This is a genomic window from Streptomyces sp. NPDC033270 (genome assembly GCF_055576575.1).
The window spans coordinates 171,629-225,842 of record NZ_JBVIRA010000005.1; the positions used below are offsets into that span (position 1 = coordinate 171,629).

The 54,214-nt window shown below is 70.9% G+C and carries 46 protein-coding genes, 1 tRNA gene and 2 pseudogenes; 32 read left to right on the top strand and 17 right to left on the bottom strand.

Annotation, left to right across the window (positions count from 1 at the left end; all coding sequences use genetic code 11):
* Positions 1-362, bottom strand: a pseudogene (locus tag ACZ5XZ_RS10710) (hypothetical protein); the annotation flags it as partial.
* A 388-nt stretch (positions 363-750) separates the two neighbouring features.
* On the opposite strand from ACZ5XZ_RS10710, the gene ACZ5XZ_RS10715 reads away from it, so the two are divergent.
* The 13 genes from ACZ5XZ_RS10715 (at position 751) to ACZ5XZ_RS10775 (ending at position 19,244) form a co-directional block, all read left to right on the top strand.
* The gene (locus ACZ5XZ_RS10715) at positions 751-2,289 is read left to right on the top strand and encodes an ABC transporter substrate-binding protein (protein WP_468976320.1); all 1,539 of its coding nucleotides are present in this window, start codon (positions 751-753) and stop codon (positions 2,287-2,289) included.
* Complete coding sequence (locus ACZ5XZ_RS10720; RefSeq protein WP_468976321.1) at positions 2,274-3,296, top strand: ABC transporter permease; 1,023 nt, start codon at positions 2,274-2,276, stop codon at positions 3,294-3,296. The genes ACZ5XZ_RS10715 and ACZ5XZ_RS10720 overlap by 16 nt, the downstream gene beginning before the upstream one ends.
* A complete protein-coding gene (locus ACZ5XZ_RS10725; protein ID WP_468976324.1) occupies positions 3,293-4,171 on the top strand; it encodes an ABC transporter permease in 879 nt (292 codons plus the stop codon). The genes ACZ5XZ_RS10720 and ACZ5XZ_RS10725 overlap by 4 nt, the downstream gene beginning before the upstream one ends.
* Complete coding sequence (locus ACZ5XZ_RS10730; RefSeq protein WP_468976326.1) at positions 4,168-5,694, top strand: ABC transporter ATP-binding protein; 1,527 nt, start codon at positions 4,168-4,170, stop codon at positions 5,692-5,694. Before ACZ5XZ_RS10725 ends, ACZ5XZ_RS10730 begins: the two co-directional genes overlap by 4 nt.
* 193 nt (positions 5,695-5,887) lie before the next feature.
* The gene (locus ACZ5XZ_RS10735; protein WP_468976329.1) at positions 5,888-6,316 is read left to right on the top strand and encodes a nuclear transport factor 2 family protein; all 429 of its coding nucleotides are present in this window, start codon (positions 5,888-5,890) and stop codon (positions 6,314-6,316) included.
* A gap of 305 nt (positions 6,317-6,621) precedes the next feature.
* On the top strand, positions 6,622-8,352 hold the full coding sequence (locus ACZ5XZ_RS10740; protein WP_468976624.1) for a sensor histidine kinase: 1,731 nt from the start codon (positions 6,622-6,624) through the stop codon (positions 8,350-8,352).
* Positions 8,353-8,486: 134 nt separating this feature from the next.
* Complete coding sequence (locus ACZ5XZ_RS10745; RefSeq protein ID WP_468976331.1) at positions 8,487-9,140, top strand: response regulator transcription factor; 654 nt, start codon at positions 8,487-8,489, stop codon at positions 9,138-9,140.
* A gap of 169 nt (positions 9,141-9,309) precedes the next feature.
* On the top strand, positions 9,310-10,881 hold the full coding sequence (locus ACZ5XZ_RS10750) for an alpha/beta hydrolase (RefSeq protein ID WP_468976334.1): 1,572 nt from the start codon (positions 9,310-9,312) through the stop codon (positions 10,879-10,881).
* Positions 10,882-11,070: 189 nt separating this feature from the next.
* On the top strand, positions 11,071-12,756 hold the full coding sequence (locus ACZ5XZ_RS10755; RefSeq protein ID WP_468976335.1) for a sigma-70 family RNA polymerase sigma factor: 1,686 nt from the start codon (positions 11,071-11,073) through the stop codon (positions 12,754-12,756).
* A 105-nt stretch (positions 12,757-12,861) separates the two neighbouring features.
* Positions 12,862-13,704 carry a DUF4190 domain-containing protein gene (locus ACZ5XZ_RS10760; RefSeq protein ID WP_468976337.1) on the top strand — a complete coding sequence of 281 codons (843 nt, stop codon included), beginning with the start codon at positions 12,862-12,864 and terminating at the stop codon, positions 13,702-13,704.
* A gap of 76 nt (positions 13,705-13,780) precedes the next feature.
* Positions 13,781-14,497, top strand: coding sequence for a DUF6333 family protein (locus ACZ5XZ_RS10765; protein ID WP_468976340.1), 717 nt, complete (start codon positions 13,781-13,783; stop codon positions 14,495-14,497).
* 257 nt (positions 14,498-14,754) lie between these two features.
* Entirely contained in the window at positions 14,755-15,696 is a 942-nt protein-coding gene (locus ACZ5XZ_RS10770; RefSeq protein ID WP_468976343.1) for an NAD-dependent epimerase/dehydratase family protein, read from the top strand.
* A gap of 92 nt (positions 15,697-15,788) precedes the next feature.
* On the top strand, positions 15,789-19,244 hold the full coding sequence (locus ACZ5XZ_RS10775; RefSeq protein ID WP_468976626.1) for an aminotransferase class I/II-fold pyridoxal phosphate-dependent enzyme: 3,456 nt from the start codon (positions 15,789-15,791) through the stop codon (positions 19,242-19,244).
* Between the two features lie 10 nt (positions 19,245-19,254).
* Here ACZ5XZ_RS10775 and ACZ5XZ_RS10780 read toward each other — a convergent pair whose 3' ends face one another.
* The 6 genes from ACZ5XZ_RS10780 to ACZ5XZ_RS10805 all read right to left on the bottom strand — a co-directional run bounded on the left by ACZ5XZ_RS10780 (position 19,255) and on the right by ACZ5XZ_RS10805 (position 24,571).
* Entirely contained in the window at positions 19,255-19,833 is a 579-nt protein-coding gene (locus ACZ5XZ_RS10780) for a toxin (protein ID WP_384424059.1), read from the bottom strand.
* A gap of 13 nt (positions 19,834-19,846) precedes the next feature.
* Entirely contained in the window at positions 19,847-20,287 is a 441-nt protein-coding gene (locus ACZ5XZ_RS10785; RefSeq protein WP_384424058.1) for a helix-turn-helix domain-containing protein, read from the bottom strand.
* Positions 20,288-20,671: 384 nt separating this feature from the next.
* Positions 20,672-21,826, bottom strand: coding sequence for an MAB_1171c family putative transporter (locus ACZ5XZ_RS10790; RefSeq protein ID WP_468976345.1), 1,155 nt, complete (start codon positions 21,824-21,826; stop codon positions 20,672-20,674).
* Positions 21,827-21,866: 40 nt separating this feature from the next.
* Positions 21,867-22,601, bottom strand: coding sequence for a TetR-like C-terminal domain-containing protein (locus ACZ5XZ_RS10795; RefSeq protein ID WP_468976347.1), 735 nt, complete (start codon positions 22,599-22,601; stop codon positions 21,867-21,869).
* 126 nt (positions 22,602-22,727) lie between these two features.
* Positions 22,728-23,948 carry a hypothetical protein gene (locus ACZ5XZ_RS10800; RefSeq protein ID WP_468976350.1) on the bottom strand — a complete coding sequence of 407 codons (1,221 nt, stop codon included), beginning with the start codon at positions 23,946-23,948 and terminating at the stop codon, positions 22,728-22,730.
* A gap of 86 nt (positions 23,949-24,034) precedes the next feature.
* The gene (locus tag ACZ5XZ_RS10805) at positions 24,035-24,571 is read right to left on the bottom strand and encodes a MarR family winged helix-turn-helix transcriptional regulator (protein WP_468976352.1); all 537 of its coding nucleotides are present in this window, start codon (positions 24,569-24,571) and stop codon (positions 24,035-24,037) included.
* Positions 24,572-24,770: 199 nt separating this feature from the next.
* On the opposite strand from ACZ5XZ_RS10805, the gene ACZ5XZ_RS10810 reads away from it, so the two are divergent.
* The 3 genes from ACZ5XZ_RS10810 to ACZ5XZ_RS10820 all read left to right on the top strand — a co-directional run bounded on the left by ACZ5XZ_RS10810 (position 24,771) and on the right by ACZ5XZ_RS10820 (position 27,542).
* On the top strand, positions 24,771-25,838 hold the full coding sequence (locus ACZ5XZ_RS10810; protein WP_468976354.1) for an alkene reductase: 1,068 nt from the start codon (positions 24,771-24,773) through the stop codon (positions 25,836-25,838).
* 278 nt (positions 25,839-26,116) lie between these two features.
* Entirely contained in the window at positions 26,117-26,470 is a 354-nt protein-coding gene (locus tag ACZ5XZ_RS10815) for a carboxymuconolactone decarboxylase family protein (protein WP_468976356.1), read from the top strand.
* Between the two features lie 130 nt (positions 26,471-26,600).
* Entirely contained in the window at positions 26,601-27,542 is a 942-nt protein-coding gene (locus tag ACZ5XZ_RS10820; protein ID WP_468976358.1) for a hypothetical protein, read from the top strand.
* Here the strand turns inward: ACZ5XZ_RS10820 and ACZ5XZ_RS10825 are convergent.
* The 3 genes from ACZ5XZ_RS10825 to ACZ5XZ_RS10835 form a co-directional block, all read right to left on the bottom strand.
* A complete protein-coding gene (locus tag ACZ5XZ_RS10825) occupies positions 27,524-27,799 on the bottom strand; it encodes a hypothetical protein (RefSeq protein ID WP_468976360.1) in 276 nt (91 codons plus the stop codon). The two genes, ACZ5XZ_RS10820 and ACZ5XZ_RS10825, sit on opposite strands and share 19 nt — an antisense overlap.
* 112 nt (positions 27,800-27,911) lie before the next feature.
* Positions 27,912-29,114, bottom strand: a complete 1,203-nt coding sequence (locus tag ACZ5XZ_RS10830; RefSeq protein WP_468976363.1) for a polysaccharide deacetylase family protein — start codon at positions 29,112-29,114, stop codon at positions 27,912-27,914.
* Between the two features lie 542 nt (positions 29,115-29,656).
* On the bottom strand, positions 29,657-30,610 hold the full coding sequence (locus ACZ5XZ_RS10835; protein WP_468976365.1) for a helix-turn-helix transcriptional regulator: 954 nt from the start codon (positions 30,608-30,610) through the stop codon (positions 29,657-29,659).
* A 163-nt stretch (positions 30,611-30,773) separates the two neighbouring features.
* Between ACZ5XZ_RS10835 and ACZ5XZ_RS10840 the strand changes: the two genes are divergently transcribed.
* Complete coding sequence (locus tag ACZ5XZ_RS10840; protein ID WP_468976368.1) at positions 30,774-31,535, top strand: SDR family oxidoreductase; 762 nt, start codon at positions 30,774-30,776, stop codon at positions 31,533-31,535.
* Positions 31,536-31,566: 31 nt separating this feature from the next.
* Here ACZ5XZ_RS10840 and ACZ5XZ_RS10845 read toward each other — a convergent pair whose 3' ends face one another.
* Positions 31,567-32,526 carry a helix-turn-helix transcriptional regulator gene (locus ACZ5XZ_RS10845; protein WP_468976371.1) on the bottom strand — a complete coding sequence of 320 codons (960 nt, stop codon included), beginning with the start codon at positions 32,524-32,526 and terminating at the stop codon, positions 31,567-31,569.
* Between the two features lie 103 nt (positions 32,527-32,629).
* Here ACZ5XZ_RS10845 and ACZ5XZ_RS10850 point away from each other — a divergent pair, with 103 nt between their 5' ends.
* From ACZ5XZ_RS10850 to trhA, 6 genes are all read left to right on the top strand, one after another.
* Positions 32,630-33,340 (top strand): NADPH-dependent F420 reductase, encoded by a 711-nt coding sequence (locus ACZ5XZ_RS10850; protein WP_468976373.1) that lies wholly within the window; start codon positions 32,630-32,632, stop codon positions 33,338-33,340.
* Positions 33,341-33,508: 168 nt separating this feature from the next.
* On the top strand, positions 33,509-34,714 hold the full coding sequence (locus ACZ5XZ_RS10855) for a winged helix DNA-binding domain-containing protein (protein WP_468976375.1): 1,206 nt from the start codon (positions 33,509-33,511) through the stop codon (positions 34,712-34,714).
* A gap of 286 nt (positions 34,715-35,000) precedes the next feature.
* Entirely contained in the window at positions 35,001-37,331 is a 2,331-nt protein-coding gene (locus ACZ5XZ_RS10860; protein ID WP_468976378.1) for an Orn/Lys/Arg family decarboxylase, read from the top strand.
* Between the two features lie 975 nt (positions 37,332-38,306).
* Positions 38,307-38,510 carry a cold-shock protein gene (locus ACZ5XZ_RS10865; protein ID WP_006604711.1) on the top strand — a complete coding sequence of 68 codons (204 nt, stop codon included), beginning with the start codon at positions 38,307-38,309 and terminating at the stop codon, positions 38,508-38,510.
* A 346-nt stretch (positions 38,511-38,856) separates the two neighbouring features.
* A complete protein-coding gene (locus tag ACZ5XZ_RS10870; RefSeq protein WP_468976380.1) occupies positions 38,857-40,371 on the top strand; it encodes a DEAD/DEAH box helicase in 1,515 nt (504 codons plus the stop codon).
* A 551-nt stretch (positions 40,372-40,922) separates the two neighbouring features.
* Positions 40,923-41,576 carry a PAQR family membrane homeostasis protein TrhA gene (gene trhA / locus ACZ5XZ_RS10875; protein ID WP_468976382.1) on the top strand — a complete coding sequence of 218 codons (654 nt, stop codon included), beginning with the start codon at positions 40,923-40,925 and terminating at the stop codon, positions 41,574-41,576.
* 288 nt (positions 41,577-41,864) lie between these two features.
* Here trhA and ACZ5XZ_RS10880 read toward each other — a convergent pair whose 3' ends face one another.
* The gene (locus ACZ5XZ_RS10880) at positions 41,865-42,203 is read right to left on the bottom strand and encodes a MerR family transcriptional regulator (RefSeq protein WP_468976385.1); all 339 of its coding nucleotides are present in this window, start codon (positions 42,201-42,203) and stop codon (positions 41,865-41,867) included.
* Between the two features lie 659 nt (positions 42,204-42,862).
* On the opposite strand from ACZ5XZ_RS10880, the gene ACZ5XZ_RS10885 reads away from it, so the two are divergent.
* The gene (locus tag ACZ5XZ_RS10885; RefSeq protein WP_468976387.1) at positions 42,863-43,132 is read left to right on the top strand and encodes a hypothetical protein; all 270 of its coding nucleotides are present in this window, start codon (positions 42,863-42,865) and stop codon (positions 43,130-43,132) included.
* Positions 43,133-43,375: 243 nt separating this feature from the next.
* On the opposite strand, the gene ACZ5XZ_RS10890 is transcribed toward ACZ5XZ_RS10885, so the two are convergent.
* From ACZ5XZ_RS10890 to ACZ5XZ_RS10900, 3 genes are all read right to left on the bottom strand, one after another.
* The gene (locus ACZ5XZ_RS10890; RefSeq protein WP_468976390.1) at positions 43,376-43,966 is read right to left on the bottom strand and encodes a DUF5994 family protein; all 591 of its coding nucleotides are present in this window, start codon (positions 43,964-43,966) and stop codon (positions 43,376-43,378) included.
* Positions 43,967-44,198: 232 nt separating this feature from the next.
* Positions 44,199-44,621 (bottom strand): YjbQ family protein, encoded by a 423-nt coding sequence (locus tag ACZ5XZ_RS10895; protein WP_468976392.1) that lies wholly within the window; start codon positions 44,619-44,621, stop codon positions 44,199-44,201.
* 99 nt (positions 44,622-44,720) lie between these two features.
* Positions 44,721-44,879, bottom strand: a complete 159-nt coding sequence (locus ACZ5XZ_RS10900) for a DUF7196 family protein (protein ID WP_468976395.1) — start codon at positions 44,877-44,879, stop codon at positions 44,721-44,723.
* Positions 44,880-45,161: 282 nt separating this feature from the next.
* Here ACZ5XZ_RS10900 and ACZ5XZ_RS10905 point away from each other — a divergent pair.
* Positions 45,162-45,233, top strand: a pseudogene (locus ACZ5XZ_RS10905) (integrase); the annotation flags it as partial.
* Positions 45,234-45,360: 127 nt separating this feature from the next.
* Here ACZ5XZ_RS10905 and ACZ5XZ_RS10910 read toward each other — a convergent pair.
* Positions 45,361-45,434, bottom strand: a tRNA-Gly gene (locus tag ACZ5XZ_RS10910).
* Between the two features lie 281 nt (positions 45,435-45,715).
* Here ACZ5XZ_RS10910 and ACZ5XZ_RS10915 point away from each other — a divergent pair.
* The 6 genes from ACZ5XZ_RS10915 (at position 45,716) to ACZ5XZ_RS10940 (ending at position 51,470) form a co-directional block, all read left to right on the top strand.
* Complete coding sequence (locus ACZ5XZ_RS10915; RefSeq protein WP_016573140.1) at positions 45,716-45,874, top strand: hypothetical protein; 159 nt, start codon at positions 45,716-45,718, stop codon at positions 45,872-45,874.
* A 160-nt stretch (positions 45,875-46,034) separates the two neighbouring features.
* Positions 46,035-46,610, top strand: coding sequence for a dCTP deaminase (dcd, locus tag ACZ5XZ_RS10920; protein WP_468976397.1), 576 nt, complete (start codon positions 46,035-46,037; stop codon positions 46,608-46,610).
* A 69-nt stretch (positions 46,611-46,679) separates the two neighbouring features.
* Positions 46,680-47,189 carry a phosphoribosyltransferase gene (locus ACZ5XZ_RS10925; RefSeq protein ID WP_468976400.1) on the top strand — a complete coding sequence of 170 codons (510 nt, stop codon included), beginning with the start codon at positions 46,680-46,682 and terminating at the stop codon, positions 47,187-47,189.
* A 442-nt stretch (positions 47,190-47,631) separates the two neighbouring features.
* Entirely contained in the window at positions 47,632-48,876 is a 1,245-nt protein-coding gene (locus tag ACZ5XZ_RS10930) for a beta-ketoacyl-[acyl-carrier-protein] synthase family protein (protein ID WP_468976403.1), read from the top strand.
* 39 nt (positions 48,877-48,915) lie between these two features.
* Positions 48,916-49,785 carry an alpha/beta fold hydrolase gene (locus tag ACZ5XZ_RS10935; RefSeq protein WP_468976405.1) on the top strand — a complete coding sequence of 290 codons (870 nt, stop codon included), beginning with the start codon at positions 48,916-48,918 and terminating at the stop codon, positions 49,783-49,785.
* 566 nt (positions 49,786-50,351) lie between these two features.
* Positions 50,352-51,470 carry an acyltransferase family protein gene (locus ACZ5XZ_RS10940; protein WP_468976408.1) on the top strand — a complete coding sequence of 373 codons (1,119 nt, stop codon included), beginning with the start codon at positions 50,352-50,354 and terminating at the stop codon, positions 51,468-51,470.
* Between the two features lie 100 nt (positions 51,471-51,570).
* Here ACZ5XZ_RS10940 and ACZ5XZ_RS10945 read toward each other — a convergent pair whose 3' ends face one another.
* Positions 51,571-52,125 carry a hypothetical protein gene (locus ACZ5XZ_RS10945; protein WP_468976411.1) on the bottom strand — a complete coding sequence of 185 codons (555 nt, stop codon included), beginning with the start codon at positions 52,123-52,125 and terminating at the stop codon, positions 51,571-51,573.
* 346 nt (positions 52,126-52,471) lie between these two features.
* Here ACZ5XZ_RS10945 and ACZ5XZ_RS10950 point away from each other — a divergent pair, with 346 nt between their 5' ends.
* A complete protein-coding gene (locus tag ACZ5XZ_RS10950; RefSeq protein ID WP_468976414.1) occupies positions 52,472-54,001 on the top strand; it encodes a ricin-type beta-trefoil lectin domain protein in 1,530 nt (509 codons plus the stop codon).
* Positions 54,002-54,214 lie beyond the last annotated feature (213 nt).

Genomic DNA, 54,214 nt, shown 5'->3' on the forward strand with positions numbered 1-54,214 from the left:
TTTTTCCGGTTTTTTCGGTCCTGGGGGGGGGGGGGGGTGGCCTGGCGTGGGGGGGAGAGGCGGTGGTGGGGTTTCGCCCCCCCCCCCCCCCCCTCTTTGGCCCAGTGGCCGGGCGTCGGCCCGATGGCGTCGTCGTCGACGTCGATGCCGCGCAGGACGAACAGGCCGTCGGCGGTGTCGGCGGGGCGGCAGTGGTGCCGTAGGGCGTCGCCGAACCCGGCGGCCGTCCGCTCGATCCGCCGCAGGAGCCGGGGAGAGGGGGCGGAGGTGCCGGTTTCGGCGAGGATCTGCTCCGCGGCCTCGCGGAGTTCGCTCACGGTGCGCTCGTCGAGCTGGCGGACAGGTGCGGCTGCCGTGCTCATGGCATGAGTCCGTTCCGTCGTTCGGCAGGGGAATCGCGTGCGGGGGGGAAAGCCGCGGTCAGGGCTGCGCTGATCCGTAACGGGCAGGGCGGAGCGGCCGCTCGGGGCGGCCGGTGCGGGAGTTCGCCGACGAACGGCCCGAACGCTAGACATCAGACTTAGGCAAGGCAACCCTTACTGGCCGGTCCAGTCGGTTTTTGGCTGAATCTCTGAGGGCCCGTCAAAAGGTAGGCACCGCACTCCACTTGGCCGACACCTCTGCAAGTGGAATCGCGATTCGACCATCCGTTCATCGGTGCCGGACCTCTTGCGGTAATGGTTGTCATTAGGGTAGGCAAACCTAAGCACCCCCCAGTCGCCCCGAAGCGGATCGAGGACGAACGTGGACATGAACAGGCGTCAAGTTCTGTGGGCCGGTGGAGCGATAGGTGCGGCGGCGCTGCTGGCCGCGTGCTCGGGAAGCGGCGAGACCTCCTCCGGCGCCGCGGGCGGCAAGCCCCGGCGGGGCGGCACGCTCCGGGTCGGCGCCCTCGGCCGGGCCTCCGCCGTCACCCGCGACCCGCACGCCACCCAGGCCAACGAGAGCGACTACCTCATCATCGCCCTCGTGCACGACACCCTCACCGCCCCCGGAGCCAAGACCAACACCGTTCCCCGGTTGGCCGCGCGCTGGCGGGCCTCGGACGATCTGAAGACCTGGCGCTTCACCGTCGCGAAGGGTGCGACGTTCCACGACGGCAGCCCGGTCACCGCCGAGGACATGGCCTGGTCGCTGCGCCGGCTGCGCGCCACCCCCACCGGCGCCACCCGCCTGCCCGGCATCAAGGCCGAGAACATCAGGGCCGAGGGCGCCGACACCGTCGTCCTGGTCTCCGACTACGCCAACGCCGAACTGCCCCTGCTCACCCGCCTGACGACCTTCGTGCTCAAGAAGGGCACCACCGACAAGGAGGTGGGCCGCGCGCCCGGCGCCGGCCCGTTCAAGCTGGACTGGTTCCGCGCCGGCAACGCCCGGCTCGTGCGCAACGAGGACTGGTACGGCGGCGAGGTCCTCCTCGACGCCATCGAGGTCAAGATCTTCGAATCCCCGCAGGCGATGTCCAACGCGCTGCTCCAGGGGCAGATCGACCTCGCCTCCAACGCCGGCGCGGTGGCCGCGCGCACGGCGGAGAAGCGCAAGGACATCCAGATCGTCCGCCGCCCCGACGACATGGCGATGCCCCTCGTCATGCGGACGTCCGACGGTCCCTTCGCGGACGCGAAGGTGCGCCAGGCGCTGCGGCTGGCGGTGGACCGCAAGGCCATGGTCAGGCAGGTGCTGTCCGGCTACGGCACCGTCGCCAACGACATCCTCGGCACCGGGGACCCCGCCTACGCCACGTCCGTCCCGCAGCGCACCCGCGACCTCGCCAGGGCCGCCTCCCTGCTGAAGGACGCGGGCTTCGACACCTCGAAGACGTACCGGCTGCTGACCACCGAGGACATCCCCGGCCTGGCCGAGTCCGCGACCCTGTTCGCCACCCAGGTCCGCGAGGCCGGGGTGAAGATCGACGTGGTCCGGCAGGAGTCCGCCACCTTCTGGGACAAGACCTGGCTCAAGGCCGATCTCTACACCACGTACTGGGGCACCAACGACTCCGTCGTCTTCTTCGCCAGCAAGACGATGGTCTCCGAAGCGGCCCAGAACGAGGCCGGTTGGAAGAACGCCGCGTTCGACGCGGCGTACCGCGAGGCCATCGGCACCAAGGACGCGGACCGGCGCGCCAAGGCGCTGAAGAGGCTGCAGCAGATCGAACACGACGCGTCCGGCTACCTGCTGTGGGGCATGGCCGACGGCATCGACCTGGCCACCGCCCCGGTGCGCGGCCTGCCCACCCTGCCCGGCTACGGACGTGTGCAGCTGGAGCGGGCATGGCTGGACCGCTGAGCGGTACGGCGAGCGGATCCGCCGGAGGGCCCACTGCCCTCCGGCCGGCCCGGCCCGCGCTGTCCGCGGTGCTGCGCGCGAGCCGCCTGCTCGTCGTGCCCCTCCGCCGGCTGCTGCCGCTCGCCGTGCTGCTCGCCGCCGTCTTCGCCGCCGTCGAACTGCTGCCGGGCGACGCCGCCACCGCCACCGCGGAACGCGGCGAGAGTGCGGCCGACCTCGCGCAGCGCCGCCACCTCCTCGGCCTCGACCGCCCGCTTCCCACCCGCTTCGCGGACTGGATGACCGGTCTGCCCACCGGCGACCTCGGCACCTCGGCCCACGGCGAGGCCGTCGCCGACCTGATCGCCCGCCCCTTCCCCAACACCCTGCTGCTGGGCGGACTGGCCCTGCTGGTGACCCTCGCCGTCTCGCTCGGTCTGGGCTGCCTGGCCTCGCTCCGGCCCGGCGGCACCGCCGACCGGGCCGTGTCCGCCACCGCCACCGGCATCCTGGCGCTGCCCGAATTCGTCGTCGCGGTCGCCCTGGTCCTGGTGTTCGCGCTGTGGGCGGGCTGGCTGCCCGCCGTCACCCTCACCGGCGCCGACGGCGCCCCCGCCTCCTGGCGGATGCTCGTCCTGCCGGTACTGGCGCTGTCGATCCCGCAGATCGGCTGGAACACCCGCATCGTGCGGGCCGCCCTCGCCGACGAGGCCAGGGCCCCGCACATGGAGACCGCGGTGCTCGACGGGCTGCCGCGCCACCGGATCTTCACCCGCCATCTGCTGCCGGGGGCGCTGCCCACCATCGCGGCGGGCATCGCCACCTCGACCGGCATGCTGCTGGGCGGCGCCGTCGTCGTGGAGACGATCTTCAACTACCCCGGTATCGGCGGGGTGCTGGCCGGCGCCGTCACCGATCGGGACAGCCCGGTCGTCGCGGGCGTCGTCGCGGTCACCGGAGCCGTCATCACCGGCGTGCTCCTGCTCGCCGACCTCGTCCGCGCCTGGGCTTCCGGAGGCCGCGTATGACCGCCCCGACCGCACCGCACACCACCGCTCCGGAGCCCGCCGCCCGCAGCGCGCCGCCGCGCCGCCGCGTCCGGGGCGGCCTCGTCCTGCGCACCCTGCCCGCCCTCCTGCTCATCGCCCTGGCCACCGCCGGGCCGTGGCTCGCCGCGCACGCCGTCGACGCCCCGGTCACCGCCCCGTACGCCGAACCGGGCGGCCAGGCGCCCCTCGGCGGCGACCAGCTCGGCCGGGACGTGCTCTCCCGCCTGCTCGCCGGGGGCCGCGCACTGATCGCCACCTCCCTGCTGGTCGCCTTCCTGGTCACCGCGGCCGCCGCGCTGCTCGGCGCGTTCGGCGCCCTGCGGCCGGCCCTCGGCCGGGTCGTGGAGCGCTCCGCGGACGTCCTGATGCTGCTGCCGGCCGTGCTCGGCATCCTCCTCGTCGCGCTGTCGTGGCCGGGCGGCGGCCGCTTCGCGCTGGTCGCCACCGCCGTCGTGCTGGGGGTGCCCTACGCGGTGCGCCTGGTCTCCGGCGCCGCGGCGCCGGTCGCGGCATCCGGCTACATCGAGGCGGCGGCGGTCGGCGGCGAACGGCTGTGGCACCTCGTCGTACGCGAAGTCCTGCCCAACCTGCGCGCCACGCTGCTCGCCCTCTTCGGGCTGCGCTTCGTCGCCGCCGTCTACGTCGTGTCCACCGCCGGCTTCCTCCAGGTCGGCCCGCAACCGCCCACCGCCGACTGGTCGTTGATGATCCGGGAGAACGCGGGCGGCATCGTCCTCAACCCCTGGGCCGTACTGGCCCCCAGCATCGCCATCGGCCTGCTGGCCATGAGCGTCAACCTGGCGGTCTCGGCACTCGTACCGCAGACCGGCCGGAAGGCGGTGACCGCGCTGTGAACCACCAGCCCGATCGGTACCCCGAGGACCGGGCCCCCGCCGCGGAAACGGCGGTGACCGTCACGGACCTCACCATCGCCGCCCCGGACGGCCGGCTGCTCCTGGACGGCGGCAGCCTGTCGGTCCGCCCCGGCCGTATCACCGTCCTCACCGGCCCGTCCGGCTGCGGCAAGACCACCCTGCTGCGCGCCGTGGCCGGGGTGCTGCCCGCCGGCGCCCGGCGCACGGCCGGCCGGATCGACGTCCTCGGCCAGGACGTGCTGACGCTCGACGCGGCCGAACTGCGCGCGCTGCGCCGCCACCGCCTCGCCTACGTCGGGCAGGATCCCGGCTCCGGCCTCAACCGCCGGATGAAGGTCCGTCGGCTGCTCGCCGAGGTCGCCGTGGACCGCAGCCCCCAGGCACTCGACGATCTGCTCGCCGAGGTCCGACTGCCCACCGGCGAGGGCCTGTCGGGCCGCCGCGCCGGCGAGCTCTCCGGAGGCCAGCAGCGGCGCCTCGCCCTGGCCAGAGCGCTGGCCCGGCGCCCGGCCGTACTGCTCCTCGACGAGCCGACCGCCGGCCTCGACCCCGAGCTGCGCGACGAGATCGCCGCCCTCCTGCGCCACCTCGCGGCCCATCACCGGCTCGCCGTCGCCCTGTCCTGCCACGACGGGGGCCTGGTCGCCCGGCTGGCCGACGACGTCGTCGACCTCTCCCGGACGGCGCCCGTGCCGCCCCCCGCGCCACGTGCCACCGCCCGGCCCCGCCCCGCCGGCGAGCCGACGCTCACCGTCTCCGGCCTGCACGCGGCCTTCACCCGGCGCGGCGGCCGCCACCCCGTCCTGCACGGCATCGACCTCACCGTGGCCGCCGGCTCCAGCACCGGCATCGTCGGAGCCTCCGGCTCGGGAAAGACCACCCTGGTGCGCGCGATCGTCGGTCTGCACCGCCCCACCAGCGGCGCCGTGACCCTCGACGGCGTTCGCCTGGCCCCCACCGCCCACGGCCGCACCCGCGAACAGCGCCGACGCCTCCAGCTCGTACCGCAGGACCCGCTGGGCACCCTCAACCCCGGCCGCACGGTCGGCGCGGCGGTCGGCCGCCCCCTGCGTCTGCACCGGCGCACCCCCCGCGGCCGGACCCCCGCCCGCGTCCTGGAACTCCTCGAACGCGTCGGCCTGCCCGCCCACTTCGCCGGCCGCTACCCCCACGAACTCTCCGGCGGGCAGCGCCAGCGGGTCGCCATCGCCCGCGCCCTGGCCGCGGACCCCGACGTCCTGGTCTGCGACGAGGTCACCTCGGCCCTCGACGCCGGCACCGCCACCGCGATCATGGACCTCCTCGAAGACCTCCGCGACAGCCGCGGCCTGGTCCTGATCCTCATCAGCCACGACCTCCACCTCGTCGCCGACCGCACCGACTCCCTCCTGGTCCTCTCCGTCGGCCGGTCCGTCGAGTCCGGCCCCACCGCGCAGCTCTTCACCGCCCCGGCCCACCCGGTGACCGCGGCCCTGGTGTCGGGCGCGACCCAGCCGGCCTGAGGCGGGGCCATTGGCTATTCCGCAGACTATTCAAGTTTGACTAGACGCCTTGAGGTCGCTATCTTCCCTCGCATAGTCAAAATTGACGAGCCTCTGTCGAGCGCCTTCGCGCCCTCGCGCCCTCGTGCCTTCGCGCGTTCCCGGTGCTCTCAGGGGCTCGTCACCCTGCAGCCGACGACCGTGAGGAGTCTGTGTGACCTTCCTGCCCGACGCCGGGTACGTGCCGACCGCCGAGGACCGCGCGAGCCTGGAGGCCTGGTTCGCGGAGTACGACGCGCACAGCGCGCAGCGCGACGTGGCGCGGATGGCCGATATGGCGGTCTTCCCGCTCAACCTCGTCAGCGACGACACGGCCGGCAACGGCCGCGCGGCGCAGTGGGACCGGGAGCAGTTCGTCGCGACGATGACACAGGTGATGGGGGACGGCGGCGAGGACATCACCTTCGAGTCCACGCGGACGCCGGTCTTCCTCTCACCCGCCATGGCCGTGGTCTTCTCGGACTCGGTCATGACGGCACAGGGCCGCACCCAGCGGCTGCGCTACGCCGACGTCCTGATCAGGCGGGACGGGGCATGGGCGTTCCAGACCATGATCCAGGGTGGCTGGGGCGACACCCTGTAGGGCCTGATCCCTCGGCACGCCCTCACCAGGGCGTGGCCGTCAGGCGCCCGGACCCGGACAGCCGTATCGGGCATGCCGGGCGCCGACCGGCCCCGGGCGCCGGGCGACCGCGGCTGGGGGACTTTGGTTGCTGCGCGTCGCGACGAAAGGCGATGTCGCCGGCGGGCGGGCTTGCCTAACGTAGCGGCGTGACAGGTGTGGAAGACAAGGACCGTACGGAGCGGGCCGGTCGGACGTCGGCGGCCAGGCTGCGCGCGGCGTCCCGACGGCTGGCCGATCCGGTCAGGACTCTCTTCGACCCCGGTATGTGGCCGCCCGGGCGCATCGTGGGCGAGGTGCTGCTGAGCCTCACGATGGCGTTGATGGCGGTCGGAGTCGAGGCCCTGGCCGACAACGGCGGCACCGTACGCACCGTCGCCGTCGCCCTGGCCGCCGCCCTGCTGCCGCCGCTGCGCCGGGCGCTGCCGGCGACCGTGCTGCTGGTGACCGCCGTCGCCTCCAGCGGGCTCGACGGCCTCGCCCCGCTGCTCCTGGTCGCGGCCTGGTCGGCCGGGCGGCGGATCACCGCCGTCGGCCGCGCGACCTGCACCTTCGGCCTCGCCTACGTCCTCAGCCTCGCCCTGTCCGCGGCGTGGGAACTGCCCTACCTCTCGCCGGCGATCCTGATCATGGGTGCCCTGGCGACGCTGGTCGCGGTCATCGTGCCCGGCCTCGCCGGCCGCTACTGGTCGCAGCGCCGCACCCTGGCGGACACCCTCCGCGAGTACCACGCCCATCTGCAGCGCGAACGCGAGATGATCGCCGGTCAGGCCCGGATCCGTGAGCGCCAGCGCATCGCGCAGGACATGCACGACAGCCTCGGCCATCAGCTCGCGCTCATCTCGGTGCACACCGGCGCCCTGGAGGTCGACCGTGAGCTGACCGGGCGGCAGCGGGAGGCCGTGGGCGTGCTGCGCGAGGCGTCGGTGGCCGCGATGCACGAGCTGCGCGAGGTGGTGGGCCTTCTGCGGGACGGCACGGAGGCTCCCGGCCAGGGCATCCCCCCGGCGACCGCCGGGGGAGCCCCCACCCACGCCCTCGCGGCGCTGGGGGAGGAGGAGGCCAAGGCGCCGTCGCGGGGAGTGGCCGGCATCGAGGGCCTGGTGGAGGCGTCCCGGGGCGCGGGTGCGGCCGTGCGGCTGCGGCGCTCGGGCGAGGTGCGCCCGCTCGCCCCGACCGCCGATCACGCCGCGTACCGCCTCGTCCAGGAGGGCCTGACCAACGCTCACAAGCACGCCCCGGGCGCCTCGATCACCATCGAGCTGCGCTACGAGCCGGACTCACTGGTCGTGGAGGTCACCAACGGTCCCGCCCCCGCGGGCGCCGGCCGGAGCGCGGTGAGCGGCGGTCAGGGGCTGACCGGCCTCGGGGAGCGGACCCGGCTCGTCGGAGGCATGGTGCACGCCGGCCCGACGGCGGACGGCGGTTTCCGGCTCGCGGGCGTGCTGCCCTACACCTCCCCGGAGGGCGGCGCCCCGGGCCCCGCGCCCAGCGGCACGACGGAGACGTTCGTCGACGGCACAGGAGACTTTCGGCAGCAGCCTCCGGCGGGCTCGCCGGGCGAGGCTGATCCGGTCAACGACTGGAACGGCATGCCGAAGGAGCTGGCCAAGGCGATGAGCAGGAACAGGCGGGGAAGCGGGATAGCCATCGGCTGCGGGGTGGCGGCGGTGATCGCGCTGCTGTTGGTGATCGCCGCCGTCCTCGGGCTGGTCGTCATGGCGGGCGAAGCGGACGAGGCCACGATCGAGCCGAAGCAGTACGACGCGGTGACGGTGGGGCAGTCGGAGTCGGAGGTTCGCGAGAAGCTGCCCGACGGGGTCTCGTTCATCAACGAGGGCCTGGAGAAGGGCGCGCCGCCCGTGCCCAAGGGGGCGAAGTGCCTCAGCCTGAGCTCCACGGAGTTCGGCAGCAGTCTGGACAAGACCCCGGTCTACCGGTTCTGCTTCCGGGACGGCAAGCTGATCGAGAAGACCTCCTTCGAGGTCAAGGGCTAGGGCCTGACCCATCGGACAGGCCCTAGGGGACACACCCTGAGGGCGGCGCAGGGCCGCCATGCGCTCCGGGCGGGCGGATCGGAGATGATGGCGATGGCCGCAGGCAGGACCGCTCAAGACCGCGCAGGAGAGTCGTGATCAGGGTTCTCGTCACGGATGACGAGCCGCTCATTCGGGCGGGCATCAGGATGATTCTCACCTCCGCCGACGACATCGACGTCGTCGCGGAGGCGGCCAACGGCCGCGAGGCGGTCGAACTGGCCCGTGCCCAGCGCGTGGACGTCGTCCTGCTCGACATCCAGATGCCGGTCATGGACGGGCTGACGGCCCTGGCCGAACTCCGCCGGACCGTCCCCGACACCCGCGTGCTGATCCTGACGACATTCGGGGAGCAGCAGAACGTGCTGCGCGCCCTGGCCGAGGGCAGTGCGGGCTTCCTCCTCAAGGACTCGGCCCCCGCGGAGCTGATGGGCGCGGTACGGGCCGCCGCGGCCGGGGACGCGTACCTGTCGCCGGGCGCCACCCGCCACGTAGTGGACTCCCTGGCGTCCGGCCAGACCGCGCGCCGCACCGAGCAGGCCCGCCGCAGGCTGGAGACGCTGACGGACCGCGAACTGGAGGTCCTGGCACTGCTGGGCGAGGGCCTGTCCAATGCGGACGCGGGAGCCCGGATCCACATGAGCGAGGCCACGGTCAAGACGTATGTGAGCCGGATCCTGTCCAAGCTGGGCTGCGAGAACCGCGTACAGGCCGCCCTCCTGGCACGGGACGCCGGCCTGGGAACCTGACCGACCCACCAGCGCACTCGATCCCGCTCGCTGCGGGTCCGCCGGCAGCGGCTCAGCCACCCGTGACCTTCTGCCGGCGGCATCGACACGGCCCGCCGCCCCGCACCCGCGGGAGCAACAGCCCACAGCCGCCCCCCTGTCACAGAGACCCGTCACAGAAGGACGACCCATGCCCGGATCGCCGTCTCTCCGTACCACCACACTCCTGGCCGCCTCCGTACTCCTCGCCCTCACCGCCACCGCCTGCGGCCCCCGCCAGGACGACACCGGCCCCGCGACGCCCTACCCCACTTCCTCCTCCGAGGCGGCCGGCGCACTGCCCGCCTCGCTCACCGCCCAGAAGCTCGACTGGCGGCCCTGCCCGGCACCGTCCACCGCTCAGGGCGGTGGCACGGCACCCGGCAAGCTGCCAGATGGCACGGCGTGGGAGTGCGCGAAGCTGAAGGCGCCCCTGGACTACGACAAGCCCGCCGGCGACACCATCGACCTCGCGCTGATCCGCGCCAAGGCCGAGGGTGTCGGCAAGCGGATCGGCTCGCTGCTCTTCAACTTCGGCGGACCGGGCGCCTCGGGCGTGGCCACCCTGCCGGGCTACTCCCCGGCAGAGTCGCTGCGCTCGCGCTACGACCTGGTCAGCTTCGACCCCCGGGGCGTCGGCGACAGCGCGGGCGTGACGTGCCTGAGCGACAAGGAGATCGACGAGCTGCGCGCCGAGACCCTCGACCTGGCCGGGACGGCCCAGCAGAACAAGAAGGTCGTGGCGGCCTGCAAGAAGCACTCCGGCAAGGTGCTGCCGCACGTCGGCACCGAGAGCGCGGCCCGCGACATGGACCTGATACGCCAGGTCCTGGGAGATGCCAAGCTCAACTACTTCGGCATGTCCTACGGGACCGAACTCGGCGGCGTCTACGCCCACTTGTTCCCGAAGAACGTGGGGCGCACGGTCCTGGACGCCGTGGTCGACCCGACCAAGGACCCCGTCGAGGAGTCCCTGGGCCAGGCGAAGGGCTTCCAGCTGGCGCTGGACAACTACCTCGCCGACTGCGCCAAGAAGCCCGGCAGCTGCCCGTACCCCAACCCCGAGGACGGCCGCCGGCGGATCGTCGCCCTGCTGGCGAAGACCGGGAAGCGGCCGCTGCCGACCCAGAGCGGGCGCAAGCTCACCCAGGAGCAGGCGGTCGTCGGCATCGTCGCGATGCTCTACTCCAAGGAGAGCTGGCCGAGCCTTTCGATCTCGCTCTCCGACGCGGAGCAGGGCAGCGGCGACAACCTGCTGATGATGGCGGACAACTACAGCGGCCGCGACGACAAGGGCCACTACAGCACCATGATGACGGCCAACTCCGCGATCAACTGCGCCGACACCAGGCAGCGCCTCACCCCCGCACAGGTGCGGGCCAGACTGCCGGAGTTCCGCAAGGCGTCGCCGGTCTTCGGTGAGCTGACCGCGAAGGGCCTGCTCGGCTGCGAGGGCTGGCCGGTCACCGGCAGGAGCGACACCCCGGAGGTCTCGGCACCGGGCGCCGCCCCCATCGTCGTCATCGGCAACGCGGGCGACCCGGCGACCCCCGTCGAGGGCGCCCGGAAGATGGCCGACAAGCTCGGCGAGGGCGTGGGGGTGCTGCTCACCGTCAAGGGCGAGGGGCACGGCACCTACGGCGTGAACCAGTGCGCCACCAAGGCCGTGAACGGGCACCTGCTCGACGGCAGGGCCCCGGCGGACGGGACCGTCTGCTCCTGATCACGGCGTAGCCGGCGGCGGGGGCCCGCACCAGGGCCCCGCCGTCCGGTGCGCGCCCGCGGAACTCCTGTGCTGAGCGCGCGCTCGGGGTCGCGGCGCACTTTCCGTTATCGTGCACCGCCGCCGGCGGTCTCCCTTGTGCCGGGCAGGAAAGGCGCGGACCGGGAAAGGGAGTGGACAGGCGTGGGCGTGAGCACCGAACACGACAGTGTGGTGGAGGCGGCGCGGCGAGGGGACCAGCGCGCTCAGGACGAGCTGGTCGCCGGCTATCTGCCGCTGGTGTACAACGTCGTGGGCCGCGCGCTGAACGGGCACGCGGACGTCGACGACGTGGTGCAGGAGACCATGATCCGCGCGCTCGGCGGCCTCGGCTCGCTGCACGATCCGGGACGTTTCCGGTCCTGGCTGGTGGCCATCACGATGAACCAGATACGCGACCACTGGCAGAAACACCGCGCCGCACCGGCCGACTCCGGTCTGCAGGACGCGTACGACGTGGCCGACCCGGGCGCGGACTTCGTGGACCTGACGATTCTGCGGCTGGGGCTGGAGGGGCAGCGGCGGGAGGCGGCGGAGGCCACCCGCTGGCTGGACACCGACGACCGCGCGCTGCTGTCGCTGTGGTGGCTGGAGGCCACGGGCGAGCTGAGCCGGGCCGAGGTGGCCGCGGCACTGGAGCTGTCGCCGCAGCACACCGCTGTCCGCGTCCAGCGGATGAAGGCGCAGCTGGAGACGGCCCGGCTGGTGGTGCGGGCGCTGACCGCGACGCCCCGCTGTGTGCTGCTCGACGAGGTGATCGCGGCCTGGGACGGCGTCCCGTCGGCGCTGTGGCGCAAGCGGATCGCCCGGCACGCCCGTGACTGCACGGTCTGTTCGGGGTTCGAAGCGGGACTGGTGCCCGCCGAGGGGCTGCTGGTGGGCCTCGGCCTGGTGCCGGTCGTCGGGGTGCTGGGAGGGCTGGCGGGACTGGCCGCCCTCCACGGGGCCAGGGCGTCCGCCGAGACCGTGGCCTTCGAGGCGGTCGGCCGGGTCGGCGGCGCGGATCTGGGCGGAGGGGCCGCGGGCCCGGGCGACGGCACCGCCGTCGTCCCGTCGGCGGGCGGTGGGCATCGAATACCGAGCCGCACCCAGAGCCCGGGTCGGGGCCGCACCCAGAGCCGGGCGCACAACCGCAGGCAGAAACAGCGGCGTCGGGCGTCCCGGACGGCCGCCGGTCTCGCCCTGCTGGTCATCGGCGGGACGGTCGGCGGGATAGCCCTCCTGTCGCCGGGCGAGGAGCGGGAGACGGTGCGGTCGGCGCCCGCCACCGAGCCGCAGGTCACCCGGCCCTCGACCCCCGCCTCCGCGCCGTCGCGCACCGCCTCCAAGTCCCCCTCGCCCAAGCCGGGCAGGTCCGCTTCCCGAAAGCCCTCGTCGGCCCCCTCGACCGCCACCCCGCGCCGGTCGAAGAGCAAGACGCCGACGGCGAAGCCCGCGCCGCCGTCCACGCCCGCGGCCGATCCCGCCGGCACACCGGCCGAGAAGGTCCTGGCCCTCGTCAACGCCGAGCGAGCAAAGGCGGGTTGCGGCAAGCTGACCTCCGACGACCGCCTGGCCCGCGCCGCCCAGCTGCACAGCGAGGACATGTCCGGCAACGGCTACTTCGACCACACCAGCCGGGACGGCCGGAGCTTCGTCGACCGGGCCCAGGCGCAGGGTTACCAGAACCCCGGTGCCGAGAACATCGCCCGCGGCCAGAGCTCCCCGGAGAGCGTGATGGAGTCATGGATGAACTCGCCCGGCCACCGGGCGAACATCCTCAACTGCGACCTGAACACCATGGGCGTCGGCCTGGTCCCCAAGGACTGGACCTGGACCCAGGTCTTCGGCTTCTAGGGGGTGTCTCTCCCCCGGCCCGCGCCCGATCCACCCTCGAAGTAAAGGCCGGGTAAACCCCCTTGTTAGGGTGATCTGTCCAGGAGTTCTCGCGAAGGACCGCAGATGACGATGCCCGAACACACCCCCCGCCCGGACCCCTGGGCCCCGCCGGCCGAGGACCAGCCGCACGACCGGCCGCCCTTCGCGTACCCGGCGATGGTTCCGCCGGCGCCCGGGCAGGTGGGCAACGGTCTCGGCGTCGCCGCGCTGACCATCGGCATCATCGGCACGGTCCTCGGTTTCCTGCCGTTCCTGTTCTGGCTCTCGGGCCTCCTCGGGGTGCTCGCCCTGATCTTCGGCCTGGTCGGTCACAGCCGGGCCCGCAAGGGCCTGGCCACCCACAAGGGGATGGCCCTCGCCGGCGCGGTCCTGGGCGGCCTGACGATGGTGCTGGCGGTCGTCGGCCTCTTCCTCACCGTGATGTTCGTCAGGAACGCCGTCGACGACGCGAGGGCGAAGATCCGCGAACGGCACACTCCGACCGCCGCCCCCTCGGACCCGGGCGTCCAGCGGCCGCTGCGTTTCGGCCAGGCGCGGACGTACGACGACGGCGTCACCGTCGCCGTCGGCAGGCCCGAGCCGTACCGGCCGGACGGCTTCGCCGTCGGCCACGAGAAGGGCGATCTGGCGGTCCAGTGGAAGGTCACGATCGTCAACGGCGGCAAGAAGCCGATCGACATCACCAGTGCCCTGCCGTCCGTACGGGACGCCGACGGAGTGTCGGCCGGGAACATCTTCGACGGCGACGGCGCGACCAAGCCGTTCTCCGGCACGCTGCTGCCCGGCAAGCGGGCGGTGAGCCGGTTCTCCTACTCCGTCTCCCCCGGCGGCGCGAAGGAGGTCCAGCTGGAGGTCTCCCCCGACGGCCGGCACGAGGACGCCATCTGGGCGGGCCCGGCCCGCTAGGGCCTGTCCGATGGGTCATGGCCTGGTCCACCAGTGCCGCTCGCCCCACCCGTCGGACGCCCCTAGGGTCGCCGTCATGAGTGAGGAAAGCTTCTGGGATGCCGATGAGGACCAAGAGATAGTCAGACACGGCGAGTTCGCTCTCACCGTCGTCCACGCGCCCCCTCCGGGAAACTCCGCGACCCTGCCCGCGCACGACCCGGACCGGGCCCGCGAGTTCGTCGCTTCCTTCGGCACCGTCGACGCCGTCCTGGAGGAGCTCGACCCGGTCGGCGCGACCGACCTGGTGCCCCTGGAGACCCGCCGCGACCTGGACCTGGTCACCGTCGGCTGCTGGGGCGGCGTGACCGAGATCGTCGATCCCGCCCTGGGGCACTGCGGAGACAGCTTCCCCGTCCTCGAGCAGTCGCAGGCGCTGCGCGAGCGCTTCCCCGATGCGGTGATCATCGCGTCGGCCACCATCGACCACCACATGAACTACGGCGCCTGGTCGATCCTCCACCCGGACGGGACGAGCCTCTTCGCCGCCGGCTGGCACGGCGAGGACCACTGGGACCTCCACGGGGACGTCCGCGCCGTCGTCCGCTCCTTCGGCATCTCGTCAGAGGCTCTTGCCGCGGCGGACGTCGACCTGGACGACGCCGTCAACGTCTTCGACTGGTCCGGTCTGGCGCAACTCGCGCTCGGCAGCGTCGCACCGCTCCACAGGGGCGGCCGGGCCATGTCCGCCTTCCGCGTCCGCCATACCGAGGACGCCACATTCGACATGGAGGAAACCTGGCTTGAAATGTGAGGAAGCCCGGCTCGAAATGCGGCGACCGGCATGCGCAGCGGATCGGCCATTTCGAGACGTCCTCGGGGAGTGCGCCAGGGTGTGCGTCAGCCGCTGATCGCGCCACGTTTTCCTTGCCCTGGTCGGCCTCTTCCGGCGGCGGGGTACGGATTCGGGCCGACGTGTGGCCGACCGAAAGCAGGGGTATCCGGCCCCGCGTGGCGCAGCCCCGACTCACCAGACGCAGGGCCCACAGACGCTCGCGCTAGTGTGCGCCCGTGAGCCTTTATGCCGTAACAGGATTCGGGCCCGCCGGAATGGCTACCGCTCGGCTGCTGGTCGAAAAGGGTCATTCCGTGCGGGTCATCACCACGACAGGCCGGAGCCCGGAACCCGGTATCGAACATGTCGCGCTGGACGCGGCGGACAGCGAGCGGCTGACCGAGGCGGCGCAGGGCGCGACGGCGATCTTCAGCTGTGCCGCACCGCCCTACCACCGCTGGGCGAGTCAATGGCCGCCGCTGGCCTCGTCGCTCTGCGCGGCGGCCGAGGCGACCGGGGCCACCCTGGTCATGCTGGGCAACCTCTACGGCTACGGCCCGGTGGACGGCCCGCTGACCGAGGAACTGCCGCTCGCCGCGACCGGCCCCAAGGGGCGGGTGCGCGCCGCGGTGTGGGAGCAGGCGCGGAAACTGCACGAGCAGGGGCGTATCAGGGCCGTCGAGCTGCGCGCCTCGGACTTCTTCGGGCCGGGCGTGACCGACGCCGGACACCTCGCCGCGCGAGTGATGCCGCGCCTGCTGCGCGGCAAGCCGGTCTCCACACTCGGGGACCCCGGCGCCCCGCACAGCTGGAGCTACCTCCCCGACGTGGCCCGGGCTCTGGTCGAGATCGCCGGCGAGGAACGGGCGTGGGGACGGGCCTGGCACGTCCCGACGGAGCCCGCGCTGTCCGTCCGGGAGATGGTCGACCGCCTCGCCGCCCAGGCGGGAACGGGTCCGGTCGCGGTGCGCGGACTGTCGCCGGCCGTGCTGGGCGTCGTAGCGCTCCTCTCCCCGCTGATCCGGGAGATGAAGGAGATCCGCTACCAGTTCGACCGCCCGTTCGTGGTGGACGCCGGCGCCTACGAAGCCGAGTTCGCGGTCCGTGCCACCCCCGTCGACGAGCAGATCAAGGCGACGGTGGAGTGGTGGCGTGAGCGGCTGGGCACCACCACGTGACGCCCGCGACGGCGCAGGACTCCCCGGCGGGCGCGGCGGGTTCACCCGTGGAGCCGGCGGGCACCCGGCGTGACGACGTCGCGATCGTGGGGATGGCCTGCCGGTTCCCGGGGGCGCGGAACATCAACCAGTACTGGCGGCTGCTCTCGGACCCGCAGCCGCAGTTCTCCCCCGTCCCGGACTCGCGGTGGCACTCCGCCACCTTCCTCAGCGACGACTTCCGCCAGGCGTCCTCGGCCTATACGGACACCATGGCGCTGCTGCCGGACGTCGGCCACTTCGACGCGGCGCACTACGGCATCCCGCCACGGCGGGCCAGGTCGATGGATCCGCAGCACCGGCTGCTGATCGACCTCGCCCGTGAGGCGATCCAGGACGCGGGGTGGGAGGCCGACGGCTTCGACCGCGAGGAGACCTCGGTGATCACCTCGCTCACCGAGAGCGGCTACCGCGAGATCAGCACCCTGCAGATCCGGATGCGCCAGCTGGCCGGCGGCGAGTTCGGGGCGCGGGCGAGAGACCCCCGGTGGCCGGAGACGGCCCGCGCGGTCGACGGGCTGCACGGCACATCCGTCGCCGGGCTTCTGCTCAACATGGGGCCGAACACGATCAGTTCGGTCTTCGACCTGCACGGCGAGAGCTATGCGCTGGACTCGGCGTGCTCCGGTGGACTGATGGCCGTGGCCAACGCCGTGTACGCGCTGCGCGCGGGCCGGAGCCGGATCGCCCTCGCGGGCGGCGCCCAACTGATCCTCACCCCCGACCTGTTGGTCGGCCTGTGCCGGATCGGCGCCATCTCGCGCCGCGGCAGCTGCCTGCCGTTCGGCGCGGCGGCCGACGGCTTCGTCCTGGGGGAGGGCGCCGGAGTGCTGGTGCTGCGGCCGCTGGCCGATGCGCTGGCCGCCGGCGACCGGGTCTATGCGGTGATCCGGGGCGTGGGCACGGCCAATGACGGGACCGTGCAGGGCGGTATGCACCCCCAGGCGTCCGGTCAGCTCCGCGCGCTGCGGCGGGCCTACCGCGATGCGGGCCTGGCTCCGGACGCGGTGGAGTATCTGGAGGCGCACGGCACCGGGACCACGGTCGGCGACCCCGTCGAGGTCGAGGTGCTGCGCGAACTGCGCGGTGCGCGGGGCGCACCCGCCTACCTCGGCGCGGTCAAGGCGGTGGTCGGGCACTCGCTCAACGCCGCGGGGACGGCCGGACTCATCAAGACCGTCCTGGCCGTGCAGCGGGGAGTGATCCCGCCGCAGCCGGAGTTCGACCTCGCCGACCGCCGCGGGCTCGACGCCGCGCGGTTGACCGTCCCGACGACGCCGACCCGCTGGCCGCGGTCCGACCAGCCGCGCCGGGCCGGCGTGAGCGCCTTCGGCTTCGGCGGCACCGGTGTCCATCTGGTGGTCGAGGAGTGCACCACGGCGCCGGCCCGTCCGGCACCGGACGCGGGCCCGCAGCTGCTCGTGCTCAGCGCCCGCGACCGGGCCGGGCTGGCCCGCTACGCGCGGGAGCTGGCGCACACCCTCGACGGGGACCGGCCGCCGCTGGCCCGGGTGGCGGACACCCTGGCCCGCCGGGCTCCCTTCGCCGAACGCCTCGCCCTGGTGGCGGAGGACGCCGCCGACGCCGCCACGAAGCTGGCCGCCGCGGCCGAGGCCGTGGCGGCGGGCCGGAGCGGGGAGCTCGGGCCGGGGCAGCTGGCCGGCACGGTGCCTGGCGGTGAGCCGCCGGAGGTCGCCGTCCCCGTGCCGGGCGCGCTGCCCGCCGAGGCGCACAGGGCCGCGTTGGCACAGCTCGCGGCGCGTGCGGTCACCGGCTCGGGGCTCCGCCCGGTACGCGAGCGAATACCCCCGTACACCCTTCCGCCGAGTCCGCTCGCCCCGCGCCACCACTGGGCGGTGGACGAGACGGCACGCGAGGGCGGTGGCGTACTGCCCGCCGCTGTCGGGGGCGCCCCCGTCCCCGTCCCGGTCCCCGCCCGCAAGGCCGCGGGGGAGGACCCGCCGGGTCCGGTGGACCCGCCCCAGGAGGCACCCGAGGCGAAACGGGCCACAGGCGCGGCCGCCGCGTCCCTCGTGCTCGAAGAGGTGTCGCGGACCGGTGTCTTCCCGCTCTCCGACCTGAGCGAGCGGATGGCGCTGGTGGCCGACCTCGGTTTCGACTCCCTGATGCTGCAGGAGCTGGAGGTCAACATCGGCAAGCGCATACCGGACTTCCGCACCGAGGAGATGTTCTCGCCCGGCCTCACCGTCGAGCGGCTGATCGCGCTGGTCGGTCCGCACCTGGCGCAGCCCCCGGCCCCGGGTGAGCTGCTGCCCCCGCAGACGCGGCCGGACTTCGACGCCGCGACGGCCCGCGTCGACGACTTCCCGGAGGTGCGGCAGTTCGAGGAGCGCGCCGACGCGATCGTCGACAGCGGTGCGGCCTTCCCGTACTTCCGGGTCCACCAGGGCAACATCCGCGACACGACCGTGATCGGCGAGCGGACGTACCTGTCCTTCGGAAGCTACAACTACCTGGGGCTCTCCGGTCATCCGGCGGTCAACGAGGCCGTGCACCGGGCGGTGGAGCGGTATGGCACCTCGGTCTCCGCGAGCCGGCCGCTCTCCGGCGAACGGGACCTGACCGTACGGCTGGAACGGGCGCTCGCCGACTTCCTCGGCGTCGCGGACTGCCTGACGCTGGTGAGCGGCCATGCCACCAATGTCACCGCCATCGGGCACCTCGTCGGCGCGGGCGACCTCGTGGTGCACGACGCGCTCGCCCACGACAGCATCCTCCAGGGCTGCGCCCTGTCCGGAGCGGCGCGGCGCCCGTTCGCCCACAACGACATCGGCCGGCTGGAGCAGATGCTGCGGCTCAACCGCTCGCGGTTCCGAAGGGTGCTGATCGCCGTCGAGGGCGCCTACAGCATGGACGGCGACCTGGTCGACCTGCCCGCGGTGATCGAGCTGAAGCGGCGCTACGGCGCCCTGCTGATGGTCGATGAGGCGCACAGCATCGGAACCGTGGGCGAACGCGGCCGCGGCGTCGGCGAGCTCTTCGGCGTGGACCGCTCCGACGTGGACCTGTGGATGGGCACCCTGTCCAAGTCCTTCGCCAGCTGCGGCGGTTACCTCGGCGGCTCGGGCAGGATGGTGCGGTGGCTGCGGCACACGCTGCCGGGCTTCGTCTACAGCGTCGGCCTGACCCCGGCCAACGCTGCCGCGGCGCTGGCCGCCACCGAGCTGATCACCGCGGAACCGCACCGGGTGCGGGCGCTGCGGCGCAACGCGGAGCTGTTCGTGGGCCTGGCCGCCTCGGCCGGTCTGGCGACGGGCTCCAGCGCCGGCACGCCCATCGTGCCGTGTGTCCTCGGCGACTCGGCGCGGACCCTGCGGGTCGCGGACCGGCTGTTCGACCGGGGTGTCATCGCCGATCCGATCTTCCACCCCGCCGTGGACGAGGGGCTCGCCAGGCTGCGGTTCTTCGTCACCAGCGAGCACCGTGAGGACGACATCCGGCGTGCGGTGTCGATCCTGGCCGAGGAGGTGGCGTCCGCCGGGGGATAAGTAACTCACGTCAGATCAGGGTGCGTTCGATCCGATGGAGCATGGCGGTCCGGCCTGCCTCCGCGCCGCCTGCGGCGTCCTCGGCCGGGGGCGCGGCACGCCGTTCCTCGGCGCTGCCCACCTGCTGCGAGAGCAGATAGGCGATGATCTCCGCTTCCTGTTCCTGTACGTCGTCGTACGTCGCGCGCAGGAGCATGTCACGCACGAGGTCGGGGTCGAGGTTGGGGAAGAGGAGGCGGGCGCTCGCCTCGTCCAGCCAACCCGCCCCGCGATGGCAGCAGATGATGTGACCCAGCTCGTGCAAGATGATGTGCTCCTGATGCGCGCTGGTCGTGTTGGCGTCGTAGAAGATCAGGTCCTCGTCGCGGGCGGCGACCCACATGCCACACGGGTGCGACGCGGGCATCTGCATCGGGACCAGGGTGATCGGGCGGTCGCGCACCTCGCCGAGATGGCGGCAGAGCTCGGCGACATCGGCCACCTTCGGCAGATCGAGTTCGGCGATCTTCCGGGCGCCGGCCGTGCGGAGCTTCTTGAGCCGGCTGCGGCGGTCCTGATCGGCCGACCGTCCCTTCCTGGCGCCCCTCACTCCCCCGGGCCCCCTACTCCGCGTCGGAGCTGTCGGCGACGGGCGGCAGACCCTGCATCTGCCGGTACTGATCCATGATGGCCGTGATGGCCTGGAGGTTCTCCTTCTTCATCCCGGCCGCCCGCATCGCCACGGAGCGGACTCCGGCCTGTCGCAGCGCCTCGATGGCGGCGACCTCGCTGAGCACCGACTCGGCGACCTCGTCGTCGAAGAAGTAGGCGACCGACACTCCGAAGAAGCGTGCCAGGGCGGCGAGGAGGTCCGGTGAGGGATTGGAGCGCTTGCCCGTCCGCAGCTGCGACAGATAGACACCCCCGACGCGGAGTTCGGGGTTGGCCTGCTTCAGTTCCTCCGCCACTTCGGCGTTGGTCCAGTGCTTGCCCTTGGGACGAACCGTCTTGAAGAGGTTGTCCAGGCGCACTGCCAGCACGGGCCGGTCATCAGTCTCAGACATTGCGAAGCTCCCTCCCGTCACCTCCTTGGCATTGCCCTCGGCTATCCGTCAGTTTCGCAGATTAGCGGTCAGTTGACAATCGGGCCGGACTCCGCCAACGTGGACCTTGCCGATAGCTGATAGCTAACTTTGCTTACGGGGGTAGCCGAGTTGGTTGCCGGTCTTGTCGGTCTGGCCCGGCTCTCGGGGGAGAGGCCGGGCCAGGGGTCGGGCGGGTCGCACCCACCCGGCACGACAGGAAAAACGGGGGAAGTACGGGGGAAACACGGGGGAGTACGGGGGAAACGGGGAACCCCCGGGGATCCACGGGGGATCCGCGGGGGAACCACGGGGGAAATGGGAGAAACCCGCCCGGCCTGACGGGGGCAGACCGGGCGGGAGCTCTCAACCGGCGCTGCCGAGCTTCCGGTAGGCGGAGGCGACCTGGGTCAGCCAGGCGACCTCCGCGGTCAGGTTGTCGGTGTCGCGGTCGTCGAAGTCGCCGTCGTCCTTGTTGTCGTCGGGGATGGTGCCGGCGCGCTTGGCGTGCAGGGCCTGCCGGATCTGGGCCGCTTCGGCGAAGGCCTGCCGGGACTCCTCGCTGGCCTCGGGGCCCGCTCCGTCGGCGCCGGTGGCGGTGCGGTCTATATAGGGACGCAGGTCCCGCCAGCCGTCCCGGATTTCGATCACCCGGCGGTGGAGGCGGTAGTCGAGGTCGGAGACCGCGGCCCCCGGCGGCTCCAGGACGATGTCCGGCGAGGACTCGTACAGGTCACGCCACAGCGGATACAGGACGCGGTAGGACCGGTAACTGCGCGCCCACGTCAGCAGTTTGGCGGCCGAGGTCCCCCAGGAGGAGATCGTCAGGGCGAGGGAGAGGGTGAGGATGCCCACCGCGCTGAAGACGTTGGAGGCCAGCTGCCAGACGCCGATGTCGATCCCGGCCGCGGCGGTGAGGATGTTGACGGTCCTGCCCAGGCAGTAGAGGAAGAGGATCACCGCGGCGACGGAGAGCATCCGCAGCGCCTGCCTCAGCTCGGCCTTGCCGGCCATCCGGGCGTAGGGGCCGCACTGGCGGAAGATGGTCACGCACGGAACCGCCTGGGAGACGATGAAGACCAGGAGGTAGGTGAGGACCAGCGGCTGGCCGCTGCCGGTGTTGAAGTCCGAAGCGGGCCGGCCGGGGCCGTCGGCGATCAGGAAGAGCGCCAGCAGCAGCACGTTGAGGGCGATGCCGGTGATCAGCCAGTAGCGGGTCTTGCGCACCGCCTCCTCGGCGTCGGTCGCCCAGCGCAGCAGGATGATCTGGGCGCTGACGCAGAAGGCGACCGCCGACAGGTGCATCACCAGGATGGCGAGGTTGCCGACGCCCAGGAAGCTCTCGCCTCCCATGGCCACGGCGCCCATCGTGAAGGTGAGGCACTGCAGCAGCAGAGTGATCACGAGTGTGCGGTAGGCGGTGTCCCGCCAGCTGCGCCTGACTTGGCCCAGCCGGTAGACGAGCGCGGCGTACGACGAGAGCGCCGCAATGACGAAGCAGAGAGTTCGAGTGGTGTTCACGGCCTGATTCCCCGGCGGCGCCGCGTGCGCGGCGGACGGTCTAGTCGGTGTCCTCGCCCAGGGGGACCACGAGTCCGATGCCTTCGGCCGCCACGGCGATGGCGTAGTCGAAGAACGCGGACTCGTCCCGGACGCTGTCGTGGGTACGGCTGAAGACCTGGAACACCAGGAGCCCGATCAGATTGCTCCACAGCACGATGCCGCGCTCGATGATGTCCGAGAACGGAGCCTCGGGCACGCCGCCGAAGAGCTCCACGGCCTCGGGCCGCAGCAGCGGCGGGCCGGGTGGCGCCACCGTCCGCCGGGGCGGGGTGAGTTCACCGGCCTCCAGTGCCGCCCGCACGATGCCGGCCAGTACCCCGGGGGTACGCGACGCGGGCGGGACCGTGCTCTGCGGGGCGTGGTAGTCCGGCACGGGCGAGCCGTAGATCAGGGTGAACTCGGCGGGGTTGTCGAAGGACCACTGCCGCAGCGCGCGGGTCACCGCCAGCAGCCGTGCGCCCGCCGCCGCACCGGTGTCCCCGGCGGCCTGATCTGCCTGCTCCATCGCGGCGCCGGACGCGTTGTAGGCATCGATGACCAGCGCGGTCAGCAGGTCGTCCCGATGCGGGAAGACGGCCGCCACGTCGGCGACGGCCAGACCGCCGGAACCGGCGACGGTCTCCAGGGTCAGCCCGCCGGCGCCCCGTTTCACCAGCAGTTGGCGTGCGGCGGCCTTGATGACCGCCGGCGGCCCGGTGCCTTCCTCGGCCGCGAGCGTTCCCGATGCATCCATGGCCAAACCGTACCTGTCTGCTACAACGGCCATAAGGGCGATCACCCATGCACTTCGGCCATACGCTGCGATCCGGCCACCCGCCGGTCATGCCGCCCTGAGGCCCGGCCCGTCACCAGTGCGACGTCACGCGTCCTCACGGCCCCCATGCTGACGCCGCCGGGTGATCCACCACGTCCCTCCGACTATCAGCAGCGCGAAGACGGCCAGGCCCACGCCCTGCGCGGCCAGGAGGCAGAGGCGGTCGGACAGGGGGAGTTTGCCGGTCAGGGTGACCTGGAGGGATCCGACGGCGAAGGCGATGGCGGCGGTGAAGACGGCGACGACTTCGACGGCCCGCACGGAGGACGTGTGCAAGGAGCGCTCCAACTGGGCGTTGGCGGCGATCTGCTGGTCCCAGCGCCGCTGCTGCTCGGCGTCCCGCAGGGCCCGCAGCCGCCCCTCCTGGATCGCGTCCCGCTTGGCGAGGTACTGGTCCTGCAGGATGTTGTGGCTGAAGGCGGGGTTCGCTCCGAGCAGCGCCAGCGCGGTGTCGATGCGCGCCAGCGCGTCGTCGTGCCGTCCGCACATGTGCAGGCCGGCGGCGAGCCGGGCGTGGAACATGTGGTTGCGCGGATACTCCTCGACGGCCTCCTCGGCGTGCCGGCGCAAGAGCTCCCCCTGGCCCTCGAAGGGGACGGCGAGCGCCAGCCCGTTGAGGCAGAGGTCCACGGTGTGCCGGGTGCGGCGGGGCGATGCCCAGGCCCGGACCAGCAGATCGGTGGCGTACTCGACGGTCAACGCGCGACTGCCGAAGGCGGCGAACGACCTGAGGGCCAGGAAGAGCGGCTCCTCACGGTGGGCGCCGGCGGCCAGGGCCAGCGGCGAGGACGCGAGGAAGTCGTGCAGCTCGTCGAAGCAGAAGTTCGAGCGCAGCTTGCCGCCGTGGAACAGGGCGACGAGGTACGCGACGCGTTGCCCCGCGGTCTCGCCGAGGCCGGCGATCTCCCGGGCCGCCTCGGCGAGTTGACCCACCGACTCGGCGCTGTGCCGGTTGATGAACCCGTTCCCCAGCCCCCACTGCTCGGCGACCGCGATCCAGCTCTCGTCCGTCACATGGTCCGTCATCCATCGCCCGCATTCGAGCGCCGTGGCGGCCGTCGGCCGGTCCTGGAGCCGCCCGCGCCAGTAGCGGTCGGCGCACACGAAGTACGGGTCCGTGTCGAAGTCGGCGGAGCCCACCTCGAACTCCGGCGGGGACCCGGCTGCCAGTAATGCGGCGGCCACCTCGTCGCAGATCCGGTTGCGCGCCGTGGAATCGGCGGCACGAGCCTCTTCCAGGCGGGCCAGGATGGTAGCCGTGTCCATGCGTCCCCTCGTCCTCGGCGGTCCCGCCCCCGCGGCGGTGGCCGTTTCGAACATACCGGCCGAGGCGGGACCCGTTCCGCGGCTGCCTATGTGCCCTGGGTCCAGGAGCCCAGTGCCCGGCTGAGGTTGTCCTCCACTGTGCGCAGCAGGGCGCCGAGGGTGTCGCGCTCGGCGTCGGTGAGGCCGCTGACGGTGGTCTGCTCCAGTTCCTGCCAGGCGCTCTCGACCTGGCGGCGCAGGGCCTGGCTGGCGGTGGTGGCCTCGACCGTCATCACCCGCCGGTCGGTGGCGGAGGGCCGACGGCGGACGAAGCCGCCCTGCTCCAGGCGCTTGACCATGCGGGTGACGGTGGACGGCTCGGCGTCCAGGAGGCGGACCAGCTCCGACTGGGTCTGCGGTCCGTTCTCCCACAGATGCATCATCAGCAGCTCCTGGCCGGCGTAGAGGCCGGTGGAGCGCAGCAGGTGCGCGGCGGCCGCCCGGTGCAGGCGGGCGGTGCGGAAGACGGCGTGGCTGAGGGGACCGCTGCGCGCCGTCGCGGGCAGGGCGCCGCTGGGCGGCGGGGCGGTGTCGCGGGCGGACCGTCGGTGTGCCGCGGGCGGCGGGGTGGGCTCATCGGCCACGAGTAGCTCCTTCGTCCCCGGCAGGCGGGCGGGAGGGCAATGCGTCCGGCCATCGTACTTGCCCAGGCAACCAGCGAGGGTGGCAGCACCGACAAACCTCGCTTGCGGAGCATGTTTGTTGCTCGGGCAAGTAATGTGTCATGCTGACGGCGCTGCAGCACCCGCTCCCACCCCGCACCCACCCCTGGAGGAGTCAGCCATGTCCACTGCGTTCGACTCGTTCGATCTGGCCGGCGCCAAGCTCGCGAACCGGATCGCGATGGCCCCGATGACGCGGAGCCGGGCCTATGGCCCCGGCGCGACCCCGACACCCGAGACGGCCCTGTACTACGGCCAGCGGGCGTCGGCCGGCCTGATCGTCACCGAGGGCATCCAGCCCAGCGTCGTCGGGCAGGGCTACCCGGACACCCCCGGCCTGCACAGCCAGGCCCAGGTCGAGGCGTGGCGACCGGTGACCCGGGCGGTCCACGAGCGCGGCGGGGTGATCTTCGCCCAGCTCATGCACACCGGCCGGGTCGGCCACCCCAGCCTGCTGCCCGACGGCCTGGTGCCGGTCGGGCCCTCGGCCGTGGCCGCCCAGGGACAGGTCTTCACCCATGAGGGCCCGAAGGACTTCGTGGTGCCCCGGGAGCTGAGCGAGCAGGAGATCGGGCAGACGGTCGCGGACTTCGCCGCCGCGGCCCGCAACGCGATCGCCGCCGGCTTCGACGGAGTGGAGATCCATGGCGCGAACGGCTACCTGATCCACCAGTTCCTCTCCGCCAACGCCAACCAGCGCACCGACGGCTGGGGAGGCTCCGTCGAGGGCCGCATCCGCCTCGGCGCCGAGATCGCCGCCGCCGTGGCCGACGCCGTCGGCAGTGAACGGGTCGGCTTCCGCGTCTCGCCGGGCAACCCGTACAACGACATCGCCGAGGAGTGCCTCGCCGAGCTCTACGGCGCCCTGGTGGCGCGGCTGGCGCCGCTGGAGCTGGCCTATCTGCACCTCATGGAGGGCCCGGACCGGGAGCTGACCCGGCAGCTGAGGCAGGCGTGGCCGACCGCGTTCGTCCTCAACCCCTTCACCCACCCGCAGCCCACCGGCCACGAGGCGCTGCCCCTGGTCGAGGAGGGGCTGGCGGACCTGATCGCCTTCGGCGCGCTGTTCCTGGCCAACCCCGACCTGCCCCGCCGGCTGGCCCTGGGCGGACCGTTCACCGCACCGGACCCGGCCACCTTCTACGGCGGCGACGAGCGCGGCTACACCGACTACCCCGCCCTCGACTGACGGTTTCCCTTCTGACGGCTCGCTGTCTGGCAGCTCCCGTCTGGCAGCTTCCCGTCCCGAAGATGTTTGCTCGGACACCTGATCGTTGGCCGGTGCGGCACTCCGGAGCACCGGCTGTCCCTCCGCCTCGCGGACCGGGAGCATTTGACGCCGAGCCCGCGAAGGAATGCCATGGATGTAGGCACTTCCTGCGTTGAGGTCCATCCTGCTCGGCCTTCCCTTCCCGCGCGGCCCGTGTGGTTCTGCTGGACACATGGAGAGTGAGAAGGTCGCTGATCATGACAGCAGCACAATCTCCCGAACGAGCCCTGGGCGCCTTGGCGCAAGGTGAGCACCCGGTCTTCGAGCAGCTGGCCCGGATGACCATCGAAACGCTGCCCAATTCCGGCCTCGACGAGCGCACCTACCACCTGGTGCGGTTGGCGGCGCTCATCGCGATGGACGCCGCGCCCGCCTCGTACCTGGCCAATCTCAGCGTGGCGAAGGAGGCCGGCCTGACCGCCGAGGACGCCAAGGCCGTCTGTGTGGCGATCGCGCCGATCGTCGGCAGCGCGCGGGTGGTCGATGCGGCGGGCAGCGTTCTGCGCGCGCTCGGTTTCGCCGAAATCGTCACGGAGCTGGAGACGGCGTAGGACGGGGTGACGAATCCGCATCGGAGAACGTCGAATCCGGCCGAGCCGGCACCGGATGAACGGCGGTGAACCACGCAGGCCCGGTGAACCCCACAGGCCCGGGTCGCCCTCCGCCCGCGCGGACGAGCCGGTGACGGTCGAGGCCCAGGCGCTGCTGCCGATGATCTGGGCGGACCCGCAGCACATGCCCGAGCAGCTGGCCTTCTTCGCCGTGCGGCGGTTCGGGCCGCGGGCCGCTGCCGCGGCGGCCCGCCGCAGACACCGAAAGCCCCTGGCCGGAGCCGATGAGCTGGGCCACGACGCGATTGCCCACGGGACGCGGATGACGATCGTCGACGGCGCCGCACTGGGTGGGCCGTTCATCGTCCTGATGCCCGTGAGCTTCGTGGCGGCCCTGTTGTCGCAGGCGAAGATGGTGCTCGAACTGGCCGCCGTCGCCGGCCACGACCCCTGCAGCGAACAACGGGTCGCCGACATCCTGGTCCTGCAGGACGTGTACCCGTCGACCGAGGCGGCCGGCCGGGCCCTGACCGAGGTGAGCCGCCATCCCGCGGGTGGACACGGCCACCTCCCCCGGCGCACCCGCTGGGCACTCATCGTCAGGATGGCCGCCGTGCTCGGCCTCACGGGCGGCGACAAGCCCAGCAGACCGCGCCGGGCACTGTCGACGGCCATGCTCGGCGCCCTGTTCCTCGTGGGGATGGTGCTCCCCCTGATCTGGGTGCCCGCGCTCGCCGTGCTCTACCGGCAGAGCACCCTGCGACTGGCGGACAAGGCCGTGCGGTACTACGCGCCCGGTGCCCCCGGGGACCGGCTCAGGCACCGACGGCTGTCCACCCGCCTGCCCAGGGCTGCCGGCGTCGCCGTCATCCTGCGCTTCCTGGCCCTGACCCTGCTGCCCTTCCTGGCCGCCGCCGGGCTCGCCCTCGCGGGAGTCCGGCTGATCGGCGGCTTCTGGGGCACCGCCCTGATCGCCCTGGTGGCGCTCTCCCTGCTCCTGGGAGGCCTGTGGTTCCTCCACCGGCGCTCGCACACCACCGGTCGCCGCTCACCTCACGGAAGCGGGTCCTGAGCGGACTGTGGTTCCTTGAGCGTGCAGTTGAAGTACCACGTGGTGGTGAAGGCCTTTCTGCCGTGGAGCGTGACGGGCGTTGTCACGGGCACCACCCCGCACTCCTCCGGTACCAGCTGAGGGTGCTGAGCGGCGGCCATCCGGTGCGATGCGGGAGCGTAGGGGGCGGCGACGGCGGCTTCGGTGGCGCCGCCGATGATCAGGGCCGAAAGTGCGGCGCCGGCGACGGCACCGGCTCTGAGGAGACGTCTGCGCATGGGTCTCTCCTCTCCGTCCGGCACGACGAGTTATCGAGCCCTTTCGTGGGTGCCGGTCCTCTCCATTTTCCCGCAAGGACGCATTGCCGGCAGGAGCCCCCGATCGGGGCCGTCAGCCGCGTCCGGTGAACTGCTGACCCACCCCGAGCCCGCGCAGGCCGGCCAGGACCTTGGGGTCCTGGGCGTCCAGCCAGTCGCAGAGCTGACGGAAGGAGACCAGTCGGACGTCCTTGTGCTTCTCGTCGGCGATGTGCTTGATCGCCTCCTCGACGGCGTCCATGTAGATGCCGCCGTTCCACTGCTCGAAGTGGTTGCCGATGAAGAACGGCGCCCGGTTGGTCTCGTAGGCCCGCTGGAAACCGGCGATGTACGCCCCCGCGGCCTGCTTGCGCCAGCCCGGGTAGTTGGCCGGCGGGGCCTTGGTGGAGTTCTTCGACTGGTTGGCCAGGATGTTGTAGTCCATCGAGAGGACCGGGAAGCTGTGGCCGGGGAACGGAATCCCCTGGAGGGGGAAGTCCCAGATGCCCTGCTTCTTGGTGGGCCAGACCTGGAGGCCGCCGGGTGAGCTGGCGTCGTACCGCCAGCCGCGCTTCTTCGCCGTCGGCAGCAGGTTCTCCTGGCCGAGGAGGCACGGCGTACGGCCGCCGACCAGCTCCTTGCTGTAGTCGAAGGGCAGCGATTCGAGGTCGGTGAAGCCGGTGTTGGTCCGCCACTTGGTGACGAAGGACATGGCCTGTTCGATCTCGTCGTCCCACTGGGCGGGCGTCCAGTGCTTCACCGAGCCGCGGCCCTCGCCGCAGAAGTGGCCGTTGAAGTGGGTGCCTATCTCGTGGCCCTCCAGCCACGCCCCGCGCACGTTCTTGATCGTCTCCTTGATGTGGTCATCGGTGAGGTAGCCGATGTCGGAGGCGCCGACGGCGTTGTTCGGCGGGCGGTACATGCGCTTCTTCGACTCGGGCAGCAGATACAGCCCGGAGAGGAAGAAGGTCATCGAGGCGTTGTGTTCCTTGGCGAGCTTGCGGAACCGCGGGAAGAGGCCGTTGCCCACCTCGCCCGCCCCGTCCCAGGAGAAGACGACGAACTGCGGCGGCTTCTGGCCCGGCTCCAGCTTCTCCGGTGCGGGCGGCTGGTTGGGCTGCTTCCCGGTGTACGCGGTCGAGCCGTCGCCTATCGGCTTGCCCTTCGGCGACTTTCCGGGCTTGGTGCCGACCTTGTCGGAGGTCGACGACCCGGAGGGCGAGCAGCCGGCCACGGAGAGCGCGGCCGCCGCCCCTATTCCGAGCCCGACTATGCCTCGACGGCTGAATTCGCGCATCACGGTCCCCATCGCATTCGTTCGAAGTTCTGGTATGTGGGTCGCCCAGAGAATTGGGACGCCCAGAAAGATGGGGTGGCGGATGTCGAGGTTCCGCTGCGGCCCCGAAAAGGAGAATTCTCAACGGAGGGTCGACGGAGGATCACACTCCGAAGTCTTCAATCATTTACGGGGCCCTTGGCGGCCCCGCGCGCCTCCGTAACGCGGCTGAGCTGCCCTTCGCTTCGGCGGACCGCGCCGTGGTCAACCCCGAAAGGAAGAAGGTGACCGATCGCGCCGCCCCGCCCCCTCGCGGGGAATCGGCAGCCCCGGTAACTCGCGCGTACTACCGGCGCGACCGCCGATACCCGGCGCCGTCGCCTTCCGCGCCTTCCGCATTTCGTGCTCCCCGTTCAATGGGCGGGCGAGAAGCCGAAGACCCCCCGGCCCTCCCTCAACGCCCTTGGACGCACATGACTCTGACGGAGATCGCTAGCGCCCCGATAACGCCTCACTAACAACCGTTCACCAACAACCGTTGCCGTACTACGGGATGTCTCCCCTCAGGGGGTGTCCGACGGATCGGCGGTCACCCGGACCGCGGACCCGGCAGCTCCCTCGGCTCCGGCAGCTCCCTCGGCTTCCTCAGCGCTGTCCGAGGGTGTCGCCGCCCAGCTGGCCAGGAGCCGCAGGCGCTCCTCCGTCCGCGTACCGGGCTCCGGCGTGTAGACCACCAGCATCTGGTCCGGCTCCCCGGGGACGGTCAACGTCTCGTAGGGCAGGGTGAGTTCGCCCACCACGGGGTGCGTCAGGCGCTTGGACCCGTGGCTCTTCTCCTTGACCTGGTGGTCCGCCCACAGCCGGCGGAAGTCCTCGCTGCCGAGCGACAGTTCGCCCACCAGCGTGGCCAGTGGCCGGTCCTGCGGATGGTTCCCCGCGTCCAGGCGCAGATGGGCCACCGTCTCCGCGGCCACCGCCGGCCAGTCCGGGTACAGCTCACGCGTCAGCGGATTGAGGAACACCTGGCGCGGCATGTTGCGCTCCTCGGGCGGCAGCTGCGAGAAGCCGAGGAGGGCGTCGCCCAGGCCGTTCCACGCGAGCACGTCCATGCGGCGGCCGAGTACGAACGCCGGGGCCCGGTCGAGGGTGTCCAGGAGGAGTCGCAGACCCGGGCGGACCCTCTGGGGGGCCCGACCGGCGGCGGACGTGCGACGGGCCGCGGAGGTGCGGCGGGTGGCGGGCCTGGCCACCGTGCGCAGGTACTCCTGCTCGGTGTCGTCGAGGCACAGGACACGCCCGACGGCGTCGAGGACCGCGTCCGAGACCGAGGGGCCGCGGCCCTGTTCGAGGCGGATGTAGTAGTCGACACTGACGCCCGCGAGTTGGGCGACCTCCTCGCGGCGCAGGCCCGGCACCCGCCGCCTGCCGTGACCTGGCAGCCCGACCTCTTCGGGCTGGATGCGGGCGCGCCGCGAGCGCAGGAAGTCGCCGAGTTCCCGGCCGACGGGTATGTCCATGCCGGCGATCCTAGGTCCCGGGACCGGTCCGTTTTCCTGGTACTGCCGGACCCAGGAAAACGGCAGCCCTGGGTAGGCGCGGCGGCCGGGCGCAGGGTGGTGGTCGTCGCCGGGGGACGCCCGGCGGCGCCCCTCTCGGACCACCACCGACCAAGGAGTTCCCATGGCATACGACACCCTCGCCGGCCGCACCGCCGTCGTCACCGGAGCCGCCAGCGGTATGGGCGAGGCCACCGCCCGGCTGCTCGCCTCGCACGGCGTGCGGGTGGCGCTGCTCGCCCGCCGGGCCGATCGGCTGACCGAGCTGGCCGCCAGGATCGAGGCGGACGGCGGCCAGGCCCTCGCGGTCGCCACCGACGTCACCGACGCGGCCTCGGTGGATGCGGCGGTCGATCGGGTCCACGCCGCGTACGGCGAGGTGGACCTGGTGGTCAACGCGGCGGGCGTGATGCTGCCGAACCCCGTCACCGACGGCCGCGCCGACGAGTGGCAGCGCATGCTGGACACGAACGTGGCCGGCGCGCTGCGCGTCATCCGCGCCTTCACGCCGGACCTGATCGCGGTGGCGGAGACCGGCCGCACGGCGGACCTGGTGAACATCTCCTCCATCGGCGCGCACATCACCTTCCCCCACTACGCGGTGTACGGCGCGACGAAGGCCGCGCTCACCTACCTCTCGCAGTCCCTGCGCACGGAGCTGGGCCCGCGCGACGTCCGCGTCACCAACATCGAACCGGGCCTGACGGACACGGAGCTGGGCGGCCACATCGACAACGCCGAGCTGTCCGGCCAGCTGGACGGCATGTTCGACGCGCTGATCGGTCTGTCGGCGGACGACGTCGCCGACCTGATCGCCTACACGACGAGCCGCGCCCGCCATGTGAACCTGCGCCAGGCGATCGTGCTGCCCACCCGGCAGGCCTGACGCACCCGGCCGGCAGGGCCGGGCCCATGTCTCATCCCGTGGCGCGCAGGACGCGGTGGGCGGTGTCGCGGAGATGGGCGAGGACGTCGGGGTCGGCGTCGAGGGTGTAGTCGGCGTCGAGGTCGGCCAGGGTCTGGGCGATACGGGGCAGGTAGTCGTCGGAGACGTCGACGCGGCAGCTGTGCGTGTCGACGGGCTGCAGTCGGGAGGCCAGCCCCCGGGTGCGGGCGCGGACGTGCTCGGCGGATGCCTGGACGGTGGCCAGGGCGCGGTAGCGGGTGGGGGCGGCGGACAGCCGGCCGGCGACGAAGGCGGCGGGGTTGTCGCCGGGTACGGGGCGGGGCGGGACGCGGTGCCCGGTGGGCACGGCACCGGTGATGCGGTCGAGGCGGAAGAGGCGCCAGTCGTCCTTGTCGGTGTCGTGGGCCAGGAGGTACCACAGGTCGCCGGAGGCGACCACATGGCAGGGCTCCACGCGGCGCCGCGCCGTGCCGCTGTGGCGGGTGGTGTAGTCGAAGGCGACGATCTCGTGATCGCGGCAGGCGACGGCGAGGGCCGCGAGGAGGCCCGGGTCCGCACGTGGCCCGCGGGTCTCCCAGGCGATGCCCGCGAGGGAGGTCTGGAGGGCCGTGACCTGGCCGCGCAGGCGACGCGGCAGGACCTGTTCGAGCTTGGCCAGGGCCCGTACGGCGGTCTCCTCGATGCCGGTCAGGCCGCCCGCGGCGGTGCGCAGGGCGACGGCGACGGCGACCGCCTCGTCGTCGTCCAGCAGCAGGGGCGGCAGGTCGCTGCCGGAGGTGAGGCGGTAGCCGCCGGCGTGTCCGCGGGTGCTGTCGACGGGATAGCCCAGCTCACGCAGCCGGTCCATGTCCCGGCGGACGGTGCGCACGGTCACCGAGAGGCGCGCGGCGAGGTCGGCGCCGGACCACTCCCGACGGGTCTGCAGCAGGGACAGCAGCCGCAGCATCCGGGCGGTCATGTCGCTGGTCATGAATCCCATGATGCCGCCGTCAAAGGACACCTACTGTCCTGAATGCCCTCTACGGTGGGACCTGTCCGAACGGATCAAAACAGATCAAACCGGGAGGTTCCCCATGAAGATCGCCGTTCTCGGTACCGGTGGCGGTGCCCGCGCCCACATCGCCAAGCTCGCCGAACTCGGTCACGAGGTCCACGTGGGCACCCGTGACCCGAAGGCCACCCTGGCCCGCACCGAGCCCGACATGATGGGCACCCCGCCCTACCGGCAGTTCCTCGCCGCGCACCCCGGCACCGGGCTGCACACCTTCGGCGACGCCGCCGCCGAGGGCGACCTCGTCATCAACGGCATCGACGGCCACAACGCGCTGGCGGCCCTGTCCGCCATCGCCGACCAGCTCGCCGGCAAGACGCTCATCGACTACGCCGTGCCGTACGTCTACAACCCCGACATCGAGCACCCCTGGCCCACCCCATGGGGCGCCATGCCCGTCCTCGACCCCTGCGACAGCGACAGTCTCGGCGAGCAGATCCAGCGCGCCCTGCCGCGCACCAAGGTCGTCAAGGCGTTCGTCACCCAGGAGCAGGCCACCGTCGTCGCCCCGAAGGCCGTCGGCGGCGGGGACCACACCATGTTCGTCGCCGGCGAGGACGCCGACGCCCGACAGCAGGCCACCGACCTGCTCACGTCCTACGGCTGGACCGACATCCTCGACCTCGGCGGAATCGTCGCCGCCCGCGGCATGGAGATGTACGCCCACATGCACAGCGCCATCGGCTTCGCCCTCGGCTTCGGCACCCACTTCGGCGTCAAGGTCGTCCGCTGACGCCCACCGCACACGAGGCCGACTCCCACCGCACACAAGAAAGCACTCCCCTGAGCAACACCGGCGCCGGCCCCGTCACCCTGTCCGGCGGAAAGTGCTGGACGGTCCTGCTCGACCCCTCCGGCCGGCCCTTCTGCATCCACGGCACCCACTGACCCGTTAGCGAGCGTGATCGTTCTGCCCCGCGTCACCGCAGCCCACCGCCGCGCCCGCCTCGTCCGCCGTCATCTCCTCGCACCCTCCGTGCGGGAGAACACGGCCGAGGCGGTGGCCGAGGCGCTGATCGGCCTGCACGCCACCGACCCCGCCACCGTCTTCCTCGCCACGGCCGCCCGCATGCACCGGCCCACCGTCGCCGCCGTCGAACGGTCTCTCTACGACACCACCGCCGCCGGCACCCCGGCGCTGGAGCGCATCCGGTGCATGCGCCGCACCATGTTCGTCCTCCCCGCCCCCCTGGCCCCGGCCGTCCGGTCCGCGACCGTCCGCGACACCCACCGCCACCGCACCGACACCATGGCAAGGCTCCGCGACACCCTCGGCTGGGACGAGCGCGGCTACGCGGCCGCCGAGCAGGCCACGCTCGCCGCCCTCGCGGCCCGCGGCGAGGCCACCGCGGCCCAACTCGCCGCGGACATACCGGCCTTGCGCGAGCAGATCGTCCTCTCTCCCGGGAAGTCCTACGCATCGCGGCAGCGGGCCAGCGCCTCCGTCCTGGGCGTGCTCGCCGCCGAGGGCCGCATCCGCCGGGCCCGGCCCGCCGGTTCGTGGACCTCCGCACAGTTCCGGTGGGCCCCGGCCCGGCCCCTGCCGCAGATACCCGTGGCCGAGGCGAAGACCACGCTGGCCCGTCGCTACCTCGCGGCGTTCGGCCCGGTCACCGTGGACGACCTGAAGTGGTGGACCGGCTGGAACCTCACCGACACCCGCAAGGCACTGGCCGCCACCGGCGCCCAGGCCGTCGAACTCGACGAGGGCACCGGCTACCTCCTCCCCGAGGACCTCGACGCTTCCCCCGGCCTCCCCGAGCCGGGCGCCGCCCTGCTGCCCGGCCTCGACCCCACGGCCATGGGCTGGCGCCACCGCGACTGGTACCTCGACCCCGACCACACCAAGGCCCTCTTCGACCGCAACGGCAACATCGGCCCCACCATCTGGTGGCACGGCCGCATCGTCGGCGCCTGGGCCCAGCACCCCGACGGCCACATCAACCACCACCTCCTCACCGACCCCGGCCGCGAAGCCCGCACCGCCATCGACCACGAGACCACCCGCCTGACCACCTTCCTGGCCGGCACCCGCGTCACCCCCTGCTACCGCACCCCCCTCGAACGCCGTCTCGCCGCCAACGGCCGCACCGCACGGAACGGATGACGCGGTATCCATGCCTCGCCCGCTGTGTGCGGGCTCCGGGGAGCGCCGCCGGGCGGGGCGGCCGGCGCCACACGGAGCGCAACTACCGCACCATGCAAGCGCAGTTGCGCCTGTTGCCAGTGAGGAACTCCGGCCCCTCAGCTCCGCGCCCCTGGTACCTCCTGCGAGTGAAGCGCGCAGTGAAGGTCGGCCAACGTCCGGGCTCCGCCGAAAGACTCTGCCACGGGTCGACGACACATCGACACGACTGCACAACGGCACACCCCTCATCACGAAGGCGGATGTCATGGCAAACGGTACGGTCCTGCTGGCCCTGCGGGAGAACCCTCTGGGCGGTGGCGCGAGTTCCGAGCAACTGCGCCGTATCGGCAAGGAGATGGAGAACAAGGGGCTGGAGCCGCGGTGGGCGGCGAGCGCCAGTGACGCACGGGCCACCCTGCACACGGAGGCGGGGCTCTCGGCGGCCGTCGTCGCCTGGGACCTGCCAGGCGGTAAGGGTGACGCCGTCGAGGAGGGCGGTGGCGCCGAGGTCCTGCGTCACATCGCGCGCCGTTTCAAGGATCTGCCGGTCTTCCTCCTCATGGCCGACGAGTCCGACCAGGACCTCGAACGCCTGCCGCTGTGGGTCTCCGAGGCGGTGGTCGGCTACATCTGGCCTCTGGAGGACACCCCTGCCTTCATCGCCGGCCGCGTCGTCAGTGCCGCCCGCGCCTACCACAAGGACGTCCTGCCGCCGTTCTTCAAGGCGCTGCGCCGTTTCGACGACGCCCACGAGTACTCCTGGCACACCCCGGCGCACGCGGGCGGCGTCGCCTTCCTGAAGTCCCCCGCGGGGCGCGCCTTCTTCGACTACTACGGCGAGCGCCTCTTCCGCAGCGACCTGTCGATCTCGGTCGGCGAGCTGGGCTCGCTCTTCGAGCACAGTGGCCCGATCGGCGAGGCCGAACGCAACGCCGCCCGCGTCTTCGGCGCCGACCGCACGTATTTCGTCCTGCACGGCGACTCCACCGCCGACCGCATGGTGGGCCACTACAGCGTGACCTCCGACGAGATCGCACTGGTGGACCGCAACTGCCACAAGTCCGTGCTGCACGGCCTGGTCATCTCCGGTGCCCGACCCGTCTACCTCGTACCCACGCGCAACGGCTACGGCCTGGCCGGTCCGCTGCCCCCGGCCGGGACCGACGCGGCGGCGGTGGCCGCCCGGATCGCGGCCAACCCGCTCACGGCGGGCGCGGTGTCGCCCAAGGCCCAGTACGCGGTCGTCACCAACTCCACGTACGACGGCCTGTGCTACGACACCGTCGCGGCGGCCCGGTCCTTCGCCCCCAGCACACCGCGCCTGCACTTCGACGAGGCCTGGTTCGCCTACGCGCGCTTCCACCCCCTCTACGCCGGACGTTACGGAATGGCCGTCGGCCCGGACACCTTCGAGGGGCCCGAGCGGCCCACCGTCTTCGCCACGCAGTCCACGCACAAGCTGCTGGCCGCGCTGTCGCAGACCGCGATGGTCCACGTCAGGTCGGCGCCCCGGGCCCCCGTAGAACACGAGCGGTTCAACGAGGCGTTCATGATGCACGGCACCACCTCGGCGCTCTATCCGGCTATCGCCTCCCTGGACGTGGCCACCGCGATGATGGACGGAGCGCAGGGCCAGTGGCTGATCGACGAGGCGGTGACCGAGGCGATCCGCTTCCGCCAGGCCGTCGTCCGCACCGGCCGTCGGATCGCCGACGCGGGTGACCGGCCCGCCTGGTTCTTCGGCGTCTGGCAGCCCGACACCGTCACCGATCCGGCCACCGGCGAGCGCATCCCGTTCGCCGACGCCCCGCCGGCGCTGCTGAGCCGCGAGCCTGGCTGCTGGCACCTCGAACCCGGCGCCGAGTGGCACGGGTTCGCCGGCCTCGGCGAGGGCTACTGCATGCTGGACCCGGTCAAGGTGACCCTGACCTGTCCCGGTGTGACGGCCACCGGCGAGACCTCGCCCTGGGGCATCCCGGCGCGGATTCTCACCGCTTACCTGGCAGCCCGCGGCATCGTCGTGGAGAAGACCGACAGCTACAGCACGCTCGTCCTCTTCTCCATGGGCATCACGAAGGGCAAGTGGGGCACCCTGATGGACGCCCTGATGGACTTCAAGGCCCTCTACGACTCGGACGCGCCGCTGGATCGGGTCCTGCCCGACCTGGTCGAGCAGTTCCCGCGCCGTTACGCCGGCACCACCCTGGGCCGGCTGTGCCAGGAGATGCACGAGCACCTCACCCGCGCCGAGCTGATCACCGCGCTCGACACGGCCTTCCAGGAGCTCCCGGAGCCCGTCGAGCCACCCCAGCGCTGCTACCAGCAGCTGATCCGGGGCGGTACCGAACGCCTGCGGCTGTCCGAGGCCGCGGGGCGGGTGGCGGCCGCGATGGTCACCGTGACGCCGCCGGGCATCCCGGTGCTGATGCCCGGGGAGTCCGTCGGCGCCCCCGACGGCCCGCTGCTGCGGTACCTGGGCGCGCTGGAAGCCTTCGACCGGGCCTTCCCCGGGTTCCACAGCGAGGCCCACGGGGTCACGATCGATCCGGAGAACGGCGACTACCGGATCGAGTGCGTACGCCTGCCGGACGCCTGATCCACTGAGCAGGCCGGCTGCGACCTGGGGCGAGGCGAGAGGTACGCCAGCCCAGAAGCGCGCTGTCGCGTGCCCGAGGCGCACTCCCTACCGTGGACGCCGGGCGCGCGTCGGCCCGCTGTCGTCGGCATGCGTTGTCGGGAGGACCTAGGGGTCGAACCCGCGCTCTGAGCTTGGGAATCAACGGGGCGTGTACGCGCCATTGCGGATTTGACCTGCGCAAACGCGTGCCGTGGGGCAGAGTGAAGAGGGTCGGTGGGGACCCGTATTGACCGTGATTTACCGCTCGTTGGGGCATGCGGAGGGCACGGGCGTCGTCGGGAGGCAACTGCTTGCCGTCAAGATTCCCTTGCGGGCAGGTGGAAGAGAGGGGCATGTGGATACCGGCGGCGGCATTGCTGGTGCAAGTGTGCAGGGCCGGCGTGCTCATCACCCCGCTTAAAGGTTCGCCGGGGTTGCCTCAGGCAGCGTCGGGCGATCCCGGCGGGCATGGCTCACAGCGCCCGATATTCACCTTGCAGGACCGAGGCGGCCTGTCTCGAACGAGCCGAAGTTCTCGAGGTGGCAGCTAGGGCCTGTCCGATGGGTCAGGCCCTAGGGCGAAGACGGCTGCCGGGGCCGTGAGCACGGGCCCCCGTCCTTCCGGGTGATCTTGAGTGTGCTGACCTCCGGTCGAATAGGGGCGAGCGTCGATGCTGAATATCTCATGCCGCAACTACAGAAATGGCCACTGGTGCGGTAAGGGTTTTTTGCGCTCCCGAAAGCGTCGGGATCATGTGCCGTGCATGGCCGCCAGTACCGTGCTACCGTCGATCTCAGTTGCAGTTGTGGTTCCCAAGACTTCAAGCGTGCTCGCTGTCGTACATGGCGGAGCGCTTTCGTATTTCCGGTGTTTATTTCCGGACGGGCAATCAACGCAGCGACACGGAGCCCGCATGGTGTGGGCTCCGGGCACTGCCCCGAAGGAGATATGACATGGCTACTGGCACCGTGAAGTGGTTCAACGCGGAAAAGGGCTTTGGCTTCATCGAGCAGGAGGGCGGCGGCGCCGACGTCTTCGCCCACTACTCGAACATTGCAGCCCAGGGCTTCCGCGAGCTGCAGGAGGGCCAGAAGGTGAACTTCGACGTCACGCAGGGCCAGAAGGGCCCGCAGGCCGAGAACATCGTTCCCGCCTGACGCTGACGCGTACACCGTAGCTGGGGCCCGCACCTTGGGTGCGGGCCCCAGCTCGTTGCTTTTCGGTGTTTCCCGTGTGCCCCGCAACGGCCGCGCAAGCGGCGTGCGGGAAGCGAGTTCGATTTCCCGACCGCTATCCCGCGACGGGCAATCCGCCCCGGATCCGTGATCCGACAACTGCTTCGCTCTTCTTTGCGGCGTTGTCGGTCCCGCTTCGGCGTGCGGGGGCGAAATATTTCCGCCCCACTTTGTTTCATCTCATTTCATCGGTTCGTTCTGGCGATTCTTTTGTGCGGCTTATTGCCACCGGGAATTCCTCGACGTACCGCATCGAGGAAGGTTCTCCATGAACCGCACAGTTCGCACGAATGACCGCTACTCCCGCTCTGCCGGCTCGTCAGGCTCAGGCCGCGGCGGCTACCGCTCCGGTGGGTCGAACCGCTCGGGCACAGGCCGTTCCGGAGGCCCCGGACGGCGTCCCGCGACACCGCAGGGAGAGTTCGCCCTGCCCGTCACCCACACTCCCGCCCTGCCCCCGGCCGAGACCTTCGCCGAGCTGGACATGCCGCCGGCACTGCTGGCGGCCCTCGGCGCGGAAGGCATGTCCGCCCCGTTCCCCATCCAGGCCGCCACGCTGCCGAACTCGCTGGCCGGACGCGATGTTCTCGGCCGCGGACGCACCGGATCGGGCAAGACGCTGGCATTCGGTCTGGCCCTGCTGGCCCGCACCGCCGGACAGCGCGCCGAGCCCCGCCAGCCGCTGGCCCTGCTCCTGGTCCCCACCCGGGAGCTGGCCCAGCAGGTCACTGATGCACTCACCCCCTACGCCCGGTCGCTGAAGCTGCGGCTGGCCACCGTCGTCGGCGGGATGTCGATCGGCCGTCAGGCCGGCGCACTGCGCGGCGGCGTCGAAGTGGTCGTTGCCACGCCGGGACGACTCAAGGACCTCATCGAGCGCGGCGACTGCCGGCTGAACCAGGTCGCCATCACCGTGCTGGACGAGGCCGACCAGATGGCCGACATGGGCTTCATGCCTCAGGTCACCGCACTGCTCGACCAGGTCCGGCCCGAGGGGCAGCGGATGCTCTTCTCGGCCACCCTGGACCGCAACGTGGACCTCCTGGTCCGGCGCTACCTCACCGACCCGGTGGTCCACTCCGTCGATCCCTCGGCGGGCGCGGTCACCACGATGGAGCACCACGTGCTGCACGTCCACGGTGCCGACAAGCACGCCACCACCACCGAGATCGCGGCCCGCGAAGGCCGGTCGATCATGTTCCTGGACACCAAGCACGCCGTGGACAAGCTCACCAAGCACCTGCTGAGCAGCGGCGTGCGCGCCGCGGCCCTGCACGGCGGCAAGTCCCAGCCCCAGCGCACCCGCACCCTGGCCCAGTTCAAGACCGGACATGTCACCGTCCTGGTGGCCACCAACGTCGCGGCCCGCGGTATCCATGTCGACAACCTCGACCTCGTCGTCAACGTCGACCCGCCGAGCGACCACAAGGACTACCTGCACCGCGGCGGACGCACCGCCCGCGCCGGCGAGTCCGGCAGCGTCGTCACCCTCGTCCTGCCCAACCAGCGCCGCACCATGAATCGCCTGATGGCGGACGCGGGCATCACCCCGCAGTCCACCCAGGTCCGCTCCGGCGAGGCCGAACTGAGCCGTATCACCGGCGCCCAGGCACCCTCCGGCATCCCGGTCACCATCGCCGCACCAGTCGTCGAACGCGCCAAGCGCAGTGGCTCTTCCACGCGCGGCCGCCGCAGCCGCCCCGCCCGGGCCCGCCGTGCCGCCGGGTCAGCCCGAACCGCGACACCGACGGCGCGGCAGACCTCCTCGGCCCGGGCCGCCTAGGTCGATCCCGGACGATCACGCCCAGCTCGTCGGATCACCCTCGAGACCCGGTTGCGGGACATCGTCTACGACCGGGGGCCCTTCACTTCGCCCGTGATGTCTGTACACGATGCGGAACGCGCCATGCGCCAACGCGCGCTGCGGGCCTCACCCGTGATCGGTGAGGGCGGGCACGCCCTGGGTGTCGTCGTCCTCACCCGTTGACACCTCTTCGCCCGGGCCGGTGATCCGTTTCCGGCTTCTCTTCGACCTTGCTGGGCCACCCGGCCCGGGCCTGACCGGACCGCTGCGGCAATGCAGGCCCGGCGGTCCGAGGCTGACCTCCCCACACGCTGTTGCGGGGTGACTCCTGCCGTGGCTGTCTGGTTGTCAGCGGCCCAACAGTCCGAAGGAGGAAGGAAGCTGTGTCCCGCGACGCCGCCGAATCCGGAAGTGTGCCCCTCGCCCCGGTGAGGGGAGAACGTGCTCCAGCTGGCCAACCCCGCGAAGAGCACCGTGACAGTGCCGGGGCAGGCGCTCACCCGGATGCCGCTCACCCGGCTGCCGCTCTGGTGGAGCGGGCGGCCGACCTGGTGGAGCCGATCAAGCCGAAGCTTCGGGGCTGGCTCCACGCCGGAACGGTCCCCGCCGCGCTGATCGCAGGCGTCGTCCTCATCCGCCTGGCCCGGACCCCGCAGGCCGCCCTGGCCTGCACCGTGTACTCCCTCACCGCGTTGCTGCTGTTCGGGACGAGCGCCATCTACCACCGCGGCACCTGGGGGCCGCTCGGCGAGGCCGTTCTGCGTCGTCTCGACCACGCCAATATTTTCCTCATCATCGCCGGCACCTGCACCCCCCTGGCCGTGCTCCTCCTCCCTACGGACCAGCGGCCCGTCCTGCTGTGGATCGTGTGGATGGGGGCGCTGGCCGGCATCGCCTTCCGCGTCCTCTGGGTCGCAGCTCCCCGTTGGCTGTACACCCCCTGCTACCTGGCCCTGGGCTGGGCACCGGTGCGCTACCTGCCCGACTTCCTGCACACCGGCGGAGCGGCCGTACTCACCCTGATCGTGACCGGCGGTCTCCTCTACAGCGTGGGCGCGGTGGTCTACGCCCTCCAGCGTCCCGACCCCTCACCTCGCTGGTTCGGCTTCCACGAGGTCTTCCACGCCCTGACTGTGGCGGGCTTCACCGCGCACTACATCGCCATCGCCCTCGCCGTCTGCTGACCACAGCAGTGTCCTGGCGCATGGGCCCTCGTCCGTCCCACGTCCCGATGGCCTGCCCGGCTCCCGGTGAATCAGAGGTGCGGAGCTCGGATGCTGCCGCGAGATCAGGGAACACCTCGACCGTGGCGCTCAGCCCGCTTGGCGTCAGGCTGACGGTGAAGAGCTCCGGCGACGATATCGACGGAGCTCGTCTGCGTGGCTGCTGTGGGTCGGCTGTGACTCCGGCCTGTCCGACGGCGACTGAACGTCCCCGGGGCGCGGCGACGTTGGCGGGCGCGGAAACGGAGTTCAGACGTCGGTCTTGAGACGGTGCCCGGAGGGTGAAGTGCGCAGTTCTTCGTTGATGCGCTGAGCTTCGTCGAGCTGGTCTTCGAGGATGACGATGCGGCAGGCGGCCTCGACGGGGGTCCCCTGGTCGACGAGTTCGCGGGCGCGTGCGGCGATACGCAGCTGGTAGCGGGAGTAGCGGCGGTGGCCGCCCTCGGAACGCAACGGCGTGATCAGCTTGGCCTCACCGAGGGCCCGCAGGAAGGCGGGGGTGGTGTCGAGCATTTCGGCGGCTCGACCCATGGTGTAGGCGGGATAGTCCTCGTCGTTGAGACGGTCGTGAGAGATTTCTGCGGTCATTTGCACCTCTGATGGGGGAATGCATCGTGGGGCCCTGGTGCCGAACACGCACCAGGGCCCCGAGGGATTGAACACCATCTGCCGACTTACTGCGGTGCCGGCTTTCTGTTTCCGCACCGTCGCCCGGGAGAGGGCGGGAAGTGCGGGGATCGCGGATGTGTGACCGGGGACCACCTTCCAATCCGGGGCCTGCGGTACCCGAGCGGACTCACTTCCTCGCCCGGGCGATCCTGATGGTGTCTGCCTCCTTCTCTTCCTCCTGTCGACCTGCTTGCTACTGCGGATCCTGCGGTTCTGCTCGCGGCCCCAAGGGCCGCCCGGCCCGGCAGTCAGTCGCGGGGCCCACGTGCATACCTTTTGGCTCCGCCACTCCACTGCCGTGCCCTCTTCTGACACTGCACGCGCGGCAGTTCGACCTCTGCCGCGCCCTTCGATCTCTTGGCTACGACGAAAACCCTAAAGCCCGAGCGGGCGCATGTCTACCGCCGCCGTGACAGATTTTCTGTGAAGGTAAGCATCGGGCTTCTGCCATCCGCGCCTGATGGAAACTGCACCAGGAAGCGCGTTGTCCGGGGTGCGGGAACCGAAGGGGCAGGCACACTGCCTGCCACGGCAAAAGGCGCAACAGATCACAGGTGGGGTGTACGCGCATGAACGGTATGAAGATCACCAGCGCCCCTCATCCCGTACCGACCGTGGTGCGGGGCGAAAGCCTGGACCGGTACACCCTCCAACTCTTTGCCGGCCCGGACACGCTGACCGCCGCGGTCAGCGACCTCAGCTCAGCGGCCCCCCGCGAACGCACACCTGATCTCAATGGCGGCGGCGGTGGCTTCGGCCGGCACATGGTCCGCCACCTCACCAGCCACCTGGCCATCGCCCCTGCTCCCGGAACCGGCAAAACCATTTATGCCCAACTCCCCCGGTAGCGGGGCCTTGTCGGCGAGCTGTGCATTGGGATGTGAGGTGCCTCCCATCAGCTTGAATCGGTGTCTGTCGATGCAAGCCGGGGAAGGAGTCGTCCGCCGAACGGCAGATTGCCACGGTCGCCCAGGTCGCGAGCCGGCCAATGCCCTCGGGCCTCATTGGCGCCTGATGGTTGCTTGGCCTGGGGCCTGCTTCCGGAGCAGAGAGGGGAATTGAAACCGCGCTCTCGAAGGTTGCCACGATGCTCAGATGCCATCCGGCGTATCCGGCACCTGGGCAACGATTGCGTGGGCGGGGGAACGTGAGGTCGGCAGGCTTGCGCCATGGCCGCCTTCTGAGTCCCAGACCGAAACCAGGGACAGTTCCGTCTCCTCCGCGATCCGGCGTTGCTCCGCTTCGTCCATCAGGGCGCTCGCGGTGCGGGTGCCCAGCGGATCGGCGGCCTCGGCCATGAGCCTGGCGGCTGTGGCGGGACCGGTCTCCGGAGGAATCACCAGCAGGTCCCAACGGCCGACGCTGAAGGAGAGCAGCAGCAGCTTGTGTGGATCTTGCTCGGCGGTGAACCAGCCGACACCCACCACATGCCCGTCGACGGGCACCTTCCGTGGGATGACCGGCCAGAAGGTGGGGTTCACCGTGACATGGGTGATCCGCCCCCACAGGGGGTCGAGGGCGGCCGTCAGCGCGGGCAGTTCCGCCGTGAGGTCACGGGAGTGGGGCCACCACGCACCGTCGAGCAGAGCCGGAGCGGTGCCGGCCGGCGCCAGCATGAGTCGGAGGGGCAGCGAAGCGGTCCGGTCTTCGACCGCAGGCGGATACCGAATGGTCGTGGTCATGACGCGGACCCTGCCCCGGGCCGACCGCGACCGGCCCGGTGTCGTGAATCGCCGAAAACGACACGAGCATAGGAGCTGGTGTGCGAATTGCCCTCGGTAGTTCCAGCTTACTCCCGTTAAGGCCCGCCGGACCGATCCGGAGCGAGCGAGTGGAGGGCACAGGAGACCTTGGGGTGGCTCGTCTGAGAATGGCCTCGCCAGGGAGACGAAGACCAGGCGCAGGGCCGTGTGGTCAGCTGAGGAATGACAGCCGGACCTGGCGTTCCGGGTTGTCCCGGTCGGTGTTCACCAACACGACGGACTGCGAGGCACCGAGCTCAAGCTCACCATCGACCACGGGCAACGTGGCGTGTGGTGGGACCAGAGCCGGGAGCATGCGAGCGATGCTGTGACCAGGACTGCGGGGGCGGTCTTGCGAGCGGTCCTCCGTGGGAAGAACGTCGCCAAGGGCCGCCAACAGGTCATCGTCGCTGCCTGCCCCGGTCTCGATGATGGCCAGGCCGGACGTCGCGTGGCGGGTGAAGATGTTCAGCAGTCCGTTGTGCCCGTGAGCGGCCTCCCGGAGGAACGCGGAGCAAGCGTTCGTGAGGTCGTGCAGCGTCTCAGTGGAGCTGGTGGTGATGGTGATCGTGCGGGTGGTGAAGGTTCCAGCCATGGTTCACCGGTACCCGTCGCACAGCCCGAGCACTGACGGCCGGACGGGTTGTTCCCCCGAACTCCGCCGTAAGGCTGAGGGCGGACCACCCGCCGGGCGTCACTGCATGACGATGGTGATCGATCCGGTGCCGCCTGCTCGTTGGTTTGCGGCCTCGGCTTCCCGGTAGGTGACGTAGTGACGAATGGTGCCGGCGGGCAGGTTCAATTGGTAGCCGAAGACGGTCTGAGGTGCTCCCCCGCCGCAATTGCATGGCATGGGTGCGGGTCCTTTCACGTTGTGGTTCTTCAGCGCCGGATGGGGCCGGAGGTCCCCGGGCTCCGCGGCCCGTGTGCGTCTCTCCGGGAGGTGCCGCGCAACGAACAGGCAGGGAGGCGTCAGTGCATCGCCGCGCGGCGATGCACTGACGGCGTGTCAAGGGGAGTTGCGGTTCGGCCCGATTCATTGGGACGAGCGTCGGAGATCGTCCGCCGGGTCCCGTCGGGTACCCACTGGCGACCTTCCCCTTGCAGCCTGATCACCGTCCGACCGCGAGTGCCTTCGTCGGAGAAGGCCGCGCTCATCTATCAGCACTCGGATCTTGAGCGGCAGCATGAGGTGGCGAGCGGACTTGCGTGACCTCGCGCGGGCCCGCCCGCCGCAAGGCTGATCAGAAGCTTTCTGGTGCGGATCTGGGTGGGACGCCTGACCTGGGCCGGACAACGAACAAGGCCCAGGTCTCCGACCTGGGCCTCAACTATGGAGCGGGTGACGGGAATCGAACCCGCGCTCTGAGCTTGGGAAGCTCATGTTCTACCATTAAACTACACCCGCGTAATCCCGCCTCGGATCGAGTGCGGAACATCGTCGCACACTCTACCTCATCGCCGCCGGGCGGTGCATTTGGCATGCCCGGGTGAGGGATGTTGGCATGTCCGGGTGGGGGCTGCGGGGTGCCTGGTGGAGGTGGGGGCGGAGTGTGGCCCGTGGGTGGACGCGGGTGCGGGGGGCGGGAGTTGAGGCGTACGGTTGGGCGTCGGAGTGCCGCGTGCAGGAGCACCCAGTTCATCCCCTAATGTGGCTTTTGTTGTCCACGCAGTTGGGAGAGGGACTTGATGGAGCGCACCGTCGTACGCTGTGCCGAGGGCCACGTGTTCAGCACCGCTTCGTTCCCCATGCAGACCACCGACCGGCTCGGTCCCGGACGGCTGTTGCGCTGCCCGCGCTGTGCTCGGCTGCGGCATTCGGTGCCCGTGGAGCACGCCAAGCGGTAAGACGCAGTGATGGGGAAGCAGCGCAGCGGTAGGTAAGCAGCGCAGAGAGATCGACAGGGATCCGGAGGGGTCCGAAGACGGATGGTTGGGCCCGGTTCCCTGGTGGGAGCCGGGCCCTCGTCGTGCGGTGGGGGTGGTGCGGGCGCGTATCCTCGTGTGCGTGCTTCTCTCAGACAAGGACATCCGGGCCGAGATCGACGCTGGTCGGGTGCGCATCGACCCCTACGACGAGTCGATGGTGCAGCCGTCCAGTATTGACGTGCGCCTCGACCGGTACTTCCGGGTGTTCGAGAATCACCGCTATCCGCACATCGACCCCGCCGTCGAGCAGTCCGATCTGACCCGTGAGGTCGTTCCGGAGGGGGACGAGGCGTTCATCCTGCATCCGGGCGAGTTCGTGCTGGCCTCGACGTACGAGGTCATCTCGCTGCCGGATGATCTTGCTTCCCGGCTGGAGGGGAAGAGCTCGCTGGGGCGGCTGGGGCTGCTGACGCACTCGACCGCCGGGTTCATCGACCCGGGCTTCAGCGGGCATGTGACGCTTGAGCTGAGCAATGTCGCCACGCTGCCGATCAAGCTGTGGCCGGGCATGAAGATCGGGCAGCTGTGCATGTTCCGGCTGACCTCGCCGGCCGAGCACCCGTACGGCAGCGAGCGGTACGGCTCGCGATACCAGGGCCAGCGCGGTCCGACGCCGTCGCGTTCGTTCCGGAATTTCCACCGTACGCACGTGTGAGGCAGGCGCGGGCGCACAGCGGGCGCCGGGGCGCGTGGGGCACAGGGACACAGAAGGTCTGAGAGATACGTGAGTGACGTGCGGGAGAACCTGACGTACGAGCGCTTCGGCGGCGCGATCCGTGAGCTGGCGCAGATGGTCGCCGACGACGGGTACGAGCCCGATGTCGTGCTGTCGATCGCCCGGGGCGGGGTCTTCGTCGCCGGGGGCCTGGCGTACGCGCTGGACTGCAAGAACATCCACCTGGTGAACGTGGAGTTCTACACCGGGGTGGGGACCACCCTGGAGATGCCGGTCATGCTGGCGCCGGTGCCGAACGCGATCGATTTCAGCGAGAAGAAGGTGCTGATCGCCGACGACGTCGCGGACACCGGCAAGACGCTGAAGCTGGTGCGCGACTTCTGCCTGGAGACCGTGGCCGAGGTCCGCAGCGCGGTGATCTATGAGAAGTCGCACTCGCTGGTGAAGTGCGAGTACGTGTGGAAGCGCACCGACGACTGGATCAACTTCCCGTGGTCCGTGTTGCCTCCATGCCGTAAGGCCGGCACGCCGATCACTCCGTCGCGCGACGCTTTGTAAAACTGGCGTGGCGGCAACGTCGCCGTGGGTTCGCATCCCACAGCCTCCGCAGACAGACGGCCCCTGAACTGGAAAATTCCGGTCGGGGGCCGCTTCTTTGCCCGATGGCCGTTGCTCCGCGGCCGACCGTTCTTGGCCGCGCGTCTTCGAAGGAGCGGATTTTCGCAATCTCCGTAGCGCCGAGGGAAGTTTTACGGCTGGCGAAGACGTGACTATCGAGCTGGTTTCAGCGTTGTGCATGAGAAAAGCCCCAAGAGGTCACGGGCGACCGGGGCGCAGGACAGATACGGATTTGCGCGCTATGGAATGGCGACGCGGCATGGCTGCCCTGACGTCGGCCAGAGCTGCAGCAAGGCCCCTGCGCACGCTCCCGCCTGGTGGACTCTTTCAGCCCGTGCCCTTGACGCTCTGGGGCCCTTGCGCACGTATGGGAGTGGACAGTATGAGCCGTCCGGGATGCGAACCTTTTGCTGCTGCTGTCACGGGTCTGGGTATGGTGAGTGCGGCCGGCGTCGGAGTCGATGAAAATTGGCACCAGGCCACTCATTGTCTTACGCCGTCCGGGGTAAGAAAGCCGGAAGAACTGAGTGGTCTGCCAAATGACTTTATGTATCTTGTGCAGGGCCTGGATATGACCCAGGTGTTTGATGCTGCCGAGCTCCGCCTGATGGACCGCTTTTCTCAGTTGGCAGTGGTGGCGGCGCGCGAGGCGGTCGCTGATGCCGGGCTCGATGCCAAGGCCTGGGAGGGCGACCGGGTAGCCGTCATCATCGGTACCGCGAACGGGGGGCTGCCCTTGCAGGAGCGCGAGCATGTCACGCTCCAGGAACGGGGCTACCGCCGGGTCACGCCGATGACGGCTGTTCTGACCCCGGGGAACGCCGCGGCGGCAAGTGTCTGCCGCGATCTGAATGCCTTGGGCCCCAGTTTCGCCATGAACTCCACCTGTGCCTCGGCCACCGACGCCATCGGGATCGCGCGGCAGCTCCTGCGCACCGGGATGTGTGACATCGCCGTCGCAGGAGGCGCCGAGTCCGCCTGCTCCCGTCTCCTCGTCGCCAGCATCTGCAAGATGAAGGGTCTGTCGACACGCAGGGACGATCCCGCCACGGCGTGCCGGCCCTTCGATGCCGACCGGAGCGGGTTCGTCACAGGTGAGGGCGCCGGCCTGCTGGTGATGGAACGCCCGGAGTATGCCCGGGCACGCGGGGCTCGGGTGCGGGCGCAGGTCGTGGGGTACGGCGCTTCGAACGATGCCTACGCCCCGGCTGCTCCGCACCCCGATGGTGTCGGTGCCGAGCGGGCGCTGCGTACTGCCCTTGCGGATGCCGTAGTCGAGCCGGCCGATATCGCCCACGTCAATGCTCATGGCACGGCCACAGTGATGAACGACCTCATTGAGGGGACCATGTTGCGGCGCGTGCTCGGTGAGCACCCGCTGGTGACATCGACCAAGGGCCACACCGGCCATACGCTGGGCGCGGCCGGTGGCATCGAGACCGGCTTCACGGTTCTCGCGGTGCAGCACCAGTTGGTCCCGCCCACGGCGAACCTTCAATCGCTCGACCCTGCCATTCCGATCGAGGTGGTGGCCAAGCGAGCCAGGCCGGCGCGGGTGGAGTACGCGGTCAAGACCTCTCTTGGGTTCGGCGGGCACAACGCCGCCTTGGTGATCGGCCGTGGGTGAACGGTCCTCTGCCATCGACAGGCATTCTCAAGGAGAAGAATGACCACCGAAGTGATCGGGCGTGTGCTCGTGGACGGCTTGTCGTGCTCCTACCGGATGCTGCGGCATCCCTCACCCCGCTTCGAGCCACTGCTGGTACTCGGCGGTGCACTGCAGGACAAGTACGGCTGGCACCATCTCGACGACCATGTCCTGCCGCACATGAGTCTGATCGCCGTCGACCTTCCTGGTGCGGGAGACGCTGACCCGCTTCGTCCGGAACAGGGGTTGGAGACCCTTTGCGCGGTGCTTGAAGCGGTGGTGAAGGACCTCGCGCTCACTCGCATCAACCTCTTCGGCTACTCCTTCGGGTCCGTGGTGGCCTATGCCTTCGCCCAACGTCACCCCGCTTGGGTCGCGCGGCTGCTTCTGGGCGGGGTGCCGGTGCAGGTGAGCGATGCGCAAAGAGCCCGTTGGAAGGCAGCCACAGTCCACCTGGATGCCGGTGAGCTCGACGTCTTCATCGACCTCGCGCTCAGCCTCTGGCTCTGCCAGGACCAGGAACTACCCATCCAGCACCGCTATCTGGCTCACCGCTACGTGAAGCGTCTGCTGAAGCAGTCCGTCAACACCCCTTGGGGAGTGGCCTACTTCAACAGGACGCCGATCGACCTGCTGGAACTGGGCGGGCTCAGTGGCGTACGGAGCCTGGTGTTCTGCGGCGAGTACGACCACTTCGCGCCTCCTGAACAGCAGCGAGCCTTTGCTGCAAAAATCGATGACTGCCGGTTTCTGACCATCGGGGAGTCGGACCACTGGGTGGCTTTCGAAAGGCCTCAGGCCGTCATCGACCTCATGATCAGGTTCTTCACCGATCAGCCCATCAAAGAGAGCCTTCCCGCACAACGCTCGGCGGCGGTCCGCATCTAGCAGCACGCTGCCCAAACGAGTTGTGCAAAGGATGTGAGCCGGCAGGTGAGTGGCTTCGTCAACTCTCGGAGCTCTCATCTGCCGTTGGTGGCCTAACTGGGTGACAACCGGTGCCCCACGTCAGTGCGCCCCCCGTATCCAGCGGGATTGTTCCGGCAGGATTCCAGTCGAGGCCGCGGCCACAGCGTAAGCCCCTCAAGGAGGAGCGCGGAGAGCTGTCCCATCACGTCCTGCTTTCGGCTGGCCTCGGCTATACGCCTGGTGGCGCAGCAGCAGGTGGAACGGAGGTATTTCTCTGACGGGTTGGGGTGGCCGAGTCGGCAAGGCTCGTAGGTTTGAGTAGCTGGGCGAAAGCCCACGAGACTCTGCCAGGCAGGACCGGCAATGCCTGCGACCTCGGGTGCGCCTCTTGAGAGAGAAGGCTGTCCGAAGCCTTCGTGAAGGCTCATCCGAAGAGCCCGTCAACGGCACCCACACCACGGGACGCAACAGTCTCTGGAGCACAGATGCGATTCTCCACACGGTCGCCACAGTTGAGGACCGGAGCCCCGACAGGCGCCCTTCGTATGCTGGGACAGGCGCTCCCTGCCCAGGCTGTGCCACTGGGACGGCTGCCCTCTTTGACGGGGCTCCGCTTTGTCGCTGCGGGCGGCGTGGTCTACGTCCACTGCATGTTGCTGACCAACCCGAACCTCATCCACACCCTGGGACCGCAGGCGTGGGTAGGCACCAGTTCAGTTTCGCTCTTCTTCATTCTCAGCGGCTATCTGCTCACGCACTCTGCGCGTCCGGGAGACACTGCTCGCGCCTTTTGGAGGCGGCGCGCCGCCAAGATTCTTCCGAACCACGCCGTTACCTGGTGCGTGGCCACGGTCGTCTTCCTCTCCATGTGGCCGGCGGCCTTGGCGAGCCCTTCCGGGATGGCGGCCAGTCTCTCCGGCCTCTTTCTCCTGAACACCTGGATTCCCGGCACCACCTTCGCCTTCAGCGGAAATCCTGTCGCCTGGTCATTGACCGTAGAGGCGCTGTTCTACCTCCTCTTTCCTCTGCTGCATCCGCAGATCCAACGCCTGTCCACCCGCCAGCTGCTGGTGGGAGCGGGGACCTGCGTGGGGCTGGTGTGGGCGTGGCCCGTAGTGTGCGAATTCGTGATCAACCCTGGCGGGGACCGATTCATCGAATATTGGTTTCTGTATACGCTGCCCCTTACCCGCCTGCCCGAGTTTGTCTTGGGCATGGTGTCGTCCCGCCTGCATGCCAAAGGAATCCGGCTGCGGGTCCGCGTTCTGCCGGTGGCGGCAATCGCCCTTTTCGTCGTCTTCTTCATCGGCGCTTCGCTTCCCGCCAGATTCATGTTCGCGGCCGCTAACCTGATTCCGGTCTTTTTGCTGGTGCACGCCGTCGCTGAACTCGACCTCCGGTGCGCTCCCTCGCTTCTGCGCAGGACGTCTGTGGCGTTCCTCGGTGAAATCTCCTATGCGATGTACCTCGCACACTTCCTGGTTCTGGCACCGGTCGCATTCGGCCTCCGGGCCTACGGGTGGAGCACCCCCCAGGCGGTGTTGATCGCCCTCCCCCTCGTCCCTTTGGTCTCGTGGCTGCTGTATCGGGGCGTCGAGCAACCCTGCATGCGGCGCTTCTCCGCCGCGCGCAGACGCGCGGAACCCCGAACGGCTTCGCTGTAGGAGCAACACCCGTGGGAAGCGGGGCGTCGGTCACAGGCGGTTTCCTGGTCTGCGGGCAGGTCTGTGCCGTCCCAGGAGCACGCGTGGCGTACGCGGAGGGTCAGAACAGCCAGGCCAGGTAGGCGGAGACGGCGATTCCGGCGAGGGACGTGAGCGCCAGGCGCTTGGCGAACCAGGCGATCCGGGTGCCGCGTACCGCCGTGAAGAGGTCCTGACCCGACGTGCCCCTGCGCGGAAGGACACCGCTCGCCGTCACGGGGAGCGCCGCCGAGCCGAGCAGCAGGCCCAGGAAGGTGAAGGCGAGGAGGCTCCAGGCCGCGCCCATGCCGGCGACGACGTAGCCGCCGCTGCCCTTGCGGACCTCGATCGTGTCGCCGGGGTCGGCCTCCCGGGTGTTCACTCGGGCGTGCGGGTCGCTCGGCAGGCCGTCACCGCCGTCGGCCTCGGCCGGGCGGAAGGTGCCGCAGCAGTGGCGCAGGCCTCCGCGGCCGTTTTGGCACTGGCTGACGGTCAGCTTGCCGCCGGTGCCCGAGAGTCCGGTCGCGGCGGCGGCCTGGGACAGGGATACGCCGCAGATACCGAGGGCTATCAGCAGGCCGACGACGCCGGCGGCGCGGCCCGCGACGGTGGGCCGCACATCACTCGTTGTGGGCATGGACAGACCCTATGGCAGGGGTCGCCGCTGAGGGCGGGGGGTCCGGTGGTGTGGTGTGAGGGCCGGGTCCTCGACGTGCGAGGGGGAGTTCCTCGACGTGTGACGGGGAGCTCCTCGACGCGTGAGGGGAAGTTCCTCGACGCGTGAGTGAAGGGGTGTGCGGGGCGCTGATCGTCCGTGGGGGTAAGGGAGTTGGCCGTTGGCCGGCTCCCTTTCGCATGTGCGTGGGCAGGTTTCGGCCAATCGCGCTCCCGGTGTTCCGCAGTTGCTTACCTGCGAGTAAATACCGGCGGTAACAGCGGGCGCAGTGGGAACAGCTGACCCGCGGAACCGGAGGGGAGGCCCCGTGGTGCGTGCGAGACGTAGGCGGCGGGTGAGGGCTGGGCTCGCGGTCGTGACCGCGGCCTTGACGGTGGCGTTCACCGGGGCGGCGGGCGGGGCGAGCGCCGCCGCGCCCCGGGCGGCCGGCGCCACACCGCTGCCGCCGGCCCTGGAGACGATCCGGGCGCAGCAGGCCGTCGAGCTCTACGGCGACCCGGCCGAGCGGCCCGTAGGAGAGCGGAAGACCTCGTTGATCTCGCTGGGGGACAGCGAGATCTCGGGGGAGGGCGTCGGGACGTACGAGCCGGGGACCGACGGGCCCGACAACTGGTGCCACCGGTCGCCGGACTCGGCGATCCACCGGACCGGGATCGCGGCGGAGGTGACGTACAACGTCGCGTGCTCGGGCGCGTACAGCGGCAACATCGTGATCGGCGGGAGCAAGCAGTACGCCGACGAACTGGTGCAGAGCGACAGTCTGGCCATCGCGGCCCGCAACACCCGGCTGAAGATGGTGCTGCTGGTGGCCGGGGCCAACGACGATCTGCAGTTCGGGCCGGTGATGACGGACTGCGTGGAGCGCTGGTTCCTGCTGCAGGGCACGTGTGAGCCGAAGTACCAGCCGGGCTGGCAGGCGCGGGTGGACGGGCTGGTGCCGAAGGTCGAGCGGACGGTCGGCGATCTGCGGACCGTGATGCGCGACGCCGGGTACGCGGACGGCGACTACCGGCTCGTGGTGATGTCGTATCCGAGCCCGATCGGGCCGGACGTGGAGGACAACCCCCACTACCCGGGGAAGTTGCCGGGCGGCTGCACCGGCTACACCTCGGACGCGGCGTGGGGCCGCAATGCCGCGGTGCCGGCCTTCGAGCGGGGCGTGCGCAAGGCCGCACGGGACTCGGGGGCGACCTACCTCGACGCCTCGCGGCTCTTCCACGGGCACGAGGTGTGCATGGAGGAGACCTGGGCCCGCGGGCTGTATGTGAACCTCTCCAACCCCTTCCCGCCGAACGCGAATTCGGTGCGGCAGTCCTTCCACCCCAACGCGCGCGGGCACGGCGCGTTCGCCTCGTGTCTGACCCAGCTGTACGCGGCGCCGGGGCTGCGGGAGGCGTCCTGCGCGGACGTGGCCAGTACCGGGCGGCCGAAGCTGTACGCGGGGGCCTGGGACGATGCCTACCGGCCGCTGAAGAACGCCGGTACGGGCAGCTGTGTGGACGCGACGGGCGGGGTCAGCCGCAACGGCACGGCGGTCGTCGGCTGGGACTGCAACGGGCTGCGCCACCAGGACTGGTGGTACGACGGTGAGCAGGGGTCGGTGCACGTGGGGCTGACCCAGGACCGGTGCCTGGACGTGCCGGGTGCGCGCTACGAGGCCGGAGCCGGGCTGGTGCTGTGGAACTGCTCGGGCGCGGCGAACCAGCGGTTCGTGCGGGCGGATGGCGGGTCGATCCGGCCGGCCGCCGCCTCCTCGCTGTGCCTGACGCTGGGCGGCGCGAAGGAGCCGCTCAGGCTGCGGGCCTGCGACGGATCGGCGGGGCAGCGGTTCGCCTGAGGCCGCCTCCGGTGGGGCGGGGCGCCCGCCGCCCGGCGAGGCGGGCGGGCGGCTCGGGAAGCCCGTCCGGGGTACGCCGAGTACGTCGAAGGGGGCCGGGGGGGGGGGGGGGGGGGGGGGGGGGGGGGCCGGGGGGGGGGGGGGGGGGGTACAAGAGGGCGAGGTTTTCCAAGGACAACAACACCAACAAATGGAGGGGGGGAGGGGCACAAG

Bases quoted from the DNA above. Each gene is read 5' to 3' on its own strand.
- ACZ5XZ_RS10845 (WP_468976371.1), bottom strand. From the start codon at position 32,526: ATGACCAGCGACATGACCGCCCGGATGCTGCGGCTGCTGTCCCTGCTG.
- ACZ5XZ_RS10725 (WP_468976324.1), top strand. From the start codon at position 3,293: ATGACCGCCCCGACCGCACCGCACACCACCGCTCCGGAGCCCGCCGCC.
- ACZ5XZ_RS10900 (WP_468976395.1), bottom strand. From the start codon at position 44,879: ATGCCATGCAATTGCGGCGGGGGAGCACCTCAGACCGTCTTCGGCTAC.
- ACZ5XZ_RS10880 (WP_468976385.1), bottom strand. From the start codon at position 42,203: ATGACCGCAGAAATCTCTCACGACCGTCTCAACGACGAGGACTATCCC.
- ACZ5XZ_RS10715 (WP_468976320.1), top strand. From the start codon at position 751: ATGAACAGGCGTCAAGTTCTGTGGGCCGGTGGAGCGATAGGTGCGGCG.
- ACZ5XZ_RS10930 (WP_468976403.1), top strand. From the start codon at position 47,632: ATGAGCCGTCCGGGATGCGAACCTTTTGCTGCTGCTGTCACGGGTCTG.
- ACZ5XZ_RS10895 (WP_468976392.1), bottom strand. From the start codon at position 44,621: ATGGCTGGAACCTTCACCACCCGCACGATCACCATCACCACCAGCTCC.
- ACZ5XZ_RS10860 (WP_468976378.1), top strand. From the start codon at position 35,001: ATGGCAAACGGTACGGTCCTGCTGGCCCTGCGGGAGAACCCTCTGGGC.
- ACZ5XZ_RS10870 (WP_468976380.1), top strand. From the start codon at position 38,857: ATGAACCGCACAGTTCGCACGAATGACCGCTACTCCCGCTCTGCCGGC.
- ACZ5XZ_RS10740 (WP_468976624.1), top strand. From the start codon at position 6,622: ATGTGGCCGCCCGGGCGCATCGTGGGCGAGGTGCTGCTGAGCCTCACG.
- ACZ5XZ_RS10830 (WP_468976363.1), bottom strand. From the start codon at position 29,114: ATGCGCGAATTCAGCCGTCGAGGCATAGTCGGGCTCGGAATAGGGGCG.
- ACZ5XZ_RS10810 (WP_468976354.1), top strand. From the start codon at position 24,771: ATGTCCACTGCGTTCGACTCGTTCGATCTGGCCGGCGCCAAGCTCGCG.
- ACZ5XZ_RS10815 (WP_468976356.1), top strand. From the start codon at position 26,117: ATGACAGCAGCACAATCTCCCGAACGAGCCCTGGGCGCCTTGGCGCAA.
- ACZ5XZ_RS10840 (WP_468976368.1), top strand. From the start codon at position 30,774: ATGGCATACGACACCCTCGCCGGCCGCACCGCCGTCGTCACCGGAGCC.
- ACZ5XZ_RS10850 (WP_468976373.1), top strand. From the start codon at position 32,630: ATGAAGATCGCCGTTCTCGGTACCGGTGGCGGTGCCCGCGCCCACATC.
- ACZ5XZ_RS10915 (WP_016573140.1), top strand. From the start codon at position 45,716: ATGGAGCGCACCGTCGTACGCTGTGCCGAGGGCCACGTGTTCAGCACC.
- ACZ5XZ_RS10940 (WP_468976408.1), top strand. From the start codon at position 50,352: ATGCTGGGACAGGCGCTCCCTGCCCAGGCTGTGCCACTGGGACGGCTG.
- ACZ5XZ_RS10885 (WP_468976387.1), top strand. From the start codon at position 42,863: ATGAAGATCACCAGCGCCCCTCATCCCGTACCGACCGTGGTGCGGGGC.
- ACZ5XZ_RS10720 (WP_468976321.1), top strand. From the start codon at position 2,274: ATGGCTGGACCGCTGAGCGGTACGGCGAGCGGATCCGCCGGAGGGCCC.
- ACZ5XZ_RS10795 (WP_468976347.1), bottom strand. From the start codon at position 22,601: ATGGATGCATCGGGAACGCTCGCGGCCGAGGAAGGCACCGGGCCGCCG.
- ACZ5XZ_RS10760 (WP_468976337.1), top strand. From the start codon at position 12,862: ATGACGATGCCCGAACACACCCCCCGCCCGGACCCCTGGGCCCCGCCG.
- ACZ5XZ_RS10750 (WP_468976334.1), top strand. From the start codon at position 9,310: ATGCCCGGATCGCCGTCTCTCCGTACCACCACACTCCTGGCCGCCTCC.
- ACZ5XZ_RS10945 (WP_468976411.1), bottom strand. From the start codon at position 52,125: ATGCCCACAACGAGTGATGTGCGGCCCACCGTCGCGGGCCGCGCCGCC.
- ACZ5XZ_RS10825 (WP_468976360.1), bottom strand. From the start codon at position 27,799: ATGCGCAGACGTCTCCTCAGAGCCGGTGCCGTCGCCGGCGCCGCACTT.
- ACZ5XZ_RS10800 (WP_468976350.1), bottom strand. From the start codon at position 23,948: ATGGACACGGCTACCATCCTGGCCCGCCTGGAAGAGGCTCGTGCCGCC.
- ACZ5XZ_RS10865 (WP_006604711.1), top strand. From the start codon at position 38,307: ATGGCTACTGGCACCGTGAAGTGGTTCAACGCGGAAAAGGGCTTTGGC.
- ACZ5XZ_RS10785 (WP_384424058.1), bottom strand. From the start codon at position 20,287: ATGTCTGAGACTGATGACCGGCCCGTGCTGGCAGTGCGCCTGGACAAC.
- ACZ5XZ_RS10775 (WP_468976626.1), top strand. From the start codon at position 15,789: ATGGCCTGCCGGTTCCCGGGGGCGCGGAACATCAACCAGTACTGGCGG.
- ACZ5XZ_RS10835 (WP_468976365.1), bottom strand. From the start codon at position 30,610: ATGGACATACCCGTCGGCCGGGAACTCGGCGACTTCCTGCGCTCGCGG.
- ACZ5XZ_RS10890 (WP_468976390.1), bottom strand. From the start codon at position 43,966: ATGACCACGACCATTCGGTATCCGCCTGCGGTCGAAGACCGGACCGCT.
- ACZ5XZ_RS10765 (WP_468976340.1), top strand. From the start codon at position 13,781: ATGAGTGAGGAAAGCTTCTGGGATGCCGATGAGGACCAAGAGATAGTC.
- ACZ5XZ_RS10935 (WP_468976405.1), top strand. From the start codon at position 48,916: ATGACCACCGAAGTGATCGGGCGTGTGCTCGTGGACGGCTTGTCGTGC.